This is a genomic window from Pseudomonas ulcerans, from assembly GCF_036324125.1.
Classification (GTDB): Bacteria; Pseudomonadota; Gammaproteobacteria; order Pseudomonadales; family Pseudomonadaceae; genus Aquipseudomonas; species Aquipseudomonas ulcerans.
Genome location: NZ_JAZDQN010000014.1, coordinates 112594 through 157881, shown reverse-complemented (window position 1 = coordinate 157881; position 45288 = coordinate 112594). Strand labels below are relative to the sequence as shown.

The following is a 45288-nucleotide window of genomic DNA, read 5'->3' as shown; positions in this document are numbered from 1 at the left end:
AAACCACCCCCTACACGCGCGTCGGCGCGGTGGGGGGCGGGGTTTCCCCGGGTTGGCGGCCTGTCCCCCCACTACCGCAATCGCGGGTAAACCCGCTCCCACAGGGCCCGCATCGTTCTCAGGGTTGTCAGCCGATCACCGCCTGCAACACCACCTCCAACGGATGCCGCAGCTTGCGCTCGGCCATGCGCTTCACCTGGCTGCGGCACGAGTACCCGGTGGCCAGCGGCTCACCGTCCTTGTCCAGCTTGCCCGCCCAGGACTGTTCGAAGATGGTCTTCGACGTCTCCTGGTTGCGCGCCTCGTGACCGTAGGTGCCGGACATCCCGCAGCAGCCGGTGGCTTCGGTCACCAGCTTCAGGCCCAGGCGCGAGAACACCTGTTCCCACTGCTTGGTACTGGCCGGTACGTTGGTCTTCTCGGTGCAGTGGGCCAGCAGGCGGAAGCTGCCGCCCTTGCCAGCCTGCTCCGGCAGCACGTCCACCAGCCATTCCTGCGGCAGCAGCACTTTCGGGCTGCCTTCCAGGCCCGGCACCTTCTGGTATTCCTGGCGATACACCAGGGTCATCGCCGGGTCCAGCCCCACCAGCGGCACGCCGCAATCGGCCAGGGCCTTGAGCTGGGTGCCGTTGCGCACCGCGGCCTTGGCAAAGGCGCCGAGGAAGCCCTGGACGTGCAGTGGCTTGCCATTGGCGCTGTAGGGAGCAAGGAAGACCTTGTGCCCGAGGCGGTAGGCGAGGTCGATGAACGACGCCAGCAGCGGCGTTTCGAAGTAGCGGGTAAAGGCGTCCTGCACCAGCACGATGCTGCGCTCGCGCTGTGCCGGGGTCAGCTCGCGCAGGGCCGGGACGCTGGCCGCGCGTACGCCGCAGCGCTTGAGCGTGGCCTGGAAGTTGAAGCGGCTGATCAACGGGCTGTCGACCATGCCGATGCGCTCGGCCAGCAGGCCACCGACGAACTTCGATCCCATCACCGCGTTGTACAGGCCCGGCGCATGGGCCAGGTAGGGAATGGTGAACTCCAGCGAGCCGATCAGGTAATCGCGCAGCGGGCGCTGGTAGCGGTTGTGGTACAGCTCCAGGAAGCGCGAGCGGAAGTCCGGCACGTTGACCTTGATCGGGCACTGCCCGGCGCACGACTTGCACGCCAGGCAGCCGGCCATGGCGTCGTAGACCTCATGGGAAAAGTCGGCCTGGCCCTGCTTCTGCGCGCGCACATTGCGCAGGCGCTGTGGCAGGCCCTTGAGCCAGGAGACGCCATTCGGCTTGAGCACGTCGACGTTCGCCGCACCCTGCAGGCGCAGCCATTCGCGGATCAGCGAGGCACGGCCCTTGGGCGAGTGCTGGCGCTGGCGCGTGGCCTTCCACGACGGGCACATGGCGTCGTCGGGGTCGTAGTTGTAACAGGCGCCGTTGCCGTTGCAGTGCACCGCGCTGCCGAAGCTCTGCCATACGCGCTCGTCGATCTGCCGGTCATGCTCGCCACGCAGTGGCGCCTCGTTGACCTTGATCAGGCCCTCGGCGCTGTCCGGCGGGGTGCAGATCTTGCCCGGGTTGAGCTGGTTGTGCGGGTCGAACGCGCCTTTCAGGCGTTGCAGCGCGGGGTACAGGGCACCGAAGTAGTCCGGCACGTATTCCGAACGCAGGCCCTTGCCGTGCTCGCCCCAGAGCAGGCCGCCGTAGCGCTGGGTGAGGGCGGCGACGGCGTCGGAGATGGGCTTGACCAGCGCGGCCTGGGCCGGGTCCTTCATGTCTAGCGCCGGGCGCACGTGGAGCACGCCGGCATCGACATGGCCGAACATGCCGTAGGTCAGGCCGTAGCCGTCCAGCAGGGCGCGGAACTCGGCGATATAGTCAGCCAGCGCTTCCGGTGGCACCGCGGTGTCTTCGACGAACGGCTGCGGACGCACCTCGCCCTCGACGTTGCCCAGCAGGCCCACCGAGCGCTTGCGCATGGTGTAGACCCTGGTCACCGCCGCCGAGCCTTCGGCCAGGGTATGGCCGAGGCGTTCGACGCTCTGGTCGCCCTGCAGGTGCTGGATGAACGCCGCGACCCGGGCGTTGACTTCGTCCGGCTGGTCGCCGCAGAACTCGACGAGGTTGATGCCCAGGGTCGGTTTCCCGGGATCGGCCGGGAAGTATTCGGCGACGCTGTGCCAGACGATGTCCTGCATCGCCAGCATCAGCACCCTAGAGTCCACCGTCTCGATCGACAGCGGCTTGTGCGCCATCAAGGCATTGGCGTCGCGCAGGGCGTCCATGAAGCTGCTGTAGCGGACGTTGACCAGCACGGCGTATTTCGGGATCGGCAGCACGTTGAGCTTGGCTTCCACCACGTAGCCCAGCGAGCCTTCGGCGCCGCACAGCACGCTGTTGAGGTTGAAGCGCCCGGCGTCGTCGCGCAGGTGCGCCAGGTCGTAGCCGGTCAGGCAGCGGTTGAGCTTGGGGAAGGTGCTTTCGATCAGTTCGCCCTGGGTTTCCTGGATCTCCCGGGCCATGCGATAGACCTCACCGACCCTGCCGGGCAGGGCGCAGGCGGCGTCCAGGGTAGCGTCGTCCACCGGCAGGCTGTGCAGGCGTTCGCCGCCCAGCAGCACGCTGTGCAGCTCCAGCACGTGGTCGCGGGTCTTGCCGTAGGTGCAACTGCCCTGGCCGCTGGCATCGGTGTTGATCATGCCGCCGACGGTGGCGCGGTTGGAGGTCGACAGCTCCGGCGCGAAGAACAGCCCGTGCGGCTTGAGCGCGGCGTTGAGTTGGTCCTTGACCACCCCGGCCTGGACCCGCACCCAGCGTTCCTCGACGTTGATTTCGAGGATCTGGTTCATGTGCCGCGACAGGTCGACGACGATGCCGTCGGTCAGCGACTGGCCGTTGGTGCCGGTGCCACCGCCGCGCGGCGTCAGCTTGATCTGGCGAAAGCGCGGCTCGGCCATCAGCGTGGCAACCTTGGCCACGTCGTCGGCATCCAGCGGGAATACCGCGGCCTGCGGCAGGCGCTGGTAGATGGAGTTGTCGGTGGCGAGCACGGTGCGGGTACCGTAGTCGGCGCTGAACTGGCCACGGAAACCGGCGGCGCGCAGGGCATCGAGGAAGGCGGTGTAGTCGGCGGCGGGGGCGGCGACCGGGAGTTGGGCGATCATCGGTGGATGGCCTCGTGATAATGGCGGCTAATCATGAATACTTGACCTGGATGTATGGTCATCCTTTGGCCAGATGGTGGATGATGCCAATGATTCCGTAGTGTCGCAGCCGGCACAAACGGAAAATGGCGCAGCCTTTGATGAGTTTTATGAATGAATTACCGCAATCTCACCCCATCGATGTCGTTGCTCCTGGCCTTCGAGGCCGCCGCGCGGCATGAAAGCTACACCCGCGCCGCCGAAGAACTGTCCCTGACCCAGAGCGCGGTGAGTCGCCAGGTGCAGACCCTGGAGCAGCAACTGGGGGTGATCCTGTTTCGCCGCGAGGGGCGCACGGTCAAGCTCACCGAAGTGGGGCGCCTGTACCAGCGCGAGATCAGCGAGGCCCTGGGCCGGATCCGCAGTGCCACCCTGCATGCCATCGCCCACCACGGGGGGGGCGGCAGCCTGCGGCTGGCGACACTGCCGACCTTCGGTTCGAAATGGTTGCTGCCGCGCCTGCACGAGTTCTATCGCCGCCATCCCGAGGTGCTGGTGCATATCAACTCGCGGATCGAACCGGTGGATTTCGCCACCAGCGGCATCGATGCCGCCATCGTCGTCGCCAGCGGCGAGCAAGCGGGGCTGGTCAGCCATCGCCTGCATGCCGAGGAACTGCTGGTGATCCTCTCGCCGGCGCTGGCGACCTCGCGCGAGGTGTGGACGGCGCAGGACATCGCCGGGCAGACCCTGCTCAGCGTGGCCAACAACGCCAATGCCTGGGGCGACTGGTTTTCCCACCAGGGCGTGGCGCTGCAGTCGATGCGCCTGGGGCCGAGCTTCGAGCTGACCTCGCACCTGATCCAGGCGGTGCGGGCGGATATCGGCATCGGCCTGGTGCCGAGGATCCTGATTGCCGACGAGCTGGCGGAGGGCACGCTGGTGAGTCCGTTGCCGGCGCATGCCAGTGCCCGGGGCTACTACCTGGTGTACCCACCGCGCAACCAGGCGTTGCCGGCGTTGGAGGCGTTCCGCGGGTGGTTGCTGGAGGAGCCGGGATTGCGCGAGGAGTGATGAATCCCCGGTCTTGAGGGTCAGGGGCTGGAGGTCGCCGCCACGCCGCCATCCAGCGCCCGCCGCACCTTGTCCAGCAACTCGCCGATCTGGAATGGCTTGAACAGCATGTCCATCCCCGGGGCGAGGAAGGCCTGGCGGTTCAACGCGGTCTGCGCGTAGCCGGTCATGAACAGGATCGGCAGCCCGGCGCGCCAGCCCCGGGCGACGTCCGCCAGCTCGCGGCCACTCATGCGCGGCAGGCCGACATCGGTCAGCAGCAGCTCGATCGAGCCGTCCTGCTGCAACTGTTCCAGCGCCTGCTCGATGCTTTCCACCGTGGTGCAGCGGTAGCCGGCGTCGATCAGCACTTCGCTGACGAACAAGCGCACCGACGGCATGTCCTCGACGATGAGAATGTGTTCGCCATGGCCCTGGGCGTCGCCACTGCCTTGTGGCTCGGGTGGCCTGTGCGCGCCGTCGGCGCCGGCGGGCAGGACCAGGGTCACCTCGGTGCCGCGCCCGACGACGCTGCGGATATGCGCGTCGCCGCCGGACTGGCGGGCGAAGCCGTAGATGGTCGACAGCCCCAGGCCCGTGCCCTGGCCCAGCGGCTTGGTGGTGAAGAAGGGTTCGAAGACCTTGTCGATCACGCTGTGCTCGATGCCGACGCCGTCGTCGCGCACCGACAGTGAGACATAGGCACCATCCTGCAGCTTCGGATTGCCCCGGGAATACGCGGCATAGGTGGTGATCCAGATATGCCCGCCCTGGGGCAGGGCGTCGCGGGCATTGATCACCAGGTTGAGCACGGCGCTTTCCAGCTGCACCGGGTCGACCAGGGCGATGGCCGGCTGGTTGGTCAGTTCCAGGGTCAGGGCGATGCGTTCGCCGATGGTGCGGATCACCAGGTCTTCCAGCGAGCGCACATGCTCGTTGACGTCCACCGGGCGGGTGTCCAGCGGCTGCTGGCGGGCGAAGGCGAGCAGGCGGTGGGTCAGCGAGGCGGCGCTGGTGGCGGAGTTGAGCGCAGCGTCGGCGTACAGCTGGAGCTTGCCCGAGGCCTGTTTGTCGACCTGTTTGCGGATCAGTTCGAGGCTGGTGATGATCCCGGTGAGCAGGTTGTTGAAGTCGTGGGCGATGCCGCCGGTGAGCTTGCCCAGGGCGTCCATCTTCTGCACCTGCAGCAGTTGCGCCTCGGTGCGCGCGCGTTCCGCGACTTCCTTGGCCAGTTGGGTGTTGGCATCGTCCAGCTGGGCCTGGTGCGAGCGCTCGCGGTGGCGATGCTCGGTGACGTCCTCGACGAACACCAGGCTCGATCCGGGGGTGCGGTAGGGCGAGATCTGCCATTCGGTCTCGCGCCGCTCGCCCTTGACCCGCATGTTCAGCGTGCCTTTCCAGCGCTCGCCATCGGCCAGGCGCAGGCGCAGCTCGCCGATCACCTGGGCGTCGTTGTCTGCCAGGCACTCGCGCACCGTCTGCGGGTCGTCGCCGCCTTCGAGCAACTGGGTAAAGGCATGGTTGCATTCATGGATGCTGAGGTTGGCGTCGAGCACCGCGATCGGCGCCGAGACATTGCTGAATATCTCGCGGAAGCGCGCCTCGCTCTCGCGCAGGGCGTTTTCCGCGTCGCGCACCCGCAACTGGGTGCGCAGGGTGGCCAGCAGCACGTCGGGGTCGATGGGGTGGATCAGGTAGGCGTCGGCACCGGCGTCGAGGCCGGTGATGATGTCGCCGGTCTGGATCGACGCCGCCGACACGTGGATCACCGGCAGCAGCGCGGTGCGCGGGTCGGCGCGCAGCTTGCGGACGATATCGAAGCCGCTCATGTCCGGCAGGTTGACGTCGAGGATCAGCGCGTCGATATGCCCCAGCTCGATCAGCGCCAGGCCCTCGCCACCGGTGCCGGCTTCCAGCACGTTGTAGCCGTGGCGGTCGAGGCGGCGGCGCAGGGCGTAGCGGGTGGCGACGTTGTCGTCGACGATCAACAGCTGCAGGTCACGCTTCATCGGCGGCCTCCGTGGCCACGGCCAGCGGGATGATCACGAAAAAGGTCGAGCCGACCCCGGGTTCGCTGCACACCCCGACCTCGCCCCCGAGCAGGGCGGCGAAGCGCTTGCACAGCGACAGGCCGAGGCCAGTGCCACGCAGGCGCTTCTGCAGCGGCGAGTCGACCTGGGAGAAGTCCTCGAACAGGCTGTCGTGCAGCTCCGGCGCGATGCCGATGCCGGTGTCGCTGACGGCGAAGCGGATCCGGTCGTTGCCTTCGAGGCTGGCCGACACCCGCACTTCGCCGGTGGTGGTGAACTTCAGCGAGTTGGAGATGAAGTTGCGCAGGATCTGCGCCAGCTTCTTGTCGTCGGTGTACAGCCGCGGCAGGCCCGACGGTTCCTCGAAGATCAGGTCGACATCGGCGCTGTTGACGATCGGCCGGAACATGCCGCGCAGGGCGGCGAACAGGTCGAGCATGTCGAACCAGCCAGGGGAGATGGTGATGCGCCCGGCCTCGATCTTGGCCAGGTCGAGCAGGTCGTCGACCATGTCGCTGAGTTCTCGGGTGGCGTTGCTGACGAAGGCCACCTGCTTGTGCTGCTCGGGGCTGAGGGGACCGTCCAGCTCGTCGGCGAGCAGGCTGGTGATACTCAGGATCGAGCCCAGCGGGGTGCGGAACTCGTGGCTCATGTAGGACAGGAAGCGACTTTTCAGGTCCGAGGCCTGGCGCAGTTGCTCGGCCTGGGTGTCCAGCTCCGAGTACAGCGCCAGCACGCCTTGGTTGGTTTCTTCCAGCTCGGCGCGCAGCGCGTCGTTTTCGCCGCTCAGGCGCTCGAACAGGCTGCGCTGCTCGGCGGTGAGGGTGGTCAGGTCAGTCATCGATGGCCTCCAGGCCGGTCACCAGAACGGTCACGTCGTCGCGGCCGCGGCTGAAGTCGCGGTGCAGCACCGTGGCGATCACCGCCGGGTGGCGCTGGACCAGGCCGGGATAGTCGCGCAGGTTCCAGCGCGATTGCAGGCCATCGCTGTGCAGGATCAACAGGTTCGCGTTCACGGGAGCATAGTCGAAGGTCTGGATCTTCCGGTATTGCGCGCCGACGATGCCCGGATGGGAGGTCAGGCCGCGGGTCTTTTCCGGGGTCACCAGGCTGGCGCTGATATTGCCGATGCCGGCGTAGTCGAGGCGGTCCTGGCGGGCGTCGAAGCGGGCGATGGCCACGGCACCGCCGCGGCTGGCCTTCATCGCCTGGTGCAGGTCTTCCATCAGCAGGTGCGGAGCACTGAACGGCGCCGCGACGAATGCCGCGCGCCCGGCGTGGGCGGCCTGCTCAGCCTCCTCGCCATGGCCGAGGCCGTCCACCAGCAGGGCGCTGACAGAGCCGCCGCTGACCGCCAGGGCCCAGCTGTCGCCACAGTGCGGATCGTCGTGCAGGGAATGCTGGCTGACCCCGAAACGCAGGTCGGCGGCACGGTCGCCGCTGGCCTGGAAGCGCGCCAGCAGTACCGTGCCACGTTCGTCGGCATGCAGGTCGAAGACATCGGCCTGGCGCAGCACTGCGCCCAGGCCGATGCCCTGGGTTCCGCCGGTGGAATAGCCGTCGACCAGGCAGGTCCCGGCATCGAAGCCGCCGGCACGGTCCACCGCCAGCAGCTCGATACCGGCCTGTCCGGGCCGCGGCAGCACCCGCAGGTGCATCTCGCCGCGCCCGGCATGCTTGAGGATATTGCTCGCAAGCTCGGTGGCCACCAGCGCCACCCGCCCGGCATCGGTCTCGTTGAAACCGTGTTGCTGGGCGAGCTTCTGCGCGGTGCGGCGGGCATGGCCGATCTGCGAAACGTCTTCGATCGCCAGCACCTGGGTGGGCGATCCGGTCACTCTCAGGTCCATCGGGTAATCGTCACGCAGGTACCCTCGCCGGGCGCGGTTTGCAGGTCGAACTCGTCCACCAGGCGCTTGGCCCCGGTCAGGCCAAGGCCGAGGCCGCCGCCGGAGGTCCAGCCGTCGGTCATGGCCAGCTTGATGTCGGGAATGCCGGGGCCCTTGTCGCGGAAGCTCAGGCGCAGTCCGACGCGGCCGATATCGTCGAGCACCTGCCAGTCCATGTCGCCGCCACCGCCGTAGACCACGGTGTTGCGCGCCAGCTCGCTGACCGCCGTGACCAGCTTGGTCTGGTCGATCAGGCGCATGCCACATTCAGTGGCGAGCTTGCGCGCCGTCTGCCGGGCCAGGACCACGTCCTGTTCCAGGCGAACGGCCTGGGTACCGCTGCTGCGCAGGTTCATGAGGATTCCACCTGTTTGCGAAGCTTCTGCATGCCGCGCTCGACATTGAGCGCGGTCATGACACCGGGCAGGGTCAGGCCCAGTTCCACGAGGGTGATCGCCACCGAGGGCTGCATGCCCACGAGTACGGTCTGGGCGTCCATGATCCTGGACAGCCCGGAGATGGTGCCGATCATCCGGCCAATAAAGGAATCGACCATGTCCAGCGCCGAGATATCGATCAGCACGCCCTTGGCCGACGTGCGGCTGATGCGGTCGGCGAGGTCTTCCTGGAGGGTCAGGGCAAGCTGGTCGTGCATGTCGACCTGGATGGTCACCAGCAGGTAGTCGCCCATTTGCAGGATAGGAATGCGTTCCATGGCGTCACACCGGCTTGACCAGGTTGACGCCGATGCGCGACAGCGCGAGTTTCAGGGCATCGGCGAGGTTGGCCTTGGTGGTCACGCCCTGCAGGTCGAGGCCCAGGTGCACGATGGTCTGGGCGATCTGCGGACGCACGCCGCTGATGATGCAGTCGGCGCCCATCAGGCGGATGGCGGTGACGGTCTTGAGCAGGTGCTGGGCCACCAGGGTATCGACGGTGGGGACACCGGTGATGTCGATGATGGCGATTTCCGCACCGGTGTCGACGATGCGTTGCAGCAGCGACTCCATCACCACCTGGGTGCGTTGCGAGTCGAGGGTGCCGATCATCGGCAGGGCGAGGATGCCGTCCCACAGCTTGACCACCGGGGTCGACAGTTCCAGCAGTTCTTCCTGCTGGCGCTTGATCACCGCCTCGCGGGACTTCTGGTAGGTGCGGATGGTGTGCATGCCGAGGGCGTCGAGCAGTTCGGAGATTTCCCAGAGCTGTTCGGCCAGTTGCGCGGGCTGGTCGCGGTAGTGCTGTTGCAGGAGGCCGAACAGCGGGCCCTTGAGGGCGAAGATGAAGTTGGCGGTCTGGTGCGAGTCATGGCCGAGCAGGGCACGGCTCTGCGACAGCTTTTCCAGGAACAGGCGGGCGTCGTCCCAGCCGCCTCCGGCGATATTGCCACCGGCTTCGTTTTCCAGGCCGTTGATCAGCAGGTGGAGGAAGTCGTTGGTCTGCTGCTGCAGGTCCTGTTCCTTGAGGTTGCGCGTGGCGCCGCTGGCTTCCAGGTCGCGGGCCCATGTGTCGAGGAGTTGCTGGCGCTGGACCTGAATAGCTTCGAGCGTGCTGGAATTGAGTGCTGCCATCGGGTGTCGCTCCTGGGAAATGGGGCCGGTTCGCGAGTGCACCGGCTCTTGGATAGTAGCGCTGAAGCATGAAAACAGGTTGGGCGCTTTGCCAGTATTGGCGGGAATCACGTTCCGAGTATCGGGCGCAGCAAATGGTTCCGCGCTGGCAAAGGGATTTTTGCAGCCTTGAAGACCGGGCGGGTTACTCGCGAATCCGCCCCGCCCGAATGGTCAGTGGCCAGGTCACCAGCCGGCGTGCCTGCGGATCGCCCCATTCCTCGGCGAGCTGCTGCGCCACGGTGTCCACCGGGTTGCTGCCCAGGGCCCGCTCCGCTGCCTTCACTGCCGACCAGGTGTTCAGGTAGCCGATCAACTGCGGCAGGGTCCAGCGCATTTCGATCACCTGCGGCGGCACCTCGCTTGCCGTGAACGGGAAGGGCAGGTCGCGGTAGCCGGTCTCGACATGGCGGCGCTCCGGCGGCCAGTAGGGCGCGATGGTCTGGTAGTAGAACTGCTGCAGATGACGATCCAGCTCGCCGTCCAGGTGCAGCACGCCGTAGGTGATCAGGGCGATGGCCGCCTGCGGCCGGGCGATGCGCCGGGCTTCGGCGTAGAAGGCATCGAGGTCCAGCCAGTGCGCGGCCTGGGCCACGGTGATGAGGTCGACGCTGGCGTCACGCAGGCCGCTGCTTTCGGCCGGGGCGGTACGGTAGACCACGCCTTCGCGGGGTTCGGCGGCGGCGATCTGCGCGGCGCTGGCGTCGGTGGCGATCACCTCGTCGAAGCGTTCGGCCAGCAGGACCGAGAGTTGCCCGGTACCGCAGCCGCAATCCAGGGCCCGGCCGGTGCCGGGGCTGATGCTGGTGAGTTCGTCGATCAGTTCCAGGGGGTAGCCCGGGCGGTAGGCCGCATAGCCAGCCGAGCCGCTGGAGAAATGATCCTTGAATGTACTGCTGGTCATGAACCCGGCCTCTGTCTTTCTTTTTGGTTCGCTGAGCCTAGCGCGTTGCTCCGGGTGCGGACATTCGACCTTTTTCTGCCCCGGGGCTCCAGGCCTGCTCCATGGCCGTGGCGTCCAGCGGTCGCACGGGGTCGATGCCGTGCTCGGTCAGCTGTACCTGCTGCCCTGCCTCCAGGGTCAGCCGGTCGGCGATGCGGCTGTTGCCGGCGAGCTGGCTGACCCGGGTGCTGCCGTCCAGGCGTTCGATGACGACGCGGGCGTCATGGGTTTCGAGCAGGGCCTGCGGGGTGCTCACCTGCAGCGGGGCGGCGCTGGCTTGCACCAGGACCTGGCCGGAGAGCAGGCGGATCAGGCAGTGATCGTCGTCGAACTGCAGGGCAACGGAGGAGTTGGCGTGGAGGGTCAGCTGGCTGCCGTCCTTGAGCCGTTCGTGGTGCCACTGGCCGGCACCGGTGCTGAGGTCGGCAAGGGCGAAATCCTCGCGCCAGTAGGGCAGGCCGAGCAGGGCCGAAGCCGCGATCAGGGCGGCCATGCCGAGGGCGGTGGTGGTGCGGTTGTAGCGGGACATGGTGGTCCTTGGTGCCGGGTATCGGGCAACGGTAGACCATTTCCGGGCGCTAACGGTCCTTACCCGCCCGCACATGCTTGACCAGCAGCTTCTCCAGTTGCTCCCAGAGTGCCGGGTCGGTACTGAACGCCACGTTGAAGCGCATCCAGCCGGTAGCCTGGGCATCGACCATGAACAACTGCCCGGGGCCGAGCATGATGCCCTGGTCCAGCGCGTCGTCGAGCAGCGCCGCGCTGTCGGCGATGGCCGGGTGGCGGGTCCAGATGTACATGCCTTCGTCGCCCTCGATGAAGCGCTCGAAACCGAGCCGCGCCAGTTGCCGGCCCACTTCCTGGTGCGCCTCGGCCAGGCGCTGGCGCAGGCGCTTGAGGTGCTTGCGCCAGCGACCGTCGGTGATCGCCGCATACACCACCCGTTCCATCACCTGGGAGGTGGTCAGGCCCGAGCGCATCTTCAGTTGCAGCAACTGCTGCATCAGCTCCGGGTTGGCCAGCATGTAGCCGACCCGCACGTTGGGCGAGATGCTCTTCGAGTAGCTGCCGACATACACCACCTGCTGCAGGTGGTCGAGGCTGGTCAGGCAGGGCAGGGGTTCTTCGATCATGTCGGCGTAGAGGTTGTTCTCCACCAGGCGGAAGCCGTGCCGGGTCGCCAGTTGCAGCAGGCGGTGCAGTTGCACCAGCGGCGTGCGGGTGCAGGTCGGGCTGTGCAGGTGCGGCTGGGTGAAGAACACCGTCGGACGGTGCTCGGCCAGCAGGTTTTCCAGATGGTCCAGGTCGTAGCCGTTGGGCGTGCGCGGCACCCCCACCAGGGTCGCGCCCTGGAAGCGCAGGATGCTCATCAGGTTGGGATAACCAGGGTCGTCCACCAGCACCACGTCGCCGGGACGGACCAGGGTCCGCACCGCCAGGTCCAGGGCCTGGCTGGCGCCGTGGGTGAGCATCAGCTGGTTCGGCGGGACGACGATGCGCAGGTCCTGCTGCAGGTTCTGCGCGGTCAGGGTGCGCAGTTCGGCCAGGCCCATGGGATCGCCGTAGCCGCTCAGTTCCAGGACGCTGCTGGCCACCTGGCGCAAGCCGCGGCGCAGGCCGTCCTCGAACATCCAGTCGTTGGGCAGCCAGCCGCAGCCGGGCTTGAACGCCAGTTGCCGGCTTTCGAAGATCTGCTGCAGGTACCACTCGGAGTTGAACGCCGGCTTGGCCGTGTCCGGCTCGCTGGCCTGGGCGTCGAGCAGGTCGCCGGCGGCGCGGTTGACGAAGAAGCCGGCCGTGCCGCGGCTGACCAGCAGACCCTGGGCCACCAGGCGGTCGTAGGCCTCGACCACGGTGAAGGTACTCACCGAATAGGTCGCGGCGAAGGCGCGGATCGACGGGACCTTGGCGCCGGGCTTGAGGGTCTGGTTCTCGATCGCTTCGCGCAGGCCGTTGATGATCTGGTTCACCAGCGGGGGCGAGGCGTCGGGGCGTAGTTCGAACATGTGGAAGCTGTGCCTTGGGTGAGCATGGTGCCGGCCGCGCCTGCGCTGTATTGCATTGGCGGCCTGTACAGTGCAGTGAAGATTAGTCGGCACTGTGCATGGCTCTTGAGGCCGGACATTTTTACATTAGGTATCAGTTACCGCTAGATCAAAGCCGTGAAGCTTCATGAACAACCGCTCGTCGAACCATGAACCCCTGATGCCCGGCCCGGCCGTGCATTTCACCCGCTGATTCCTCGCAGTACTTCCCAGGCTTAGCGGACGAGCCTGGGCGCGATACGCCTGCCCGGCGTTCGACCGTTCGTCGGTCGGGGCGGTGGCGCGCACGTCAAATCAGAGCAGCTGATGCAACAGGGGGCGCGACGTCATGTCACGCCCCTGTCGAGTTTCCTTGGATAAAAAGAACACGGGGTAGACCACTGATGGACGCAACATCCACATCGGCTTCGGCAACGAAGTCCGAGCACGAGAGCAAGCTGGCGGCTTCGCTCAAATCACGCCACCTGACCATGATGTCGATCGCCGGGGTCATCGGCGGCGCGCTGTTCGTCGGTTCCGGCAGCGTGATCCACAGCGCAGGCCCGGCCGCGGTACTGGCCTACCTGGCCGGCGGCATCCTGGTGGTGCTGGTCATGCGCATGCTGGGCGAGATGGCGACGTCCTCGCCGGACACCGGCTCCTTCTCCACCTACGCCGAGCGCGCCATCGGCCGCTGGGCCGGTTTCACCATCGGCTGGCTGTACTGGGGCTACTGGGTGATCCTGATGGCCTGGGAAGCCTATGTCGCCGGCAAGATCCTGCACGGCTGGTTCCCCTCGGTGAGCATCAACGAATTCGTGTTGATGGCGACCCTGGCGCTGATCTGCGTGAACTTCTTCAACGTCAAGCACTACGGCGAGTTCGAGTTCTGGTTCGCCCTGATCAAGGTGGTGGCGATCGTCTGCTTCCTGGTGGTCTGTGCTGCGGCGGTGATGAACCTGTGGCCTGTCGGTGAGGTCAGCGGCATGGCCAACCTGACCGCCCACGGCGGCTTCATGCCCAACGGCATCGAGTCGGTGGTGGTGGCCATGCTCGGTGCGATGTTCGCCTTCCTCGGTGCGGAAATCGTCACCATCGCCGCTTCCGAGTCCAAGGACCCGGCCGGCCAGATCGTCAAGGCGACCAACTCGGTGGTATGGCGCGTCTGCCTGTTCTACATCGGCTCGATCTTCCTGATCGTCTGCCTGGTGCCGTGGAACGACCCGCTGATGGGCACCTCCGGCTACGGTTCGTACCGTCGGACCCTGGAACTGCTGGGTATCCCGGGCGCCGAGTTCGTGATGAACTTCGTGGTCCTGACCTCGGTCAGCAGCTGCCTGATCTCGGCTCACTACACCGCCTCGCGCATGCTGTTCTCCCTGGCCCAGCGTGGCGATGCCCCGGCGATCTTCAAGATGACCCGTGCCGGCACCGGCGTACCGGTGTTCGCCATCATCGGCTCGTGCTCGATCGCGATCTTCTGCGCCCTGATCAACTTCAGCGAAGCCCTGCGTCCGAAGGACGTGCTGGACACGCTGATGAACACCACCGGCATGATCGCCATGCTGGTGTACCTGGTGATCGCCTGCTCGCAGTTGAAGATGCGCCGCAAGCTGGAAGCCGAAGGCAAGCAGATCCGCCTGAAGATGTGGCTGTTCCCGTGGCTGACCTACCTGAGCATCGTGTTCATCGTCGGTTGCCTGGTGACCATGGCGTTCGTCGAGGAGTACCAGGTGCTGGTGGTGTCCACCGGTATCGCGGCGATCGTCGTGGCGCTGATCGGTGTGATCGTGCACCAGCGGGCGCTCAAGCAGGCTGCCTGATGGCCTGAGACTGTGTGTCCTGCGCGAGCTGCGCTGTCGCGCAGATAACAGGTCTGAGAGCCACGTGGACCCTGTGGGAGCGGGTTCACCCGCGATTGCGATAGTGAATTCACCGACGCCATCGCGGGTAAACCCGCTCCCACAAGTCCCCGCTGAATCAATGAGTCATGCGGTGTTCTTTGATAGCTGGCTTGCCAGCTCCCGCAGGGTTTTCCAGCAGCCTTGAAATCTCAATGCTGCTTGGCCTTCCTGATCCGCAACAGGATCACCCCCAGGATCAATCCCGCCACCGGCGCCAGCCCCACCAGGGTATCCAGCCCCGCATACAACAGCTTGAACAGGCTCAGCAGGTAGTAGGTGATCGCAATGATCGACAGGCCTTCCACCGCCCGCTGGATCTTGACCTGCGATTCCGCCCGGGCATTCAGGCTGCGCAGGATCTCCGCGTTCTGCTCCTCCATCTCCACCTGCACCCGCGCCTGCAACAGGTCGCCGAGATTGGCCACGCCCTTGGCCAGATGGTCCAGGCGCTGCTCGGTGGCGGCGCAGTAACGCACGGTGGGCTTGAAGCGCCGCTCGATGAACACCCCCAGGCGCTGGCAATCGTCCACATGCCCTTCGCGCAGCTCCGCCAGGCGCTCGAACACCAGCTGCGCATAGGCCTGGGTGGCGCTGAAGCGATGCCGGCTCTTCACCGTACCGGCCACCACCTGGCGCGACAGCTCGGCGATATCCTCCAGCAGCACCTTGGCCTGCACGCCACTGGCGCCGGCATTGCGCTCGGACAGCTTGACCAGGCTGCGGTCGAAGCCGTCCAGCTGCGGCGCCAGGGCCTTGGCCGTGCTCAGGGCCAGCGAGGCCATCATGCGGTAGGTCTCGATCTCCAGCAGGCGGCGGATCATCCGTCCCAGGCGGTAGGCGTTGAGCCGGCGGTTGACGAACAGCAGGCGGTTGTTGCCCTGCTCATCGAGGCGGAAATCGCTCCACACCACGGCATCGCCGCCGCCGACGCTGGACCCGGCGGGGTCCTTGAAGCCATGGCGGGCCAGTTGCAGCCCGGCTTCCTCGCGCACCAGCACCTGCATGGCATTGATCATCCGTTCGCGGTACGGCGCGATGGCCTCGGCCAGGGCGGCTGGCAGTTCGCTCCAGTCTGGCGCGTCGCAGGCAGCAGGACGAACCAGGGTCAGGGTGAAGAACTCCGAGTGCCGCTCCCACTTGAACGGGCAGCCGTCGAAACGGGTGATGCCCTGCACCGCGTCGGTGTCGGCCTGCGGGCAGCAACGCCGGAGCAGGGCGTCGCAGTCGCGCTGGCCGCCGATGAAGGCGAGGTGGAAGACATGCGCCGGGGCGTCGAAATACAGCGACGGGCGGGCGTGCAGCTCGTTGTGCAAGGCGGTGCGTTCGGGGTGCATGAGGGGTCTGCCGGCATTTGTTGTGTTTATCTGCGGATGCAACTACATCCTTGAACTGACTCGGAGCGCATCGATCGAGTCACGTCCACCCGGCTGACAAAGTGTCGCAGGCCCGCGGGACGGGCCTGGTGTCCGCGTCGTTCAGGCCGGCGCCTGGTCGACCTCGACAGTGCTGGCTGGCTCCGCGGAAGCCTGGGCCAGCTTCAGCAAGCAGCTTTCCCGGCTGTTGCCATCCGAAAGGGTGTGGCTCAGCACGGCTGTCAGCGCCCGGCAATGGATCTCGAAGAAGTCGGCCGCGCTGTCGTCGAGGTCGCCGCCATTGGCCTGGACGTGCAGATCGACCAGCGAACGCCGGGCGGAGATCAGATAGATCGGGCCGTATTTCTCGCGAGGATGCGGCTCCAGCGTCCAGGGCGTTGGCGTGCGCTTGTTCAAGGCGGCAAGGACCTCCTTCAGTATTTCCTCACCCGCCTGGGCCTGGTCCCAGACCCACAGGCCAAATCCCACTGACAGATCTGGTATGCCTTCTGTAGCGGGTTTCAGGTGTTCGTAGACCTCGCCTGCCACCACGCCACTCCAGAGAATGAACTGGGCATCGTAGCAGCGGATACCGCCATTGCTCAGGATCCCTCCGTGGAAGTGTGGCCAGACGAACTCACCGTTGCTGCCGCCCCGGGGGGCTTTGAGCACCTGCAGGCCGGCGGCAGGCAGCTCGATGCTCAGCCGATTCGAGGCGATCCGGCCGAGATTGGACAGACCTTGCATCAGGCGCTGGTACGCCGGATAGACGGTGATGTCCTCCAAGGCGATTCGGGTACCGTTCATGCCGTGTTCTCCGAGAAATAGCATCAGTTGGCGGGTGATGTAGTGCAAGGTGGAGCCAGTTGTGCCGCCATCGTTTGCAAGGAAGTCCCGCATGTATTTTTCCACGGCACTCCAATACAGCGTGCGCTGGTCCCAGCCATCCGGGGGGAGCGTGTACTGGGTCAGCAGGACGATTCCCCCGCGGGGTTCGTTGCGTTCACGCAGGTACGTGTCATACAGATTCAACTGGTCGATCTCGCCGTCATCGTCAGAGTGGCGCGTGAAGCCGGCGGCGATCTTGTTCTCGATGATGAAGAGAAAACCTTCGCCGCGACCGACGAGGTCGGGACGCTTGCCTTCGCCGCGGTGGCCGGGACCGATGACGTGCTGGGTTTCCCAGACCAGGCTGGCGCAGCCGGCCGCGTCTGGCAGTCCTTCAGGGGGCTGCTTGAACAGACTGCCGAGGACGTGCTCGATCTTGCCGGCGACCGTGGCCTGCCGCAGCCATTCGGCGAGCAATTCGGTGAGGAAGTCTTCCAGGGGCGTGCGAGTGTCCCGCTGGCGAAAGGTGAACAAGCGGTGGAAGAAGCTCATATCGGTCCTGGCCCCATGAATGGCGTCATAGTGCCATGATTTGCGCCTCCGTAAGGGCTTCCTGTGGCGCACGCCCGGAATTTGCCTTATGGAGCCGTTGCCTTATGTTTCCGAGAGTGATTTTCATTCGAAGCCGTGCCGGCTTTTGTCTAAGCTCTACAACCGATTTCTCCGCGATATAAGGAACGTGTCTCATGAAAAAGTGGATTGCCCTGTCAGTTGCCCTGTGTGCCAGTGCCGCAGTGCAGGCTGCCGATTCGCTCAAGGTCGAACTCAAGGAAGCCACCGCCCAAGGCGAGGGCAAGAGCGTCGGTTTCGTCACCATCACCGAGAGCAAGTACGGTGCGGTCTTCACTCCCGAGCTGAGCGGCGTGGCGCCGGGCGTGCATGGTTTCCACGTCCACGCCAACCCGAGCTGCGCGTCCACCGAGGCCGATGGCAAGCCGGTGCCGGCGGGTGGAGCCGGTGGCCACTGGGATCCGCAGAACACCGGCAAGCACAGCTTCCCGTGGGATGACGCCGGCCACATGGGCGACCTGCCGGCGCTGCTGGTGACTGCCGACGGCAAGGCGGCGCAGCCGGTACTGGCGCCGAAGATCAAGAAGCTGGATGACCTGAAGGGGCATGCGCTGATGATCCATGTCGGCGGCGACAACCATTCCGATCATCCGGCACCGCTGGGTGGCGGGGCGGCGCGGTTTGCCTGTGGCGTCATCAAATAAGGGTTTGTGCGGACATGAAAATCCCGGCCATCAGGCCGGGATTTTTTGTTGGTCTTCCGGGCCCTATCGCGGGTAAACCCGCTCCCACACAGATCCAGGTGGGAGCGGGTTTACCCGCGATGAGGCCCGCAAGATCGCCAGAGAATCAGGCCACTGCCAGCCTGCGCCCCGGCACCGCCTCCAGCAACTCCCGGGTATAAAGCTCCCGCGGCTGCTCCAGCACCTGCCGTGCCTCCCCCTGTTCCACCACCTGCCCCTGCTTCAGCACCACCACCTGGTGCGCCAGGCTGGCCACCACCGCCAGGTCATGGGACACCAGCACATACGCCACCCCCAGCTCCGCCTGCAGCTCGCGCAGCAGGTCGAGGATCTGCGCCTGCACCGACACATCCAGCGCCGACACCGGCTCGTCCAGCAACAGCAGGTCCGGCTGCAACGCCAGGGCCCGGGCGATCGCCACGCGCTGGCGCTGGCCGCCGGACAGCTCCCGCGGCAGCCGATCCAGGTAACTCGCCGGCAACTGCACCTGCTCCATCAGCCGGCGCGCTGCCTGCTCCAGCTCACGCCCCTTGAGCAAGCCGAACGACACCAGCGGCTCGACCACGCTCTGGTAGATGCTGAACCGCGGGTCGAGGGCGGCGAAGGGGTTCTGCTGCACCAGTTGCATGCGTTGGCGCAGCGGCCTGAACTGCTTCCAGCTCAGCCTGCCGATATCCTGCCCGGCAAAGCGCACCTGGCCGCTGCTCGGTTGTTCCAGGCCGAGGGCCAGGCGCAGGCTGGTGCTCTTGCCCGAGCCCGACTCGCCGACGATGGCCAGGGTCTGCGCGGGGTAAACCTCCAGGCTGAGGTCCTGCAGCGCCTGGAAGCTGCGGCCCTGGGGCAGGCTGAAGACCTTGCCCACGCCGTCGAAGCTGAGCAGCGGCTGGCGCCCTTCAATGTCAACCGGCAAAGGCCGCGGCGTCTCGCCAAAGGCCGGTGCGGCGGCCAGCAGCTCACGGGTATAGGCATGGCCGGGAGCCGACAGCACGTCCCGCGCCACGCCGCTTTCCACCACTTCGCCCTGGCGCATCACCAGTACCCGGTCGGCCCGGTCGGCGGCCACGCCGAGGTCGTGGGTGATGATCACCAGGGCGATGCCCCGGGCCTTCACCAGTTGCTCCAGGTGATCGAGGATGCGCTTCTGCACCGTGACGTCGAGGGCGCTGGTGGGCTCGTCGGCGATGATCAGCTGCGGCTCGCCGGCCAAAGCGATGGCGATCAGCACGCGCTGGCGCATGCCGCCGGAGAGCTCATGGGGGTACTGCACCGCGCGCAGGGCCGGGTTGTCGATGCCGACCTGCTCCAGCAACTCCAGCACATCGGCATCCAGCCCCGGATAACGCTTGCCATGGCGCAGCACCAGGCTTTCGCCGATCTGCTTGCCGATGCTCAGGGTCGGGTTGAGGCTGACCATCGGGTCCTGGGGCACCAGGCCGACCACCCGCCCGCGCAGGCGCTGCTTGGCCCGTTCGCTGGCATGGCTGATGTCTTGCCCGGCGACGGCCAGGCGGCCACCGTCGATCCGCGCCGTCACCGGCAGCAGGCCGAGCAGGGCACTGGCCAGGGTGGTCTTGCCGGAGCCGGATTCGCCAACGATGGCCAGGGTCTCGCCGGGTTCCAGGTGAAAGCTGACGCCACGTACCGCCTCGGTCACGCGGCCGCCGCTGTAGTAGCTGACCCGCAGGTCGTGGACATCGATCAGGCGGCTCATCGTTGCACCTCTTCGAAGGTCCGGGCGATATGGTTGAGGCTGAACACCACCAGCACCAGGAACAGCCCCGGCAGCAGCGAGACCCAGGGCGCGGTGATAAGGAAGTGGCGGCCGTTGGCGATCAGCGTGCCCCATTCCGCCGCCGGCGGCGCGGCACCGAAGCCGAGGAAGCTGAGGCCGGCGGTGGCGAGGATCGCCGCGCCGACATCCAGGGTGGCGAGCACCGCCACCGGGCCCCAGGCGTTGGGCAGCACATGGCGCAGCAGGGTGCGGCCCCAGCTGGCGCCGCCCAGGCGGGCCGCCTCGACATAGGGCAGGGTCTTGATCCGCAAAACCTCGGCGCGGGTGGTGCGGGCGAAGCCGGGAATGATGCCGACACCCACGGCAATGGCCACCGGAATGGTGCCGAAGCCGATGGCGGTGACGATGGCCAGGGCCAGCAGCAGGCCGGGCAAGGCCAGCAGCACGTCCACCAGGCGCATGATCAGCGCATCCACACGGCCGCCGACAAAGCCCGAGACGATGCCCAGGCCAAGGCCGCTGACCAGCGCCAGACCCACTGCGAGCAGGGCCGCTTCCACCGACAGGCGCGCGCCGTACAGCACCCGGGTATACAGGTCGCGGCCCAGCTCGTCGGTGCCGAACCAGTGGCTCAGGCTGGGCGGCAGCAGCTTCGCCGAGGGCTGCGTGGCGTAGGGATCGACCTGGGTGAACAGCCACGGCGCCAGCGCGGCGACCAGAGTGAACAGCACCAGCAGCAGGGCGACCACGAAACCGGGCCGGCGTAGCAGCGGCGCGGCCTGGTCGAGCAGGCGTTGCAGGCGGCGGCGCGGACGCCAGGCGTCGGCTGCGGGCAGGGCACGGGCAAGAGGGCGGTGCAGGACGGTCATCTCAGGTCACCTTGGGCGCATGGGTGATGCGCGGGTCGAGGATCGGATAGAGCAGGTCCACCAGCAGGTTGACCAGCACGAAGGCGGCGGCGGACACCGCAACCACCGCCAGCACCAGGGGAATGTCCTGGCGCAGCACGGCTTCCTGGACCAGGCGGCCGACGCCGTTGCGGGCGAAGATGGTTTCCACCAGCACCGCGCCGGACACGGTGTTGCCCACCTGCAGGCCGACCAGGGTCAGCAGCGGCAGGGCGGCATTGCGAAACGCATGGCGCGCCTGGACCTGGGCACGGCTCAGGCCCTTGGCCCAGGCGGTGGCGATATAGGGCTCGCGCCAGACGTCCTGAAAGCCCCGTTGCAGCACCTGGGCGTACACCGCGGCGCTGGGGATGGCCAGGGTCACCGCCGGCAGCACCAGGCTGTCGAAGCCGACGCTGCCGGTGGCCGGGAACCAGCCCAGGCCGAAGGCGAACACCTGGATCAGCAGCAGCCCCATCCAGAACACCGGCACGGCGAAGCCCAGGGCCGGCAGGCGGGCGAGGAACACCTTGAGCGGTTGCCAGCGCACGTAGGCCGCCAGGTAGGCCAGGCCGACCCCGCCGACCAGCGACAGGAGGATGGCCAGCCCGGCCAGGCTCAGGGTCTGCGGCAGGCGTTCGGCGAGGATCTCGGTGACCGGGCGGTTCAGCGTCAGCGACTGGCCGAGATCACCCTGCAACACGCCCAGCAGCAGGTCGAGGTAGCGTTCGATCAAGCCTTGGTCGAGCCCGTAGTAGCTGCGCGCCTGGGCCAGTTGCTCAGGCGACAGCGCGTCAATCTCCATGCCCGAGGCGCTGAGCATGATGCTCAGCGGATCCCCCGGCAGCAGATAGAGGATGAAGTAGGTGATGCTGTACGCGCCCCACAGCACCAGCGCGGCCTGGGCGATGCGGCCGAGCAGATAGCGGCTCATGGCTTGACCTCGATGTCGTTGAGGAAGGCGAAGCCTTCGGCGCTCCAGCGGAAGTTCTGCACCCGTGGCGACGTCGCCGCCTGCCACACCCGCTCGTACACCGGGATCGCCGAGCCCTGGTCGATCAGCAGGTCCTGCAGCTGGCCGTAGGCATCGGCGCGCTGGCCTGGGGTGGTGGCGGTCAGGCCGGCGTCGAACAGGCCCTGGGCCTGGGGCAGCACGGCCGGGGCGTAGCTGTTGGTGGCCAGGGTCGAGCTGTTGGCGCTGCGCGGGTCGAGGATGGTCTGCAGGACGATCGGGTCGGCGCGGGTCATGTAGGTGTAGGTCAGGTCGTAGTTGCCGGCGGCGTTGCCCGCGGCCCACTCGGCGGTGGTCTGCACCCGCAGCTTGAGATCGATGCCGACCTTGCGCAGTTGGTCCTGGATCAGCACATCGCCGGGGGTTTCCTTGCCGGCCAGGCTGTAGACCAGGGTCAGGCGCTTGCCGTCCTTGTAGCGGTAGTTGTCCGGGCCCAGGCGCCAGCCGGCGCTGTCCAGCAGCTGCGCCGCGCCTTGCGGGTCGTAGGCGAGCTTGTCGCCCTGGCTGCGGAAGTACGGCGTGGTGACGTCGTACACCCCGTCGACCACCGGAAACGCGGCGCTGTACACCGTGCTCGCGTAGCTCTTGCGGTCGATGGCCTTCTGCACGGCCAGGCGCACCTGGTGGTCGGCGAGGATGCGCTGGTTGCGCGTGTTGGGATAGAGGTTCCAGGCCGGTCCCGGCAGGGAGCGGCTCTGAATGGTCGCGGCATTGCGCTGCAGCAGTTGCAGGTCGACCTCGGAGAACGGCACCCGCGGCCAGAGGATATCCACCTTGCCCTGCAGGAACAGGCCGTTGCGCACGCTTTCCTCGGGGATATAGCTGACCTCGATGGCGGACAGGTGCGCGTCACCCTTGTTCTGCACGTTGGCCGAGGCCCAGGCATAGCCTTCGCGACGCACCAGGCGCAGGCCGCTTTCCGGGGTGTAGTGGTCGATCTTGAACGGCCCGGTGCCGATCACCGCGCCGAGGGAGCGCTCCTTGACGCTCTTGCGGTAGGACTCGGGGGCGAGGATCGACAGGTTGGTGGTTGAGGTGGCCTGGAGGAAGCCGGCGTTGGGTGTCTTCAGCACCAGCTTGATGGTGTAGGGGTCGAGGATCTCGGCATGGTCGTAGCCGGCCAGGTAGGTGGCGCCGAAGGCGCTCGGCAGTTCCGTGGCGAAGGCCTTGTTGCTGTCGAAGGCGGTCTTCACGGCCTGGGCATCGAACACCTCGCCGTTGCTGAAGGTCACGCCCTGGCGCAGGTGGAAGGTGTACTCGCGGGCGTCGGGACTGATCTCCCAGCTTTGCGCCAGCCAGGGAATGATCTGGCCGCTTTGCGGGTCCTGGTCGGTCAGGGCTTCGACCACGTTGCGCAGGACCACTCGGTGTTCGATCCAGTAGACCTGGAAGGGGTCGATGCTGACCAGTTGAGTGTTGTCGCTGAAGAAGGCGATCTTCAGCGTGCTGGCGGCCTGGGCATCGGCCTGGCCGGGCTTGCAGCCACCAAGGGTCAGGCCCAGGGCCAGCAGGATGGCCGTGCTGGCCAGGGTTCGTTGCAGTCGCATGGGCGGGTCCTCGTCGAGGGCCGCACCGCATCCCGGCGGTGCGGCCGGATGGGCTTAGAAGTCGTAGGCGATCTTGCTGTACCAGTAGCCGCCACCAGGGTGGAACGGCGGGTTGCCGTAGGGCGCCAGGCCCAGCGGGCTGTATACCGCGTGCTTGTCGGGACGTACGTCGAACAGGTTGGTGGCGCCGACGCTGACGGTCAGCTGGTCGAAGAAGGTGTAGGCGATGTCCAGGTCGGTGATCCACTTGGCGCCGAAGCTGCGGTCGCCGCTGGGGTTGACCGCGAGGGTCTTGACGCTGCCGTAGCGGGTGGTCTGCAGGTTGATGGCGAGGTCGTCGACCTTCCAGTTGGCGCCGAGGATCCACTTGGTCTCGGGGCTGGCCACGGTCAGGTCGCCCTCGCGGTCGCGCCCCACCAGGGTGATCCCGGAACCGGCCAGCGAGGCCGGGGTATCGCGCACGTCCTGGATGCTGGTCTTGTTCCAGTTGAACGCCAGGCTCCAGCGCACGTCGCCCCAGGCGCCCAGGTCGGTGCTGTGGTCGGCGACGATGTCCAGGCCCTTGGTCCGCGTGTCGTAGGCGTTGGTGTAGTAGTTGACCCAGGTCCCGGGGGCGACGCCCTGGCTTTGCAGGATGCTGGTGATCACGCCGTTGCCCTGGTCGTAGATGTTGCTGGTCAGGGTGATGCGGTCGTCGATGTCGATCAGGTAGGCATCGGCGGTGATGCTGGTGCGTGGCGCCGGTTGCCAGGTCAGGCCGAGGCCGAGGTTGCGCGACTTCTCGGGCTTGAGCTTGTCGCCGCCGAGGGCCGCGGCCAGGCTGCTGTCGGACGGCGTCAGGCGGGTCACTGCCGGGACCACGTTGCCGTTGACGTCGGTGGCGACCCGGTTGTCGGCCACGGTGTAGCCGATCTGGGTCAGCGAGGGGGCGCGGAAGCCGGTGCCGATGGTGCCGCGCACGGCCACTTGATCGGTCAGTTCGTAGCGTGAATTGAGCTTGAGGCCGAAGGTGTTGCCGGAATCGTCGTCGTAGTGCTCGACGCGCCCGGCCAGGTCGAGGAACCAGCGCTCGGTGAGGTCGAAGCCAAGATCCAGGTAGGCGGCGTAGTTGTTGCGGATCAGGCTGACCTCGTCTTCCGGGCGCAGGGTAACGGCGGCCTGGGCCCCGGAAGCGGCGGGGTAGCTGCCGGTGATGTAGGCCTCGCGGTCGCCGGCGAAGGTGCTGAAACGCTCCCAGCGATGTTCCAGGCCGGCCGAGACCTGGACCGGCGAGGTCAGGCCGAACAGGCTGTCGTAGCGGCGGGTCAGGTCGAAGTTGTTGACCCATTGCTCGAAGCGGAAGGTCGCCAGGTTGTCGAACTTGGTCGGTGTGGCCGTGCCCAGCGACGGGTTGATGTTGAAGTCGCTGGAGTGATGGATGTTGTTGCGCCCGTAGGTGGTGCTCAGGTCCCAGTGCCAGTCGGCGCGCTCGCCCTTGCCACCGAAGAGGAACTGGTAGTCGCGGTCCTTGATGTTGTTCAGCGGGTAGTAGCCGTCGGGAAACAGCTCGGGGACCGCTGCCGTGCCGGTGGGCAGGCGGAAGTAGTTGTAGGCCTCGGCGTCGCGTTCGCCGTAGGTGGCGTAGGAGTAGAGGGTCAGGGCGTCCAGCGGCAGCTCGGCGTTCCAGGCGACGTTGAAGGCCTTGATCTGCGGATCGCCGTTCTTGATCGCGACGCGGTCCCAGGCCGCCTGCTTCGCCGGGTCGGCGAAGGCACGCACGCTGCTGTCGGCCTTGTCGTTCCACTGCGCGGTGCCGCGCTTGCGGGCGTCGGCGGAGAGGTGCAGGAAGCCGCTTTCGCCGAGCTTGAAGCCCTGGTCGCCGGCCACCTTGATGGTCTCGCCCTGGCCGGAGTAGAGCTGGCCGTAGCTGCTCTCGACATGCCCGCCCGAGGCACCGGACTTGAGGATGATGTTGATCACCCCGGCCACCGCGTCGGAGCCGTACTGGGCGGCGGCGCTGTCCTTGAGCACTTCGATATGGTCGACGGCACTGACCGGGATCAGGTCGATGTCCACCGCGTTGGCGCCGCTGTTGTCGATGTTGCCGCGCTGGCCGACGGCGCCGTTGTGGCGGCGCTTGCCGTTGACCAGTACCAGGGTGTAGGCCGGGCCCAGGCTGCGGTTGCTCAGGGGCCGGGTGACCGAGTTGTAGCCGGCGATGTTGGTGCCGAAGTTGAACGACGGCAGCAGGCGCGAAATGGCTTCGGAGAGTTCGGCTCGGCCGGTCTTGAGCAGTTGTTCGCTGTTGATCACATCGATCGGTGCCGGACTGTCGGCGACGGTGCGCTCCTGGCCACGCACGCCGGTGGAGATCACGGTGACGGTGTCCAAGTGGGTGTCGCCGCTGGCGGCCTGGGCGGTGGGCGCGAGGCCGGCGAAGAGCAGGGCGGTGGTCAGGGCACTGAAAGGCAAGTGTCGGGGCATGCGGGCTTGGTCCATCGAAGCTGGCACTGGCCCGGGGTATGGGTACAGAGGGATCGCCTGGGGTCTTGAAGGGGTGACGAGATCGTCTGGGATCGATCTTATTTTTATAAGAACAGGAGTGGAAATTCTTTATTGGAATATCAATATTATTCTTTTAAGGAATTATTGATATTTATCAATATGCATTTAAATCATTTTATGAGTTTACTGAAATACCTGTAGGAGCGGGTTCACCCGCGATGGCGTCGGTGAATTCACTACCGCCATCGCGGGTGAACCCGCTCCTACAGGGGAAATGTGTGCCTGTTGAAGACCTGTGTCAGATCACGAAGAAGCCATGGGTGCCATCCCGGCGCAACTGCTCCACCAGGCCGAATTCCCAGTCCAGGTAGCCCTGCATCGCCTCCCGCGGGTTGTCCGTTCCTTCATAGGGGCGGCGATAACGGTCGCTGCGTGGCACCGCCAGGTGCGTCTCGCCATGCTCCAGCGTGCGGCCCTCGGCAATCCAGCGCCCGGTGCCGCCTTCCAGCAGGAACACCGGCTTGCGCGTCAGCGCCTGCAGGTCCTCGGCGGCGAAGCGTGCCAGCAGGCTGCTGCCGCAGGTCACCACGTAGCGCTCGGCCACCGGCAGTCGTTCCAGCGCCTGTGCCAGTTGCGCTCGGATCGCCCAGTGCGCGCCGGGGATATGCCGCTGCACGTAGTTGGCGCTGGTGGTGAAGTCCAGCAGCACGGTGTCACCGGCGGCCAGCCATTGCTGCAACTGCTCGCCATCGACCGACGGTGGCTGCGGCAGTGCCGGCAACGGCGGCTGCCAGTCGCCGCTATCACTGAAGTCCTTGCCGTCCAGGCCGTCGAGCACCGCCACCTGCCAGCCCATCTGCGCCAGCCACGAGCCACTCATGTTGGCGCGCACGCCATCGTCATCCACCAGCACGATGCGCGCGCCACGCACGCTGGCGTTGTGATCGGTTTCCTGCACCAGTTGCCCACCCGGGGTCGAGCGGCTGCCGGGGAGGTGGCCGTGGGCGTATTCCTCGGGGGTGCGCACATCGAACAGGTAAGTGGTGCGGTCTGCCTCGGCCTGCCAGGCCTGCAGGCCCTCCCGGGTGATTCGTGCCACGCCGGCCTTGTCCGCCACGGCACGGGCACGCACGGCAGCGTCGTCGCGGGTGGCCGGGGCGACCTCGGCGAAGCGTTGCGATTGGCCGTGGGCCAGGGTCTGCCCGGCCAGAGTCCAGCCGATGGTGCCGTTGCGCAGGGCCGATACCGGGTTGGGGATCCCGGCATTTACCAGCGACTGGGTGCCGATGATGCTGCGGGTGCGCCCGGCGCAGTTGACGATGACCCGGGTTGCCGGGTCCGGCGCCAGCTCGGCGACCCGCAGCACCAGTTCCGCCCCCGGCACACTGATGCCGCCGGGAATGCTCATGGTCTGGTATTCGTCGAAACGGCGGGCGTCCAGCACCACCACGTCGGCCTTGTCGTCCAGCAGGCGCTGCACCTCCTCGGCGGCCAGCGATGGCGTGTGGCGCAAGGACTCCACCAGTTCGCCAAAGGCCTTGCTCGGCACGTTGACGTCGCGGAACAGCTCCCCGCCCGCTTCGCGCCAGCCGGCCAGGCCGCCGTCGAGCAGGGCCACGTCGCTATAGCCCAGGGCGCGCAGACGCTGCGCCGCGATGGCGGCAAGGCCCTCGCCATCGTCATAGACGGTCACCGCCGTATCCCGGCGCGGCACCCGGGCGTAGATCTCGATTTCCAGTTTTGACAGGGGAATGTTGGCCGCGAACAGCGGATGCTCCAGGGCGAAGGGCGCTTCCTCGCGCACATCGATCAGGGCCAGTTCGTGTTTGTCCAGCAGGTGCTGGCGCAGCTCGGCATAGGAGCGGGTGGTCGCGGTGCTCATGGGGCGGGGTTCTCTTTGGACAGGTCCCAGATATTGGGCAGGCGGGTGTTGGAGTAGCCGGAAATGAAGGGCTTTTCGCTGCCGTCGGCGAGGAACACGGCACGCTTCACCGCGCCGATGTTGGCGCCGTACACATGGATGCTGATGGATACGCGATCGTCAAAGGCATTACTGACCTGGTGCACATCGCCGATGCGTGGAGACACCGCTTCCACGTGACCCGGTTCCAGGCGAACCGGGTTACCCGCCGGCACCAGGGCGCCGCTTTCGGTACGGGCGAAGCCCTGGGAGTACTCGGCGCCGCGCAGCATGCCGATCAGGCCCCAGACCCGGTGGTCGTGGATCGGGGTCTGCTGCCCCGGCCCCCAGACGAAGCTGACCACCGAGAAGCGCTGGCGCGAGTCGGCGTGCAGGAGGAATTGCTGGTAGCGGGTCGGGTCGGGCTGGGCCAGTTCCTCGGGCAGCCAGTCGTCATGGGCGACCAGTTGCTGCAACAGGTTCTGGCCGCGGTCGAGGATGGCGGCTTCGTCTTGCTCATGGTCGAGCAGTTCGGCGAGATCGCCGATGAACCGGCGAAGGCGGTCCAGGCGGAACGGTTGGGTCATGGTGGTCAGGCTCGGCTGCGGTTTTCCATGACCCTAGCAATGCGCGGATGATTCTCAAAATTCAATTTGTGCATAAGCTAATATGCAGAAAATTGATTTTAAGCTGGCCGTTACTTGCCTACGAAATACAGAGGCTCACCTTTTTTCAGGATTCGTGCCGGGACCGAGTCCTTACGCAGCCGCTGGCCCGGATAGTAGATGTAGATCCATTCCGGCAGGACCTTCGACATAAGCACCATGGAGTCCAGCGGCTTCATGTTGTTGCTGTACGCGTCTCCCCAATATTGCTCGTCGTGGACGAAGATCGGACCGTATGCCTGGCCGACATTGACCACTGCCGGTGAAGGTGTGGCCGGAGTGTCGAGTTGCACTGGCCGATGGTTGAAGATATCGCTGGCGTCAGCATAGACGCGCCCGCTGCCCGGCATGTACTTGCCCACTGTGAGTCGATCCGGAGAGCGCTTGTTCGGGAACACCTTGATCCGTGCGTCCTCCATGGTCTTCAAAACCAGGGAGGAGGCTTCTTCCGGGGAGTTCACCAGGTTCGCCGGCACCCATGCCACTGTCTGCACGTGCGCCACGGGAGGTCCCGATCCGCCCAGCAGCATCAGGCCGAGACCCAGGCCCAGTGCTGCACCGCTACTGAAACCGCTGGGGGGCGAAACGAAGTTGCCTGCGGTGATCGCGGCGTCACCAGCCGATGCACCATTGATACTGGGTGCAGCAGTCGTGGGACCGGCCACGGCCAACTCAAGGGGAATGTCCCGCTGTCCGGTAATGCCCATGGCATCCAGGATCAACATGGCGTCCGACCATTTTTCCCGCGGTACATCCTTGGGGTCGGGCAGCTCGATGGTTGGTCTGGAGGAGCAGCCGACCGCCAGGGTGATGGATACGGCCAGGAGGCTTGATAGGAGGGGGCGGGCATTTATTTGCAAGAAGAAAGTCCTTTTCGTTGTTGGGCGCCTTGCCGGCTAGCGCCGGCGCGAGTGAACGATGTCAAATTGACATTGGTTCGTCCATCGACAAAGCGCTTGTCACGCCGAAGCCATCGCCTCCTGCGGCAGCAACCATTCCGCCATCCGCCCGTTGCGCGCCAGTCGCTGCTGCGCCGAGTCCTCGCCGTGCAGCAGCGACTGGCTGATCTGGTAGGCGTAGACCAGGTAGGCCCGGTCCCGCGCTTCCTCGGGCGATGTACCGGCCTGGATCAGCAGGCCCTCGATGTAGTTCAGCCGATGGCGGTCCACTTCATCGATGGCCTGGCGGGCTTGCGGGTCGCGCCGTGCCCAGGCGCGAACGCCCAGCTCCATGGCCGCGGCTTCCTTGGCGGACGGGCCCTGGGCAGGCCATTCAAGCAGGCGCTGCAACTGTTTCAAGGGCGAGCCGTGGGCCTTGCGCAGGCTGAGGATGACTTCCTCGGTGGCACGGGCACGCCAGTTGCCGAGGATGCCTTCGAGCAGTTCGCCGCGGCTCTTGAAGTGGTAGTAGAAACTGCCGCGGGTGATCTTCAGTTCCTTGGCCAGGGTATCGACCCGGACGGCGTCGACGCCGCTGCTGACCAGCACGTTCTGCGCTGCGTGAATCCAGTCTTCGCGGGTGAGGTTGGGGCGTGATGACATCGTGTAGGGACCTTTTCATCGAGCGGGCCAGGCGACGATCCGCCGGACTCACCGTGGTTTTCCTGAAGTACACAGCTGTAGGTCGAACCCCATTATTTTCCACGCTTTGCGGTTCTTTTCCTTGACGCACGTCAAGGTCGTTTCGGGGATAGGCGTACAGAATTGTATGTGGGGCGAAATGCAAGAAAGGGCGCCTTCCAGGTGCGATTGCAGTTTGCCATCATTTGGCTATTAACCTACAATATTTGTGGTTTTTCAGGCGCACCGCCAACCCAGAAAACTTGAGGAACGCTCGATGCGGGTCAGAAATCTCTCCATTGGCGCCAGGGCCGGCTTTGCTTTTGCAATTCTGGCGGTGCTGGTACTGCTGTTGGGTGGCGTCGCCATCTTCGAAGCCGAGAAAATGGATTCGTCGACCGACAAGATCACCGGTTACTGGCAGCCCGGCAGCCATGCCCTGGCCGAAGTCGGCCTGGCCCTGGGCCGGGTCCGTGCCTTGACCCTGCGCTCGATCCTGCAGCGCGATCCCGAGGAGCGCCAGCGCACCCTGAGCCTGATCGGCGAGCGCCAGGACGAGATCGCCAGCAACCTCAAGTCCTACCAGGACAGCATCGACACCCCACGCAATCGCGAGCTGTTCGAGGCGTTCACCAGCGCCTACGGCCAGTACGCCATCGAGCAGGGCAAGCTCCTCGACGCCGTGCGCGCCGACCGCCCGGACCAGGCCACCGACCTGTTGAACGGCCCGATCGTGGCCCATGCCGACAACATGATGAACGACCTGAGCAACCTGATCGGCTACAACTACGACGGCCTGCTGGAGTCGGGACGGATCAGCAGCGAGGCCTACGACCGTGCCGTGGTGATCATGGCGGTGACCCTGGTGGTGATCCTGCTGGCGATGATCGCCATCGCCGCGGTGCTGACCCGCAGCATCGTCCTGCCGCTGCACGAAGCGGTGGTGGTCGCCGACCGGGTGTCCCATGGCGACCTGACCCAGGAAATCACCGTGATCGGCAAGGACGAACCGGCGCTGCTGCTGGAGTCCATGCGCACCATGCAGGAACGCCTGCGTACCACCATCCGCCAGATCGCCGAGTCCTCGGACCGCCTGGCCTCTGCCTCGGAAGAACTCCATGCGGTAACCGACGACACCAGCCGCGGCCTGCTGCAACAGAGCGCCGAGATCGAGCAGGCCGCCACCGCGGTGAACGAAATGACGGCCGCCGTCGAGGAAGTGGCCAGCAACGCGGTGACCACCTCGGATGCCTCGCGCCGCGCCGACGACACCACCCAGCATGGCCGCTCCCAGGTCGACCAGGCGCTGGCTTCGATCCAGAGCCTGGTCAGCGATGTCGGCGACACCGCACAGGAGGTCGAGGACCTGGCCAACCATGTCAACGACATCAGTCGCGTGCTCGACGTGATCGGCTCCATCGCCGACCAGACCAACCTGCTGGCGCTCAACGCCGCCATCGAGGCCGCCCGCGCCGGCGAGGCGGGTCGCGGCTTCGCCGTGGTCGCCGATGAAGTACGCGCCCTGGCTCACCGTACCCAGCAGTCCACCGAAGAAATCGAGCAGATGATCGGCGGCGTCCAGGCCGGTACCCACCGAGCCGTGAGCACCATGCACAGCAGCCAGAGCCAGGCCAGCCAGACCCTGGTGGTGGCCCAGGCCGCCGACGAAGCACTGAAGGTCATCGCCGAGGCCATCGCCGCGATCAACGAGCGCAACCTGGTGATCGCCAGCGCCTCGGAAGAACAGGCCTCGGTAGCGCGGGAAGTGGACCGCAACCTGGTCAACATCCGCGACCTGTCGATGCAGACCTCGGCCGGGGCCAACCAGACCAATGCCGCGAGCCAGGACCTGTCGCGGCTGGCGGTGGAACTGAACGTGATGATTTCCAAGTTCAAGGTCTGATTCATCGGTTGCCAAGAAAAGCTGGCTGTGTGCCAGCTTTTTTATCCTGGTCACCGACCAGATCATGGCCAATGAAACCGGTATCAGTCTGGCCCGGGGCTTGCGCCAGCGTTATTCGGACCTGGCGGCGCTGGTGATCACCGGCTACGCCGACCTGCCGCCTTGGGCGTTGCCAGCGATGGCCTCCGTGCTGCAATCAATCTGAACACCCGCCGCGCCCATCCTGTCCCAGCCTTTATCGATCCGAACGATAAAGGAGGCAGAACATGTCCAGCACCGTAGGCGACTTTCTCGTGGAACGGCTCAGCCAATGGGGGGTGACGCGCATCTTCGGCTACCCCGGCGACGGCATCAACGGCGTGTTCGGCGCCTTGCGCCGTTCCGGCAAGATCGAGTTCGTCCAGTGTCGCCACGAGGAGATGGCCGCCTTCATGGCCAGTGCCCATGCCAAGTTCACCGGTGAACTGGGGGTGTGCATCGCCACTTCCGGCCCGGGTGCCTCGCACCTGATCACCGGGCTCTATGACGCGCGCCTGGACCATATGCCCGTCCTGGCGATCTGTGGCCAGCAGGCGCGCACTGCGTTGGGCGGGCACTACCAGCAGGAAGTCGACCTGGTGTCGATGTTCAAGGATGTCGCCGGTTCCTTCGTCCAGCAGGCATCGGCGCCCTCCCAGGTGCGCCACCTGCTGGACCGCGCGGTGCGCACGGCGCTGGGCGAGCGCAAGGTCACCGCGCTGGTGCTGCCCAATGACCTGCAGGAAATGCCTTATGAAGACCCGGCACGGGCCCATGGCACGCTGCATTCCAGTGTCGGCTATCGTCCACCGCGGGTGCTGCCGCGGGAGGATGACCTGGCCGCTGCGGCCAGCCTGCTCAACGCGGGCAGCAAGGTCGCCATCCTGGTCGGCGCTGGCGCGCTGGGTGCCAGCGAACAGGTCCGCGCGCTCGCCGAGAAGCTCGGGGCGGGGGTGGCCAAGGCGCTGCTGGGCAAGGCCGTGCTGTCCGACGACCTGCCCTGGGTCACCGGCTGCATCGGCCTGCTCGGCACCGAACCGAGCCTGAAGCTGATGAACGAATGCGACACCTTGCTGATGATCGGCTCGGGCTTCCCCTACGCTGAGTTCCTGCCGAAGGAAGGACAGGCCCGGGGCGTGCAGATCGATATCGCACCGAACATGCTGGGCCTGCGCTATCCCATGGAAATCAACCTGGTCGGCGACGCCGCCGATACCCTCGATGCACTGTTGCCGATGATCGAGACGAAGGGCGACAAGCGCTGGCGGCGCAAGATCGAAGGGTGGCGCAAGGCCTGGGACAGCAAGCTGGAACGTCGCGCCCTGACCCACGCCGAGCCGATCAATCCGCAGAGGGTGGTGTACGAGCTGTCGCCGCGCTTGCCGGATCACGCCATCGTCACCAGCGACTCGGGTTCCTGCGCCAACTGGTTCGCCCGCGACTTGCGGATCCGCCCCGGCATGCGCTGTTCGCTATCCGGCGGGCTGGCGTCGATGGGCGCGGCGGTGCCCTATGCGATCGCTGCGAAGTTCGCCCACCCCGGGCAGACCGTGGTAGCGCTGGTGGGGGACGGAGCGATGCAGATGAACAATCTCGCCGAGCTGATCACGGTGGCCAAGTACTGGAAACAATGGGGTAACGGACGCTGGATCTGTGCGGTGTTCAACAACCAGGACCTCAACCAGGTGACCTGGGAGCAGCGGGTGATGGAGGGCGATCCGAAGTTCTCCGCCAGCCAGGACATCCCCGACGTGCCCTATCACCTGTTCGCCATTTCCATCGGGCTCAAGGGGATCTGCGTGGAGCGCGACGAGGATGTCGCGGCGGCCTGGGAGCAGGCGCTAGCCAGCGAGGTGCCGGTGTTGCTGGAGTTTCGCACCGACCCGAACGTGCCGCCGTTGCCGCCGCATATCAACCTGAAGCAGGCGCGGCAATTCGCCGGGGCGTTGTTGCAGGGGGATCCGGATGCGGTCGGGGTGATCCGGCAGACGGCCAGGCAATTGATGAGCAGTGTGTTGCCGAAGAAATGAGCGGCTTTGACCGCCATCGCTGGCTTGCCAGCGATGGCGGTGGAGCATTGTTGAATCAGCCAGCGGTCACAGCGCCTCTCGCCCGGACACCCCATCCACCAACCGCACGATCCCCAGTGGATTGCCATCGCGCAGCGCCTCCGGCAACAACGCATCCGGATAGTTCTGGAAGCACACCGGCCGCAGGAAGCGTTCGATCGCCAGGGTCCCCACCGAGGTCCCGCGGCTGTCCGAGGTGGCCGGATACGGCCCGCCATGCACCATGGCGTCGCAGACTTCGACACCGGTCGGGTAGCCATTGACCAGCACCCGGCCGACCTTTTCCTGCAGCAACTCACTCAACCATGCCTGTTCCAGCAGTTCCTGCGCTTCACCGATCAGGGTCGCGGTCAGCTGGCCACGCAGCGCCTGCACGGCAGCGCGCAGTTGCGCCAGGTCATCGACCTGGACCAGCACGGTGGCCGGGCCGAAGACTTCTTCCTGCAACAGCTCGTCACCCTCCAGCAACAGCCGCACATCGGCTTCGAACAACTGTGCCTGGGCCTGTCCCTCGCCCTGCGCGGCGCCGGCCAGATGGCGCACGCCGGGGTGGGCGTGCAGGTGCTCCAGCCCCTTGCGGTAGCTGGCCAGGGTCCCGGCGTTGAGCATGGTCTGCGCCGGCTGGTCGGCCATCCGCGCCTTGAACTGTTCGATGAACGCGGAGAACTCCGTCGAGCGCAGGCCGATGATCAGCCCCGGGTTGGTACAGAACTGCCCACAACCCAGGGTCACCGAGCCGCTCAGTTCGCCAGCGATGCGCTCGCCACGCTCGCGCAGGGCCTGGGGCAGGAGGATCACCGGGTTGATGCTGGACATCTCGGCGAACACCGGGATCGGCTGCGGCCGTTGCGCCGCCATGCGGCACAGGGCATCGCCGCCGCGCAACGAGCCGGTGAAACCCACGGCCTGGATCGCCGGATGCTTCACCAGCCACTCGCCGACACCGCCGCCATAGACCATGTTGAACACCCCGGCCGGCATGCCGCTGCGCTCGGCCGCCCGCAGGATCGCGTCGGCCACGGCTTCGGCGGTGGCCATATGGCCGCTGTGCGCCTTGACCACCACCGGGCAGCCGGCGGCCAGCGCCGCAGCGGTGTCGCCGCCTGCGGTGGAGAAGGCCAGGGGGAAGTTGCTGGCGCCGAACACTGCGACCGGGCCGATGCCGATGCGCATCTGCCGCAGGTCGACCCGTGGCAGCGGCTGGCGCTCGGGCAGGGCGCGGTCGATGCGTGCGCCGAGGAAATCGCCACGGCGCAGCACCTGGGCGAACAGGCGCATCTGTCCGCTGGTGCGACCGCGCTCGCCGAGGATGCGGCCAGCGGGCAGGGCGGTCTCGCGGCAGACGGTGGCGACGAAGTCATCGCCCAGGGCGTCCAGTTCGTCGGCGATGGCGTCAAGGAACACGGCGCGCTGTTCCGGGGCCAGGTTACGGAAGGCCGGGAACGCCGCCGCCGCTGCCCGCGCCGCGGCATCGACCTCGGCTTCGGTAGCCTGGAAGAACTCGCCGGGAAGCGCCTCGCCGGTGCTGGCGTCGAGGCTGCGCAGGCGCGTGTCGCCCTGGGCGGAGCGCTGGCCGCCGATGTAGTTGTGGCCGAAAGTCATTGGGTTCTCCTGTATCGGACAAGACGGAAAATCAGGTGATCGCACCGATCTGCCACGGCACGAACTCGTTCTGCCCGTAGCCGTGCTGCTCGCTCTTGCTGCGCTCGCCCGAGGCGATGCGCAGCATCAGGCGGTAGATATGTTCGCCGCGTTCCTCGATGGTCATGCTGCCGTCGGCGATGCCGCCGCAGTTGACGTCCATGTCCTCTTCCTGGGTTTCCCACAGGCGGGTATTGGTCGCCAGCTTGATCGACGGCGAGGGCGCGCAGCCGTAGGCCGAGCCGCGGCCAGTGGTGAAGGCGATGAGGTTGGCGCCGCCGGCCACCTGGCCGGTGGCCGAGATCGGGTCGTAGCCGGGGGTGTCCATGAACACCAGGCCATGGGCGCGCACCGGCTCGGCGTATTCGTAGACGTCCACCAGGTCGCTGGAGCCGGCCTTGGCCACGGCACCGAGGGACTTTTCCAGGATGGTGGTCAGGCCACCGGCCTTGTTGCCGGCGGACGGGTTGTTGTTCAGCTCGGCGCCCATGCGCTGGCAGTAGGCTTCCCACCACTGGATACGCGCGATCAGCTTTTCGCCCACCGCCTGGCTCACCGCGCGGCGGGTCAGCAGGTGCTCGGCGCCATAGATCTCCGGGGTTTCCGAGAGGATCGCGGTGCCGCCCGCAGCCACCAGGCGGTCTACCGCATTGCCCAGCGCCGGGTTGGCGGTGATGCCGGAGTAGCCGTCCGAGCCGCCGCATTGCAGGCCGACGGTGAGGTGGCGGACGCTGACTGGCTGGCGCTCGACCTGGTTGGCCTCTGCCAGCAGGGATTTGACCTGGGCGATGCCGCTGGCGATGGTCTTCGAGGTGCCGCCGGTGCCCTGGATGGTGAAGGTGCGCAGGGTGTTGCCGCTTTCCAGGCCCTGGGCAGCGAGCAGGTCGGGAATCTGGTTGGTCTCGCAGCCGAGGCCGATCAGCAGCACCGAATGGAAGTTGGCGTGCACCGCGTAGCCGCCCAGGGTGCGCTGGAGCATGGCCAGGGCCTCGCCACCGGGATCGACGGCGCAGCCGACGCCGTGGGTCAGGGCCACCACGCCATCGACGTTGGGGTAGGCGGCCAGCGCCTCGGGGTGGATGTCGCGGCGGAAGTGGTCGGCGATGGCCCGGGCCACGGTGGCCGAGCAGTTCACCGAGGTGAGGATGCCGATGTAGTTGCGCGTGGCGACGCGACCGTCGTCGCGCACGATGCCCATGAAGTGGTCTTCCAGCGGCGCCTTGATGCCCTTGGCATCGACGCCGAAGGCGTAGTCGCGGGAGAAGTCGCCCATCGCCAGGTTGTGCACGTGGACATGCTCCCCGGCGCCGATGGCCTGGCTGGCGAAGCCGATGATCTGCCCGTAGCGGCGCAGCGCCTCGCCGGCAGCGATGTCGCGGGCGGCGACCTTGTGCCCGGCGGGAATCGCCTGGCGCACACGGATGCCTTCCGGCAGTTCCAGGCCTTCCACCAACGGCTGGCGGGCGATCAGTACGTCGTCCAGCGGGTTGAGTCGGATCACGGCGTTGGCAGTGCTGGCACTGCCTGTTGTTGTAATGAGCTGCATGACGGATACCTCAGATAACAGCGGGGGCTCAGGCCAGCCCACGCTCGCGATAGTCGATCAGGCCGGAGAAGAACATCAGGCCGAAGGCCATGACCACGAAGAAGATCAGGGCCAGGAAGTAGGAACCGGTGAACTGCACGATCAGGCCGATCAGGATCGGCACGATGACGCCGACCATGTTGCCGCAGAAGTTCATGCTGCCGCCCAGCACGCCGGCCTTGGACTTGCCGCCGAGAATGGCCGGCAGGCACCAGTACATGCCGCACCAGCGGATGAAGAACAGGGCGACGCAGAGCAGGCCGATCACCAGCGCGGCATCCGGGGTGTAGGCCACCAGCAGGATGCACAGGGCGGCGACGGCGGCGGAGCCGGCGAACATGCTGCGCATCACGGTGTTCGGCTGGCCGCCGTTGGTGCGCCATTTGTCGGCGATCCAGCCGCCGACCAGTTCGCCGACGAAACCGCACATGAAGATCAGGAAGGTGGCGCCGCCCATGGCCTTGATATCCAGGTTGTGGGCCTGGTGCAGGTAGCTCGGCATCCAGGTCAGCAGGCCGTAGAACACGCTGTTGTAGCAGGCGTAGCCGGCGAACATGCACAGCACCGAGCGGCTTTTCAGCAGTTCCTTGAGCACCGCCTTGCGCTCGCCGTTGGACAGGCTGGCGGCCTCGTTGGCCTGGGTGATGTAGTCCAGCTCGGCCTTGTTCACCAGCGGGTGTTCGCTCGGATGGTTGCGGATGTACCACCAGGCCCAGATGCCCACCACCACGGTGCCGACGCCGGCAATGATGAAGGCGATGCGCCAGGAATCGAACCAGGTGATCAGGCCGGCGATGATGATCGCGCCGAAGGCGGTGCCCAGCGGCGCGCCGCCGTCTACCAGGGTGGCGCCGCGGCCACGTTCGTTGGGGGTCAGCCAGGCACCGTTGAGCTTGGCGCCGGCGGGCATGATCGGCGATTCGGCAACGCCGAGGCCGATGCGGGTCACCAGCAGGGTGATCCAGTTGTGGGCGAAACCGCCGAGGGCCTGGAAGGCGCCCCAGCCGACGGTAGCGACACCGACGATATTGCGCACCTGGAAGCGGTCGAGCAGCATGCCGCTGGGAATCTGCATCAGCGCATAGGACCAGAAGAAGGCGCTGAGGATCAGGCCTTCCAGGGCCGGGGTCAGTTCGAACTCGCTGGAAATCAGCGGCAGGGCCACCGACAGCGAGGCACGGTCGATGTAGTTGATCGCCGCCAGCAACAGCAGGATCAGGAAGATGCGCCAGCGCACGTTGGTCGGCCGGGCGCTGTCGGCAGTGGCGAGGGCGGGCGAGGGGGCCGCCGCGTAAGGGCTGTTCTTCATGCTCATCTCACTCTTATGTTTGTTATGAAATGTCGGGTTGGCGCCTCCCTGCGCCCGTATTCACGGTTCAGAGCGTGGCGACGGCTCCCGGTGGCAGCGGGCTCTCGGCCTGGCCCACGGCATTGCGCAACGGTGCGCCGAACTCGGCCAGGCTGATCTCGAAGACATCGCCGGCGACGGTGCTGATGCGGTCGGCGAACGACAGGGTCGCGGTGCCGAAGAAGTGGATGTGCACATCGCCCGGGCGGAGGAACTGCGGGTACTTGAAGTGATGGTATTCGAGGTTTTCCAGGGAGTGGCACATGTTGTCCTCGCCGCTGAGGAACGGTTTTTCCCAGAGCACGCTGTCACCGCGGCGGATCCGGCTGACGCCCTCCAGGTGGCGGGGCAGTTCGCCGACCCGCAGTTCCGGGCCGTACGAGCAATTGCGCAGCTTGGAATGGGCCAGGTACAGGTAGCTGCGGCGCTCCATCACATGGTCGGAAAACTCGTTGCCGATGGCGAAGCCCAGGCGGTACGGCCGGCCATCTTCGCCGATCACGTAGAGCCCGGCCAGTTCCGGTTCCTCGCCGGCGTCCTCGGCGAAGGCCGGGCTCTGGAACGCCTGGCCCGGACGTACCACGGTGGAGCCGTCGCCCTTGTAGAACCACTCCGGCTGGGCCCCGACGCTGCCGGCGGCAGGACGGCCACCCTCGATGCCCCACTGGAACATGCGCGCGGTGTCGGTGAGGGCGGCGCTGTCGTCGAGCTTCTGCTGGTGCATCTTGTCCCGGGTCGAGGCACTGCCCAGGTGGGTCAGGCCGGTGCCGCTGATCAGGCAGTGGGCGGGGTCCTCGTGGTCCAGCGGCGGCAGCACGCGGCACTCGGCCAGCGCCTGGGAATAACTTTCGGTTTCGGCGTCCAGGCCGCGGGCCAGGACCTCGGCACCCAGGCCGCGCTGGTTGCGGATGGCGGACAGCGCCAGTTCTCGCATGTGGGTGGTGTCGCGGACCCGCTGGATCAGGTCGCCTTCGACCACGCCGACGTGGCGCTGGGCGGTTGCGGTTTCGAATTGGATCAGGCGCATGCTGGCTCCGGATTGTTCTTGTGGGGATCGAATGGAGCCACTTTAAATTCCGCGGATGATGCTGCCTAATGACAGCTGTTCGCCCCGTGATAACTTTTGGTGATCCCCCTATGCTGCCACCCCTGAGTTCAATGGCCTCGCGCCTGCGCCTGCGCCAGTTGCGCCTGTTGATCAGCCTCGACGAGCTGGGCTCGATCCACAAGGCTGCCGAGGCCATGTCGATCACCCAGCCTGGCGCCACCAAGGCCCTCAACGAAATCGAATCGACCCTCGGCGCGGTGCTGTTCGAGCGCACCAGCAAGGGCCTGGAAGCCAATGACCTGGGACGCTGCGTGGTGCGCTATGCGCGACTGATCAACACCGACCTGGCCCATCTGCGCGAAGAGATGATCGGCATCCTGCAGGGGCATGGCGGGCGCCTGTCGGTGGGCACCATCATGGGCGCGGTGCCGATGCTGGTGGACGGCCTGGCGCGCTTGCGCGAAGGGCAGCCGGACCTGTCGGTGACCGTGGTCGAGGACACCAGCGACCGCCTGCTCAGCCTGCTGGACCAGGGGCGGCTGGACGTGGTGATCTGCCGCACCAGCGTGAGCCGCCGGCCGGACGCCTACGACAGCCGGGTCAAGCACCAGGAGCAACTGGTGCTGGTGGCCAACCCCAACCATCCGCTGGCGGGCAGCGAGCAACTGAGCCTTGGGCAACTGGCGGATTCGCGCTGGGTGGTGTTCCCGGTGAACATGCCCATGCGCCTGACCCTGGAGCGCGAGTTCCGCGAGGCTGGCCTTGGGTTCCCGCAGTATCCGATCGAGACCTCGTCGACCTTCACCACCCTGTCGCTGCTGCGCCAGGATGCCGGGTTGCTGGCGGTGATGCCGTGGGATGTGGCCAAGGTGGCGGTGGAGCACGGGATGCTGGTGCGGCTGCCGTTGCAGGTAAAGTCGCGCAGCGAGCCGTACGAGGTGGTGACCCGCAAGGGGGTGGAACTGAGCGGGGCAGCGCGGGTGTTGGTGGAGATCCTGATGGCGTGAAAGGCATCAGGCGGCGATCGTTCGCGTCGCGCCGTTCTCCTGCCTGATGGTGATGTTGTCTGCAGCAGCGTTGTATTTGCAGAACAGCTTGCTCCTGGCCTTGTTGTTCATGGTAAACGGCACTTCGTCGCCCTTGAGCAGTGTCGCCTGGAAGTCCTTGATGAAGGCTTTCTGGCAACCCATCGTCGTGCAGATTTTCTTGATCAGGGCATCGGCCTTGGCCTGTTTGGCCGCGTTTGCCAGTCTCAGCGCCGCCTGCCTTTCAGCTTCTGCCTTGGCCTCTGCCGCCAGCCTGAGCTGTTCCTGGTAGGCCGCGAGGGTAATGCTGTTGCGGCGCATCAGCGGATGGAAAAGACCGGCGCGGTCGGCGACCACCGGCAGTTCCTCGGTGGTGCCGGCCTTGGCGCTGACGGACACGATCTTCCAGTGGAACGGCGCGTTCGCGTCGAGGGCCCCCGCGACGTTGCTGGCCATGACGTTCAGGTGGTAGGTGAAGGCGTTGCTCGACAGTTGCGCGGTGATGTGCGCGTCGTGGCGCTGGTGCAGACCCTTGGTGATCTTCAGGGTGTGGTTGACGTTGGCGTCGTCGCAGGCGTTCTTGAACTCGCCGAGCCGCTGTTTCGGGGTATTCCCGGTAAATGTGCCGGCGGGGTACACGGCCGCCGTGATCACGGCGATGGCTTCGTTGATGATCCGCGTGTGTTCGTCCTGGGAGATCTTGCTGTCGAGGTTGGGGCCTTCCGGTGAGCGCCCGGTCCATCCGGCTACCGCAGGTACTTTCGGCTTTCCGGCAGCGGCGGGGATCTCGGCGGCTGCGGCTTCGTAGATGATGACGATCATGTGGGGCCTCCCTGGCGGGCATTCGCGGATGCCCAAGCATAGCCGTGAAATATGTATCTGGATGACGGCGCTGCTCATTCGATCGGGCGCCGCCTTTGTGGCGCATTGCATGGCGGGTATTGAGGTGGCCGCGGTGAGCGTGCTAAATGCTCGTCCCGTCTCCGGAAACCGCTGCCCATGTTCTACGCCACCACCTACCAGTCCCCCGTCGGCCCCCTGCACCTGGCCAGTAGCGACAGCCACCTGATGGGCCTGTGGATGGCGGGGCAGAAGTACTTCGGCGGCAGCTCCCCGGGCGAACTGGTGGTCGACGACGAACTGCCCTTCCTGGTCCAGGCGAAAACCTGGCTCGACCGCTACTTCGCCGGTGAACAACCCCCCATCGCCGACCTGCCCATGGCGCCGCTGGGCAGCGACTTTCGCCAGGCCGTGTGGACCTTGCTCTGCGAAATCCCATATGGCGAGACCACCACCTACGGTGAAATCGCCAAGGCCGTGGCCGCCCGCACCGGGTTGGCAAGCATGTCCAGCCAGGCCGTGGGTGGGGCAGTGGGGCACAACCCGATTTCCATCATCATTCCCTGTCACCGGGTGATCGGCCGCGACGGCAGCCTCACCGGCTATGCCGGTGGCATCGAGAAGAAGATCCACCTGCTGGAGCATGAAGGGGCGTTGTCGTCGCTGTTCTACACGCCCACTCGCGGTACTGCTCTTTAAAGGCTGCCGCGAACTGCCTCCAGTCCCCACAAACTGAACTGACACTTGCCCACGATGGCCGAATGCTCGATAACCACCGATGCTTCGACCCATTCACGAGGTTCGCCATGTCAGACGATACTTATGTTCCACCCCGGGTCTGGACCTGGGACAAAGCCAGCGGCGGCCAGTTCGCCAGCATCAATCGGCCCATCGCCGGTGCCACCCACGAGCGCGAGCTGCCCCAGGGCCGTCATCCCCTGCAGCTGTATTCCCTGGCCACGCCCAACGGCGCCAAGGTCGGCATCATGCTCGAAGAGCTGCTGGCCGCAGGCTTCAAGGACGCCGAGTACGATGCCTGGCTGATCCGCATCGGCGAGGGCGATCAGTTCGCCAGCGGCTTCGTCGAGCTCAATCCCAACTCGAAGATTCCGGCCCTGCTCGACACCCGGGTCAAGCCGGCCGTGCGCCTGTTCGAGTCCGGTTCGATCCTGCTCTACCTGGCCGATTCCTTCGGCGCCTTCATTCCCAAGGACCCGGCAAAACGCGCCGAATGCCTGAACTGGCTGTTCTGGCAGATGAGCGGTGCGGGCTTCGTCGGCGGTGGTTTCGGGCATTTCTTCGCCTATGCGCCGGAGAAATACGAGTACCCGATCAACCGCTACACCATGGAGGTCAAGCGCCTGCTCGACGTGCTCGACCGCCAGCTGGCGGAACATCGCTACGTGGCGGGCGACGAATACACCATTGCCGATATCGCCTGCTGGCCGTGGTTCGGCGAGATGCTGCGCAACAAGGTCTACGGCGCCGCCGAGTTCCTCGATGCACAGAACTACACCCATGTGCTGCGCTGGGCCGACGAAATCGCCGAGCGCCCGGCGGTCAAGCGCGGGCAGCGGGTCAACAAGACCTGGGGCGAGGAGGCGGAGCAGTTGCCGGAGCGGCATGCAGCCAGCGATTTCGATTGAATCGCTGACTGGCGCGAGGAGCACAGTGGCGGGCCTGCAGGGCACAGCGCGGCGAGCGCCGACGGTTTGCAATGGAGGCTTTCCACGAGGGTATTCCGATGCATGCAATCGCTTATCTGATGAAACGCAAACCCGGCCTGAGCCGCGAGGAGTTCGAGCGGCGCTACGCCGAGCACGGGGCGGTGATGGCCCGGGCCGCCATAGGGCTGTTGAGCTACACGCAGTACCCCGGGCGGGCGATGGGCGTCGGTGATATCTACACCAGCGCCGAATCGCAGTGCTACGACGCGCTGTCGGTGTACGTCTTCGCCTCGGCCGAGTGCGCGGCGCAGACCACGCTGTTGCCGGAGGTGATCGCCGACAGCGAGTCTTTCATCGACTTCGCCAGCATGATCACCTTGCCGGTCACGCCGCGACAGGTGGTTTGATGGCGCGTTAGTCCTTGCTGCCGCTGCCGATCAGCGGCAGCCTCGCCAGCATGTTCTTCAGCTCCAGTGCATCCCAGGGCAAGTGCTCGGCGATACCGATGCCGACCACGTCGGCCACGGCCGCCACATCCGCCAGCACACGCACGACCTGGGCAATGCTCATCCGGCCCTGGGGCACCTGGTCCCAGACCCCAGGCGTCTGCGGGTTGGCGAAGAGCAGGGCGCGGAACTGGCCGGGGTCGAGAACGTCGAGGTCGAGGTGGATCGCCAGGTGGCGGGCGCCGGTGGACTTGAACCAGTCCAGCACTGGCTGGCTGGACGTGGCCAGCGCCTCCGGACCTGCCGCCTGCAGGCCGAAGCGGCGGATGAAATCGGCTTCTCCCGCCGAGGTTCCCCGCAGCCCGGCATACATCACGTGGCTCGGCTTGAGCGGCCGCTGCACGCCGTCGGCGAACTGGCGGTCGCCCTGGCCCAGCAGGTTGCCGAGGACATGGGCGTGGGCATGGCCATAGTCCGCCGGGGTCATCACGTCCGGGTGGGCGTCGACCCACAGCACCGCCAGTTCACCGTCGTAGCGTTCGTTGAGGTAGGCGAAGGGGGCCAGGTCCACCAGGCAGTCACCGCCGAGCACCACCAGGCGGTCGGGCTGGTGCCGCTCGATCAGCCGGCGTGCCTCCAGGTACTGCTCGAACAGCGCGCTGCGCCCGACGATGCCGTCTTCCAGCGGTAGCGGCGCGTCGTCGGGAAGGGCCACGGCCACTTCCTCCCGCGGGCCGTCGTGGTCAGGGGCCAGCCATTCCAGCAGCTGCGCGCCGAAGTGGTAGGGCGGGTTGTTGCCGCCCTGCCACTGGGGGAAGAACAGGCGCAGGGTCTTGGAGTCTTTGTCGTTCATGGAGTCACCATCGGTCAGGGGTGGAGCAGGATGGCGCCGGTCGCTTCGCGTGAGGTCAGGCGAGCGTAGGCGTCGGCGTGTCGTTCGAGGGGGTAGCGGCTGTCGATGCGCGGCTTGAGCAAGCCCTGGGCGACGAAGTGCAGGATCCGTTCGAAGGCTGCGGCGATGTCGGCGGGGGTTTCCAGGTGGGCGTCGTAGCCGGCGATGCGTTTTTCGTGGATCACCACGTCGGCAACGTCGATCTGTGCCTGCGTGCCGCCGACGAAACCGATGCACACCACGCAGCCGCGCGGGCGCAAGGCGGCCAGCAGCGCGCCGGTCAGCGAGCCGCCGACGGTGTCCAGCGCCAGGTCGGCGCCCCGGCCGTCGGTGAAGGCCAGCACGCGTTCGCGCAGGACATCGCGGGACAGATCGATGACCCGCTGCGCCCCGGCCTGGCGTGCCTGCTCGACCTTGGCCGAGGTGGACACCACGGCGATCGGTCGCGCGCCGAGGGCCAGGGCGGTTTGCACCAGGGCCTGGCCGACCGAGCCGGAAGCGCCGGACACCAACACGTCCTGCCCGGCACGCACTTGGCCGACGCGGTTCAGCGCCTGGAACGCGGTGAGGTAGTTGATCGGCAGCGCGGCGCCTTCGTCGAGGCTGAGGCCGGCAGGCAGTTCGATCAGGCGCGCGTCGTCGATGGCGACCCATTGCTGTTGCAGGCCATCCTGGGTGATCCCCAGGGCTTCGCCGCCGTAGATCAGCACCGGGGTGCCGGCGGCGAAGCGCTGGCTGTGCTCGACCACCCCGGCGCCGTCGTTGCTCAGCACCAATGGCAACGCCGGGATTGGCAACTGCCCGCTACGCAGCAGCTGGGACAGCGGGTTGGCGGTGGCAGCATGCACGCGCACCAGCGACTGGCCGGCGGCAACCACCGGCATGGGACGTTCCTCGATGACCATCAGCGGCGTCGTGCCGGCTTGCTGGAGAACCAGGGCTTTCATGCATTTCCT

The 45288-nt window shown here is 66.4% G+C and carries 38 protein-coding genes and 1 pseudogene; 11 read left to right on the top strand and 28 right to left on the bottom strand.

Annotated elements, in window-relative coordinates:
- Nucleotides 1-127: 127 nt before the first annotated feature.
- Complete coding sequence (gene ydiJ, locus V0R59_RS15385; RefSeq protein WP_330078163.1) at nucleotides 128-3139, bottom strand: D-2-hydroxyglutarate dehydrogenase YdiJ; 3012 nt, start codon at nucleotides 3137-3139, stop codon at nucleotides 128-130.
- Between the two features lie 153 nt (nucleotides 3140-3292).
- Between ydiJ and V0R59_RS15380 the strand changes: the two genes are divergently transcribed.
- Nucleotides 3293-4192 (top strand): LysR substrate-binding domain-containing protein, encoded by a 900-nt coding sequence (locus V0R59_RS15380; RefSeq protein ID WP_330078162.1) that lies wholly within the window; start codon nucleotides 3293-3295, stop codon nucleotides 4190-4192.
- A gap of 20 nt (nucleotides 4193-4212) precedes the next feature.
- Here the strand turns inward: V0R59_RS15380 and V0R59_RS15375 are convergent, their stop codons facing one another.
- The 9 genes from V0R59_RS15375 to V0R59_RS15335 all read right to left on the bottom strand — a co-directional run bounded on the left by V0R59_RS15375 (nucleotide 4213) and on the right by V0R59_RS15335 (nucleotide 12649).
- Nucleotides 4213-6180 (bottom strand): response regulator, encoded by a 1968-nt coding sequence (locus V0R59_RS15375; protein ID WP_330078161.1) that lies wholly within the window; start codon nucleotides 6178-6180, stop codon nucleotides 4213-4215.
- Nucleotides 6170-7042 carry a sensor histidine kinase gene (locus tag V0R59_RS15370; protein ID WP_330078160.1) on the bottom strand — a complete coding sequence of 291 codons (873 nt, stop codon included), beginning with the start codon at nucleotides 7040-7042 and terminating at the stop codon, nucleotides 6170-6172. Before V0R59_RS15370 ends, V0R59_RS15375 begins: the two co-directional genes overlap by 11 nt.
- Nucleotides 7035-8051, bottom strand: a complete 1017-nt coding sequence (locus V0R59_RS15365) for an ATP-binding protein (protein WP_375547421.1) — start codon at nucleotides 8049-8051, stop codon at nucleotides 7035-7037. The genes V0R59_RS15370 and V0R59_RS15365 overlap by 8 nt, the downstream gene beginning before the upstream one ends.
- Nucleotides 8042-8446: an anti-sigma regulatory factor gene (locus V0R59_RS15360; protein ID WP_330078159.1), complete on the bottom strand. Its 405-nt coding sequence runs from the start codon at nucleotides 8444-8446 to the stop codon at nucleotides 8042-8044. Before V0R59_RS15360 ends, V0R59_RS15365 begins: the two co-directional genes overlap by 10 nt.
- Entirely contained in the window at nucleotides 8443-8805 is a 363-nt protein-coding gene (locus V0R59_RS15355) for an STAS domain-containing protein (protein WP_330078158.1), read from the bottom strand. Before V0R59_RS15355 ends, V0R59_RS15360 begins: the two co-directional genes overlap by 4 nt.
- A gap of 4 nt (nucleotides 8806-8809) precedes the next feature.
- Nucleotides 8810-9661, bottom strand: coding sequence for an STAS domain-containing protein (locus V0R59_RS15350; RefSeq protein WP_330078157.1), 852 nt, complete (start codon nucleotides 9659-9661; stop codon nucleotides 8810-8812).
- Between the two features lie 184 nt (nucleotides 9662-9845).
- Nucleotides 9846-10604, bottom strand: a complete 759-nt coding sequence (locus V0R59_RS15345; RefSeq protein ID WP_330078156.1) for a class I SAM-dependent methyltransferase — start codon at nucleotides 10602-10604, stop codon at nucleotides 9846-9848.
- A gap of 37 nt (nucleotides 10605-10641) precedes the next feature.
- Nucleotides 10642-11172: a FecR domain-containing protein gene (locus V0R59_RS15340; RefSeq protein ID WP_330078155.1), complete on the bottom strand. Its 531-nt coding sequence runs from the start codon at nucleotides 11170-11172 to the stop codon at nucleotides 10642-10644.
- 49 nt (nucleotides 11173-11221) lie between these two features.
- Nucleotides 11222-12649, bottom strand: a complete 1428-nt coding sequence (locus tag V0R59_RS15335; protein ID WP_330078154.1) for an aminotransferase-like domain-containing protein — start codon at nucleotides 12647-12649, stop codon at nucleotides 11222-11224.
- A gap of 422 nt (nucleotides 12650-13071) precedes the next feature.
- Between V0R59_RS15335 and V0R59_RS15330 the strand changes: the two genes are divergently transcribed.
- Complete coding sequence (locus V0R59_RS15330; protein WP_330078153.1) at nucleotides 13072-14490, top strand: amino acid permease; 1419 nt, start codon at nucleotides 13072-13074, stop codon at nucleotides 14488-14490.
- A 230-nt stretch (nucleotides 14491-14720) separates the two neighbouring features.
- On the opposite strand, the gene V0R59_RS15325 is transcribed toward V0R59_RS15330, so the two are convergent.
- Entirely contained in the window at nucleotides 14721-15905 is a 1185-nt protein-coding gene (locus tag V0R59_RS15325; protein WP_330078152.1) for a DUF3422 domain-containing protein, read from the bottom strand.
- A 141-nt stretch (nucleotides 15906-16046) separates the two neighbouring features.
- Complete coding sequence (locus V0R59_RS15320; protein ID WP_330078151.1) at nucleotides 16047-17303, bottom strand: hypothetical protein; 1257 nt, start codon at nucleotides 17301-17303, stop codon at nucleotides 16047-16049.
- Between the two features lie 194 nt (nucleotides 17304-17497).
- Between V0R59_RS15320 and sodC the strand changes: the two genes are divergently transcribed.
- Nucleotides 17498-18025, top strand: a complete 528-nt coding sequence (sodC, locus tag V0R59_RS15315) for a superoxide dismutase [Cu-Zn] SodC (protein WP_330078150.1) — start codon at nucleotides 17498-17500, stop codon at nucleotides 18023-18025.
- Nucleotides 18026-18170: 145 nt separating this feature from the next.
- Here the strand turns inward: sodC and V0R59_RS15310 are convergent, their stop codons facing one another.
- The 9 genes from V0R59_RS15310 to V0R59_RS15270 all read right to left on the bottom strand — a co-directional run bounded on the left by V0R59_RS15310 (nucleotide 18171) and on the right by V0R59_RS15270 (nucleotide 29832).
- The gene (locus tag V0R59_RS15310; protein WP_330078149.1) at nucleotides 18171-19775 is read right to left on the bottom strand and encodes an ABC transporter ATP-binding protein; all 1605 of its coding nucleotides are present in this window, start codon (nucleotides 19773-19775) and stop codon (nucleotides 18171-18173) included.
- A complete protein-coding gene (locus V0R59_RS15305) occupies nucleotides 19772-20665 on the bottom strand; it encodes an ABC transporter permease (protein ID WP_330078148.1) in 894 nt (297 codons plus the stop codon). Before V0R59_RS15305 ends, V0R59_RS15310 begins: the two co-directional genes overlap by 4 nt.
- A 1-nt stretch (nucleotide 20666) precedes the next feature.
- Nucleotides 20667-21617 carry an ABC transporter permease gene (locus tag V0R59_RS15300; RefSeq protein WP_330078147.1) on the bottom strand — a complete coding sequence of 317 codons (951 nt, stop codon included), beginning with the start codon at nucleotides 21615-21617 and terminating at the stop codon, nucleotides 20667-20669.
- On the bottom strand, nucleotides 21614-23242 hold the full coding sequence (locus V0R59_RS15295; RefSeq protein ID WP_330078146.1) for an ABC transporter substrate-binding protein: 1629 nt from the start codon (nucleotides 23240-23242) through the stop codon (nucleotides 21614-21616). Before V0R59_RS15295 ends, V0R59_RS15300 begins: the two co-directional genes overlap by 4 nt.
- A 54-nt stretch (nucleotides 23243-23296) precedes the next feature.
- Nucleotides 23297-25705: a TonB-dependent receptor plug domain-containing protein gene (locus tag V0R59_RS15290; protein ID WP_330078145.1), complete on the bottom strand. Its 2409-nt coding sequence runs from the start codon at nucleotides 25703-25705 to the stop codon at nucleotides 23297-23299.
- A gap of 319 nt (nucleotides 25706-26024) precedes the next feature.
- The gene (locus V0R59_RS15285) at nucleotides 26025-27608 is read right to left on the bottom strand and encodes a rhodanese-related sulfurtransferase (protein WP_330075537.1); all 1584 of its coding nucleotides are present in this window, start codon (nucleotides 27606-27608) and stop codon (nucleotides 26025-26027) included.
- The gene (locus V0R59_RS15280) at nucleotides 27605-28213 is read right to left on the bottom strand and encodes a cysteine dioxygenase family protein (protein ID WP_330075538.1); all 609 of its coding nucleotides are present in this window, start codon (nucleotides 28211-28213) and stop codon (nucleotides 27605-27607) included. The genes V0R59_RS15285 and V0R59_RS15280 overlap by 4 nt, the downstream gene beginning before the upstream one ends.
- A gap of 110 nt (nucleotides 28214-28323) precedes the next feature.
- Complete coding sequence (locus V0R59_RS15275) at nucleotides 28324-29151, bottom strand: hypothetical protein (protein ID WP_330075539.1); 828 nt, start codon at nucleotides 29149-29151, stop codon at nucleotides 28324-28326.
- Nucleotides 29152-29250: 99 nt separating this feature from the next.
- Nucleotides 29251-29832: a TetR/AcrR family transcriptional regulator gene (locus V0R59_RS15270; protein WP_330075540.1), complete on the bottom strand. Its 582-nt coding sequence runs from the start codon at nucleotides 29830-29832 to the stop codon at nucleotides 29251-29253.
- A gap of 295 nt (nucleotides 29833-30127) precedes the next feature.
- On the opposite strand from V0R59_RS15270, the pseudogene V0R59_RS32180 reads away from it, so the two are divergent.
- The 4 genes and pseudogenes from V0R59_RS32180 to V0R59_RS15255 all read left to right on the top strand — a co-directional run.
- Nucleotides 30128-30898, top strand: a pseudogene (locus V0R59_RS32180) (MCP four helix bundle domain-containing protein); the annotation flags it as partial.
- Nucleotides 30881-31753, top strand: coding sequence for a methyl-accepting chemotaxis protein (locus V0R59_RS32175; RefSeq protein WP_456239217.1), 873 nt, complete (start codon nucleotides 30881-30883; stop codon nucleotides 31751-31753). The pseudogene V0R59_RS32180 and the gene V0R59_RS32175, both read left to right, overlap by 18 nt.
- 64 nt (nucleotides 31754-31817) lie before the next feature.
- A complete protein-coding gene (locus tag V0R59_RS15260; RefSeq protein WP_330075542.1) occupies nucleotides 31818-31958 on the top strand; it encodes a response regulator in 141 nt (46 codons plus the stop codon).
- A gap of 61 nt (nucleotides 31959-32019) precedes the next feature.
- Nucleotides 32020-33801, top strand: a complete 1782-nt coding sequence (locus tag V0R59_RS15255; protein WP_330075543.1) for a thiamine pyrophosphate-requiring protein — start codon at nucleotides 32020-32022, stop codon at nucleotides 33799-33801.
- A 66-nt stretch (nucleotides 33802-33867) separates the two neighbouring features.
- Here V0R59_RS15255 and V0R59_RS15250 read toward each other — a convergent pair whose 3' ends face one another.
- From V0R59_RS15250 to araD1, 4 genes are all read right to left on the bottom strand, one after another.
- Nucleotides 33868-35442: an aldehyde dehydrogenase (NADP(+)) gene (locus tag V0R59_RS15250; RefSeq protein WP_330075544.1), complete on the bottom strand. Its 1575-nt coding sequence runs from the start codon at nucleotides 35440-35442 to the stop codon at nucleotides 33868-33870.
- 31 nt (nucleotides 35443-35473) lie between these two features.
- Nucleotides 35474-37027 carry a UxaA family hydrolase gene (locus tag V0R59_RS15245; protein ID WP_330075545.1) on the bottom strand — a complete coding sequence of 518 codons (1554 nt, stop codon included), beginning with the start codon at nucleotides 37025-37027 and terminating at the stop codon, nucleotides 35474-35476.
- A 28-nt stretch (nucleotides 37028-37055) separates the two neighbouring features.
- Entirely contained in the window at nucleotides 37056-38375 is a 1320-nt protein-coding gene (locus tag V0R59_RS15240; protein ID WP_330075546.1) for an MFS transporter, read from the bottom strand.
- Between the two features lie 67 nt (nucleotides 38376-38442).
- The gene (araD1, locus tag V0R59_RS15235) at nucleotides 38443-39441 is read right to left on the bottom strand and encodes an AraD1 family protein (RefSeq protein ID WP_330075547.1); all 999 of its coding nucleotides are present in this window, start codon (nucleotides 39439-39441) and stop codon (nucleotides 38443-38445) included.
- Between the two features lie 110 nt (nucleotides 39442-39551).
- Here araD1 and V0R59_RS15230 point away from each other — a divergent pair, with 110 nt between their 5' ends.
- Nucleotides 39552-40469, top strand: coding sequence for a LysR family transcriptional regulator (locus tag V0R59_RS15230; RefSeq protein WP_330075548.1), 918 nt, complete (start codon nucleotides 39552-39554; stop codon nucleotides 40467-40469).
- Between the two features lie 6 nt (nucleotides 40470-40475).
- Here the strand turns inward: V0R59_RS15230 and V0R59_RS15225 are convergent, their stop codons facing one another.
- Nucleotides 40476-41309 carry a hypothetical protein gene (locus V0R59_RS15225; protein ID WP_330075549.1) on the bottom strand — a complete coding sequence of 278 codons (834 nt, stop codon included), beginning with the start codon at nucleotides 41307-41309 and terminating at the stop codon, nucleotides 40476-40478.
- Nucleotides 41310-41486: 177 nt separating this feature from the next.
- Here V0R59_RS15225 and V0R59_RS15220 point away from each other — a divergent pair, with 177 nt between their 5' ends.
- The 3 genes from V0R59_RS15220 to V0R59_RS15210 all read left to right on the top strand — a co-directional run bounded on the left by V0R59_RS15220 (nucleotide 41487) and on the right by V0R59_RS15210 (nucleotide 43401).
- Nucleotides 41487-42026 carry a methylated-DNA--[protein]-cysteine S-methyltransferase gene (locus V0R59_RS15220; protein WP_330075550.1) on the top strand — a complete coding sequence of 180 codons (540 nt, stop codon included), beginning with the start codon at nucleotides 41487-41489 and terminating at the stop codon, nucleotides 42024-42026.
- 107 nt (nucleotides 42027-42133) lie between these two features.
- Complete coding sequence (gene yghU, locus V0R59_RS15215) at nucleotides 42134-42973, top strand: glutathione-dependent disulfide-bond oxidoreductase (protein WP_330075551.1); 840 nt, start codon at nucleotides 42134-42136, stop codon at nucleotides 42971-42973.
- A 119-nt stretch (nucleotides 42974-43092) separates the two neighbouring features.
- Nucleotides 43093-43401 carry an EthD domain-containing protein gene (locus tag V0R59_RS15210; RefSeq protein WP_330075552.1) on the top strand — a complete coding sequence of 103 codons (309 nt, stop codon included), beginning with the start codon at nucleotides 43093-43095 and terminating at the stop codon, nucleotides 43399-43401.
- A gap of 7 nt (nucleotides 43402-43408) precedes the next feature.
- On the opposite strand, the gene V0R59_RS15205 is transcribed toward V0R59_RS15210, so the two are convergent.
- On the bottom strand, nucleotides 43409-44293 hold the full coding sequence (locus V0R59_RS15205) for an arginase family protein (RefSeq protein WP_330075553.1): 885 nt from the start codon (nucleotides 44291-44293) through the stop codon (nucleotides 43409-43411).
- Between the two features lie 14 nt (nucleotides 44294-44307).
- The gene (locus tag V0R59_RS15200) at nucleotides 44308-45279 is read right to left on the bottom strand and encodes a quinone oxidoreductase family protein (protein ID WP_330075554.1); all 972 of its coding nucleotides are present in this window, start codon (nucleotides 45277-45279) and stop codon (nucleotides 44308-44310) included.
- Nucleotides 45280-45288: the final 9 nt, after the last annotated feature.

Coding starts and splice junctions, on each gene's coding strand:
- yghU (WP_330075551.1), top strand. CDS start 42,134: ATGTCAGACGATACTTATGTTCCACCCCGGGTCTGGACCTGGGACAAA.
- V0R59_RS15295 (WP_330078146.1), bottom strand. CDS start 23,242: ATGCGACTGCAACGAACCCTGGCCAGCACGGCCATCCTGCTGGCCCTG.
- V0R59_RS15245 (WP_330075545.1), bottom strand. CDS start 37,027: ATGCAGCTCATTACAACAACAGGCAGTGCCAGCACTGCCAACGCCGTG.
- V0R59_RS15260 (WP_330075542.1), top strand. CDS start 31,818: ATGGCCAATGAAACCGGTATCAGTCTGGCCCGGGGCTTGCGCCAGCGT.
- V0R59_RS15325 (WP_330078152.1), bottom strand. CDS start 15,905: ATGCACCCCGAACGCACCGCCTTGCACAACGAGCTGCACGCCCGCCCG.
- V0R59_RS15240 (WP_330075546.1), bottom strand. CDS start 38,375: ATGAAGAACAGCCCTTACGCGGCGGCCCCCTCGCCCGCCCTCGCCACT.
- V0R59_RS15300 (WP_330078147.1), bottom strand. CDS start 21,617: ATGAGCCGCTATCTGCTCGGCCGCATCGCCCAGGCCGCGCTGGTGCTG.
- V0R59_RS15365 (WP_375547421.1), bottom strand. CDS start 8,051: ATGGACCTGAGAGTGACCGGATCGCCCACCCAGGTGCTGGCGATCGAA.
- V0R59_RS15310 (WP_330078149.1), bottom strand. CDS start 19,775: ATGAGCCGCCTGATCGATGTCCACGACCTGCGGGTCAGCTACTACAGC.
- V0R59_RS15305 (WP_330078148.1), bottom strand. CDS start 20,665: ATGACCGTCCTGCACCGCCCTCTTGCCCGTGCCCTGCCCGCAGCCGAC.
- V0R59_RS15330 (WP_330078153.1), top strand. CDS start 13,072: ATGGACGCAACATCCACATCGGCTTCGGCAACGAAGTCCGAGCACGAG.
- sodC (WP_330078150.1), top strand. CDS start 17,498: ATGAAAAAGTGGATTGCCCTGTCAGTTGCCCTGTGTGCCAGTGCCGCA.
- V0R59_RS15320 (WP_330078151.1), bottom strand. CDS start 17,303: ATGAGCTTCTTCCACCGCTTGTTCACCTTTCGCCAGCGGGACACTCGC.
- V0R59_RS15230 (WP_330075548.1), top strand. CDS start 39,552: ATGCTGCCACCCCTGAGTTCAATGGCCTCGCGCCTGCGCCTGCGCCAG.
- V0R59_RS15205 (WP_330075553.1), bottom strand. CDS start 44,293: ATGAACGACAAAGACTCCAAGACCCTGCGCCTGTTCTTCCCCCAGTGG.
- V0R59_RS15250 (WP_330075544.1), bottom strand. CDS start 35,442: ATGACTTTCGGCCACAACTACATCGGCGGCCAGCGCTCCGCCCAGGGC.
- V0R59_RS15255 (WP_330075543.1), top strand. CDS start 32,020: ATGTCCAGCACCGTAGGCGACTTTCTCGTGGAACGGCTCAGCCAATGG.
- V0R59_RS15200 (WP_330075554.1), bottom strand. CDS start 45,279: ATGAAAGCCCTGGTTCTCCAGCAAGCCGGCACGACGCCGCTGATGGTC.
- V0R59_RS15290 (WP_330078145.1), bottom strand. CDS start 25,705: ATGCCCCGACACTTGCCTTTCAGTGCCCTGACCACCGCCCTGCTCTTC.
- V0R59_RS15350 (WP_330078157.1), bottom strand. CDS start 9,661: ATGGCAGCACTCAATTCCAGCACGCTCGAAGCTATTCAGGTCCAGCGC.
- V0R59_RS32175 (WP_456239217.1), top strand. CDS start 30,881: ATGCGCACCATGCAGGAACGCCTGCGTACCACCATCCGCCAGATCGCC.
- V0R59_RS15335 (WP_330078154.1), bottom strand. CDS start 12,649: ATGTTCGAACTACGCCCCGACGCCTCGCCCCCGCTGGTGAACCAGATC.
- V0R59_RS15210 (WP_330075552.1), top strand. CDS start 43,093: ATGAAACGCAAACCCGGCCTGAGCCGCGAGGAGTTCGAGCGGCGCTAC.
- V0R59_RS15340 (WP_330078155.1), bottom strand. CDS start 11,172: ATGTCCCGCTACAACCGCACCACCACCGCCCTCGGCATGGCCGCCCTG.
- V0R59_RS15375 (WP_330078161.1), bottom strand. CDS start 6,180: ATGAAGCGTGACCTGCAGCTGTTGATCGTCGACGACAACGTCGCCACC.
- V0R59_RS15345 (WP_330078156.1), bottom strand. CDS start 10,604: ATGACCAGCAGTACATTCAAGGATCATTTCTCCAGCGGCTCGGCTGGC.
- V0R59_RS15355 (WP_330078158.1), bottom strand. CDS start 8,805: ATGGAACGCATTCCTATCCTGCAAATGGGCGACTACCTGCTGGTGACC.
- V0R59_RS15220 (WP_330075550.1), top strand. CDS start 41,487: ATGTTCTACGCCACCACCTACCAGTCCCCCGTCGGCCCCCTGCACCTG.
- V0R59_RS15380 (WP_330078162.1), top strand. CDS start 3,293: ATGAATTACCGCAATCTCACCCCATCGATGTCGTTGCTCCTGGCCTTC.
- ydiJ (WP_330078163.1), bottom strand. CDS start 3,139: ATGATCGCCCAACTCCCGGTCGCCGCCCCCGCCGCCGACTACACCGCC.
- V0R59_RS15270 (WP_330075540.1), bottom strand. CDS start 29,832: ATGTCATCACGCCCCAACCTCACCCGCGAAGACTGGATTCACGCAGCG.
- V0R59_RS15225 (WP_330075549.1), bottom strand. CDS start 41,309: ATGATCGTCATCATCTACGAAGCCGCAGCCGCCGAGATCCCCGCCGCT.
- V0R59_RS15285 (WP_330075537.1), bottom strand. CDS start 27,608: ATGAGCACCGCGACCACCCGCTCCTATGCCGAGCTGCGCCAGCACCTG.
- V0R59_RS15360 (WP_330078159.1), bottom strand. CDS start 8,446: ATGAACCTGCGCAGCAGCGGTACCCAGGCCGTTCGCCTGGAACAGGAC.
- araD1 (WP_330075547.1), bottom strand. CDS start 39,441: ATGCGCCTGATCCAATTCGAAACCGCAACCGCCCAGCGCCACGTCGGC.
- V0R59_RS15280 (WP_330075538.1), bottom strand. CDS start 28,213: ATGACCCAACCGTTCCGCCTGGACCGCCTTCGCCGGTTCATCGGCGAT.
- V0R59_RS15370 (WP_330078160.1), bottom strand. CDS start 7,042: ATGACTGACCTGACCACCCTCACCGCCGAGCAGCGCAGCCTGTTCGAG.